General features: G+C 73.1%; 45 protein-coding genes and 3 tRNA genes. 18 read left to right on the top strand and 30 right to left on the bottom strand.

What is annotated here, in order from left to right:
• From BN344_RS03370 to BN344_RS03395, 6 genes are all read right to left on the bottom strand, one after another.
• Positions 1 to 2,810 (bottom strand): Rne/Rng family ribonuclease (locus BN344_RS03370; protein WP_231486469.1); only part of this gene is annotated, 2,810 nt, incomplete at its 3' end.
• 342 nt (positions 2,811 to 3,152) lie between these two features.
• Complete coding sequence (locus BN344_RS03375) at positions 3,153 to 3,920, bottom strand: TIGR03936 family radical SAM-associated protein (protein WP_040336984.1); 768 nt, start codon at positions 3,918 to 3,920, stop codon at positions 3,153 to 3,155.
• The gene (locus tag BN344_RS03380; protein ID WP_040336985.1) at positions 3,920 to 5,863 is read right to left on the bottom strand and encodes a TIGR03960 family B12-binding radical SAM protein; all 1,944 of its coding nucleotides are present in this window, start codon (positions 5,861 to 5,863) and stop codon (positions 3,920 to 3,922) included. Before BN344_RS03380 ends, BN344_RS03375 begins: the two co-directional genes overlap by 1 nt.
• A 118-nt stretch (positions 5,864 to 5,981) precedes the next feature.
• Positions 5,982 to 6,392, bottom strand: coding sequence for a nucleoside-diphosphate kinase (gene ndk, locus BN344_RS03385; protein ID WP_040336986.1), 411 nt, complete (start codon positions 6,390 to 6,392; stop codon positions 5,982 to 5,984).
• 11 nt (positions 6,393 to 6,403) lie between these two features.
• The gene (locus tag BN344_RS03390; RefSeq protein ID WP_040336987.1) at positions 6,404 to 6,808 is read right to left on the bottom strand and encodes a DUF4233 domain-containing protein; all 405 of its coding nucleotides are present in this window, start codon (positions 6,806 to 6,808) and stop codon (positions 6,404 to 6,406) included.
• On the bottom strand, positions 6,805 to 8,160 hold the full coding sequence (locus BN344_RS03395; protein WP_040336988.1) for a bifunctional folylpolyglutamate synthase/dihydrofolate synthase: 1,356 nt from the start codon (positions 8,158 to 8,160) through the stop codon (positions 6,805 to 6,807). The genes BN344_RS03390 and BN344_RS03395 overlap by 4 nt, the downstream gene beginning before the upstream one ends.
• 42 nt (positions 8,161 to 8,202) lie before the next feature.
• Here BN344_RS03395 and valS point away from each other — a divergent pair, with 42 nt between their 5' ends.
• From valS to BN344_RS03410, 3 genes are all read left to right on the top strand, one after another.
• Positions 8,203 to 10,785: a valine--tRNA ligase gene (gene valS / locus BN344_RS03400; protein ID WP_040337886.1), complete on the top strand. Its 2,583-nt coding sequence runs from the start codon at positions 8,203 to 8,205 to the stop codon at positions 10,783 to 10,785.
• Positions 10,786 to 10,897: 112 nt separating this feature from the next.
• Entirely contained in the window at positions 10,898 to 11,512 is a 615-nt protein-coding gene (locus tag BN344_RS03405) for a nucleoside/nucleotide kinase family protein (RefSeq protein ID WP_197022221.1), read from the top strand.
• Positions 11,513 to 11,618: 106 nt separating this feature from the next.
• Positions 11,619 to 12,542: a DUF559 domain-containing protein gene (locus BN344_RS03410; protein ID WP_051515513.1), complete on the top strand. Its 924-nt coding sequence runs from the start codon at positions 11,619 to 11,621 to the stop codon at positions 12,540 to 12,542.
• A 111-nt stretch (positions 12,543 to 12,653) separates the two neighbouring features.
• Here BN344_RS03410 and clpX read toward each other — a convergent pair whose 3' ends face one another.
• From clpX to BN344_RS03445, 7 genes are all read right to left on the bottom strand, one after another.
• Positions 12,654 to 13,928 carry an ATP-dependent Clp protease ATP-binding subunit ClpX gene (clpX, locus tag BN344_RS03415; RefSeq protein ID WP_040336989.1) on the bottom strand — a complete coding sequence of 425 codons (1,275 nt, stop codon included), beginning with the start codon at positions 13,926 to 13,928 and terminating at the stop codon, positions 12,654 to 12,656.
• A 323-nt stretch (positions 13,929 to 14,251) separates the two neighbouring features.
• Entirely contained in the window at positions 14,252 to 14,878 is a 627-nt protein-coding gene (locus BN344_RS03420; RefSeq protein WP_040336990.1) for an ATP-dependent Clp protease proteolytic subunit, read from the bottom strand.
• A 20-nt stretch (positions 14,879 to 14,898) separates the two neighbouring features.
• Positions 14,899 to 15,537: an ATP-dependent Clp protease proteolytic subunit gene (locus BN344_RS03425; RefSeq protein WP_040336991.1), complete on the bottom strand. Its 639-nt coding sequence runs from the start codon at positions 15,535 to 15,537 to the stop codon at positions 14,899 to 14,901.
• A 277-nt stretch (positions 15,538 to 15,814) separates the two neighbouring features.
• Complete coding sequence (gene tig / locus BN344_RS03430; RefSeq protein WP_040336992.1) at positions 15,815 to 17,230, bottom strand: trigger factor; 1,416 nt, start codon at positions 17,228 to 17,230, stop codon at positions 15,815 to 15,817.
• 142 nt (positions 17,231 to 17,372) lie between these two features.
• Positions 17,373 to 17,446: transfer RNA gene (locus tag BN344_RS03435), tRNA-Pro, on the bottom strand.
• 52 nt (positions 17,447 to 17,498) lie between these two features.
• Positions 17,499 to 18,953 (bottom strand): amidase, encoded by a 1,455-nt coding sequence (locus BN344_RS03440; protein WP_197022222.1) that lies wholly within the window; start codon positions 18,951 to 18,953, stop codon positions 17,499 to 17,501.
• 30 nt (positions 18,954 to 18,983) lie between these two features.
• Entirely contained in the window at positions 18,984 to 20,042 is a 1,059-nt protein-coding gene (locus BN344_RS03445; protein WP_051515514.1) for an LLM class F420-dependent oxidoreductase, read from the bottom strand.
• A gap of 115 nt (positions 20,043 to 20,157) precedes the next feature.
• Here BN344_RS03445 and BN344_RS03450 point away from each other — a divergent pair.
• From BN344_RS03450 to BN344_RS03465, 4 genes are all read left to right on the top strand, one after another.
• Positions 20,158 to 20,231: transfer RNA gene (locus BN344_RS03450), tRNA-Gly, on the top strand.
• A 358-nt stretch (positions 20,232 to 20,589) separates the two neighbouring features.
• Positions 20,590 to 21,087, top strand: a complete 498-nt coding sequence (locus BN344_RS03455) for a hypothetical protein (protein WP_155858735.1) — start codon at positions 20,590 to 20,592, stop codon at positions 21,085 to 21,087.
• A 159-nt stretch (positions 21,088 to 21,246) separates the two neighbouring features.
• The gene (locus tag BN344_RS03460; protein WP_040336995.1) at positions 21,247 to 21,660 is read left to right on the top strand and encodes an MmcQ/YjbR family DNA-binding protein; all 414 of its coding nucleotides are present in this window, start codon (positions 21,247 to 21,249) and stop codon (positions 21,658 to 21,660) included.
• A 118-nt stretch (positions 21,661 to 21,778) separates the two neighbouring features.
• On the top strand, positions 21,779 to 22,606 hold the full coding sequence (locus BN344_RS03465; protein ID WP_155858736.1) for a hypothetical protein: 828 nt from the start codon (positions 21,779 to 21,781) through the stop codon (positions 22,604 to 22,606).
• Positions 22,607 to 22,693: 87 nt separating this feature from the next.
• Here BN344_RS03465 and BN344_RS03470 read toward each other — a convergent pair whose 3' ends face one another.
• The 3 genes from BN344_RS03470 to BN344_RS03480 form a co-directional block, all read right to left on the bottom strand.
• Positions 22,694 to 23,680 carry a sigma-70 family RNA polymerase sigma factor gene (locus tag BN344_RS03470; RefSeq protein WP_040336997.1) on the bottom strand — a complete coding sequence of 329 codons (987 nt, stop codon included), beginning with the start codon at positions 23,678 to 23,680 and terminating at the stop codon, positions 22,694 to 22,696.
• Between the two features lie 76 nt (positions 23,681 to 23,756).
• The gene (locus tag BN344_RS03475) at positions 23,757 to 25,403 is read right to left on the bottom strand and encodes a hypothetical protein (protein WP_040336998.1); all 1,647 of its coding nucleotides are present in this window, start codon (positions 25,401 to 25,403) and stop codon (positions 23,757 to 23,759) included.
• A gap of 91 nt (positions 25,404 to 25,494) precedes the next feature.
• Entirely contained in the window at positions 25,495 to 25,911 is a 417-nt protein-coding gene (locus tag BN344_RS03480; RefSeq protein WP_040336999.1) for a hypothetical protein, read from the bottom strand.
• 75 nt (positions 25,912 to 25,986) lie between these two features.
• On the opposite strand from BN344_RS03480, the gene BN344_RS03485 reads away from it, so the two are divergent.
• A complete protein-coding gene (locus BN344_RS03485; protein ID WP_040337000.1) occupies positions 25,987 to 27,231 on the top strand; it encodes a GNAT family N-acetyltransferase in 1,245 nt (414 codons plus the stop codon).
• Here the strand turns inward: BN344_RS03485 and BN344_RS03490 are convergent.
• The 4 genes from BN344_RS03490 to BN344_RS03505 all read right to left on the bottom strand — a co-directional run bounded on the left by BN344_RS03490 (position 27,228) and on the right by BN344_RS03505 (position 29,976).
• A complete protein-coding gene (locus BN344_RS03490) occupies positions 27,228 to 27,806 on the bottom strand; it encodes a hypothetical protein (RefSeq protein ID WP_081788334.1) in 579 nt (192 codons plus the stop codon). The two genes, BN344_RS03485 and BN344_RS03490, sit on opposite strands and share 4 nt — an antisense overlap.
• The gene (locus BN344_RS03495; protein WP_040337001.1) at positions 27,803 to 28,297 is read right to left on the bottom strand and encodes a ribose-5-phosphate isomerase; all 495 of its coding nucleotides are present in this window, start codon (positions 28,295 to 28,297) and stop codon (positions 27,803 to 27,805) included. Before BN344_RS03495 ends, BN344_RS03490 begins: the two co-directional genes overlap by 4 nt.
• Positions 28,298 to 28,468: 171 nt before the next feature.
• The gene (locus BN344_RS03500; RefSeq protein ID WP_040337002.1) at positions 28,469 to 29,230 is read right to left on the bottom strand and encodes an SDR family oxidoreductase; all 762 of its coding nucleotides are present in this window, start codon (positions 29,228 to 29,230) and stop codon (positions 28,469 to 28,471) included.
• A gap of 83 nt (positions 29,231 to 29,313) precedes the next feature.
• On the bottom strand, positions 29,314 to 29,976 hold the full coding sequence (locus BN344_RS03505; protein WP_040337003.1) for a mycothiol-dependent nitroreductase Rv2466c family protein: 663 nt from the start codon (positions 29,974 to 29,976) through the stop codon (positions 29,314 to 29,316).
• Between the two features lie 164 nt (positions 29,977 to 30,140).
• Here BN344_RS03505 and pepN point away from each other — a divergent pair, with 164 nt between their 5' ends.
• Complete coding sequence (gene pepN, locus BN344_RS03510; protein ID WP_040337004.1) at positions 30,141 to 32,693, top strand: aminopeptidase N; 2,553 nt, start codon at positions 30,141 to 30,143, stop codon at positions 32,691 to 32,693.
• Positions 32,694 to 32,823: 130 nt separating this feature from the next.
• On the opposite strand, the gene BN344_RS03515 is transcribed toward pepN, so the two are convergent.
• From BN344_RS03515 to BN344_RS03525, 3 genes are read right to left on the bottom strand one after another with little or no spacing between them, the layout of a single operon-like run.
• Complete coding sequence (locus BN344_RS03515) at positions 32,824 to 33,273, bottom strand: DUF5130 family protein (RefSeq protein WP_040337005.1); 450 nt, start codon at positions 33,271 to 33,273, stop codon at positions 32,824 to 32,826.
• 52 nt (positions 33,274 to 33,325) lie between these two features.
• Positions 33,326 to 33,679, bottom strand: coding sequence for an aa3-type cytochrome oxidase subunit CtaJ (ctaJ, locus tag BN344_RS03520; RefSeq protein ID WP_040337006.1), 354 nt, complete (start codon positions 33,677 to 33,679; stop codon positions 33,326 to 33,328).
• Between the two features lie 29 nt (positions 33,680 to 33,708).
• Positions 33,709 to 35,145, bottom strand: a complete 1,437-nt coding sequence (locus tag BN344_RS03525; RefSeq protein WP_040337007.1) for an amidase — start codon at positions 35,143 to 35,145, stop codon at positions 33,709 to 33,711.
• Between the two features lie 66 nt (positions 35,146 to 35,211).
• Between BN344_RS03525 and kynU the strand changes: the two genes are divergently transcribed.
• Positions 35,212 to 36,468, top strand: a complete 1,257-nt coding sequence (kynU, locus tag BN344_RS03530) for a kynureninase (RefSeq protein WP_040337008.1) — start codon at positions 35,212 to 35,214, stop codon at positions 36,466 to 36,468.
• A gap of 10 nt (positions 36,469 to 36,478) precedes the next feature.
• Here the strand turns inward: kynU and BN344_RS03535 are convergent, their stop codons facing one another.
• Together BN344_RS03535 and BN344_RS03540 are read right to left on the bottom strand one after the other, a co-directional pair.
• Positions 36,479 to 37,354, bottom strand: coding sequence for an SCO6745 family protein (locus BN344_RS03535; protein WP_040337009.1), 876 nt, complete (start codon positions 37,352 to 37,354; stop codon positions 36,479 to 36,481).
• The gene (locus tag BN344_RS03540; RefSeq protein ID WP_040337010.1) at positions 37,351 to 37,878 is read right to left on the bottom strand and encodes an HNH endonuclease; all 528 of its coding nucleotides are present in this window, start codon (positions 37,876 to 37,878) and stop codon (positions 37,351 to 37,353) included. The genes BN344_RS03535 and BN344_RS03540 overlap by 4 nt, the downstream gene beginning before the upstream one ends.
• A gap of 224 nt (positions 37,879 to 38,102) precedes the next feature.
• Between BN344_RS03540 and BN344_RS03545 the strand changes: the two genes are divergently transcribed.
• From BN344_RS03545 to BN344_RS03565, 5 genes are all read left to right on the top strand, one after another.
• Positions 38,103 to 40,217, top strand: a complete 2,115-nt coding sequence (locus BN344_RS03545; protein ID WP_051515515.1) for a prolyl oligopeptidase family serine peptidase — start codon at positions 38,103 to 38,105, stop codon at positions 40,215 to 40,217.
• Positions 40,218 to 40,370: 153 nt separating this feature from the next.
• Positions 40,371 to 41,639, top strand: a complete 1,269-nt coding sequence (locus BN344_RS03550; protein ID WP_231486472.1) for an MFS transporter — start codon at positions 40,371 to 40,373, stop codon at positions 41,637 to 41,639.
• Entirely contained in the window at positions 41,636 to 42,067 is a 432-nt protein-coding gene (locus BN344_RS03555; protein ID WP_040337011.1) for a globin, read from the top strand. Before BN344_RS03550 ends, BN344_RS03555 begins: the two co-directional genes overlap by 4 nt.
• Before the next feature lie 105 nt (positions 42,068 to 42,172).
• Positions 42,173 to 43,729 carry a glycoside hydrolase family 13 protein gene (locus BN344_RS03560; protein WP_040337012.1) on the top strand — a complete coding sequence of 519 codons (1,557 nt, stop codon included), beginning with the start codon at positions 42,173 to 42,175 and terminating at the stop codon, positions 43,727 to 43,729.
• 103 nt (positions 43,730 to 43,832) lie between these two features.
• A complete protein-coding gene (locus BN344_RS03565) occupies positions 43,833 to 44,429 on the top strand; it encodes a biotin transporter BioY (protein ID WP_040337013.1) in 597 nt (198 codons plus the stop codon).
• A gap of 81 nt (positions 44,430 to 44,510) precedes the next feature.
• Here BN344_RS03565 and BN344_RS03570 read toward each other — a convergent pair whose 3' ends face one another.
• The 4 genes from BN344_RS03570 to BN344_RS03585 all read right to left on the bottom strand — a co-directional run bounded on the left by BN344_RS03570 (position 44,511) and on the right by BN344_RS03585 (position 48,039).
• Positions 44,511 to 44,924 carry an acyl-CoA thioesterase gene (locus BN344_RS03570; RefSeq protein WP_040337893.1) on the bottom strand — a complete coding sequence of 138 codons (414 nt, stop codon included), beginning with the start codon at positions 44,922 to 44,924 and terminating at the stop codon, positions 44,511 to 44,513.
• Between the two features lie 47 nt (positions 44,925 to 44,971).
• Positions 44,972 to 45,595 (bottom strand): maleylpyruvate isomerase family mycothiol-dependent enzyme, encoded by a 624-nt coding sequence (locus BN344_RS03575; RefSeq protein WP_040337014.1) that lies wholly within the window; start codon positions 45,593 to 45,595, stop codon positions 44,972 to 44,974.
• Positions 45,596 to 45,746: 151 nt separating this feature from the next.
• Positions 45,747 to 47,417: an energy-dependent translational throttle protein EttA gene (gene ettA, locus BN344_RS03580; protein ID WP_040337015.1), complete on the bottom strand. Its 1,671-nt coding sequence runs from the start codon at positions 47,415 to 47,417 to the stop codon at positions 45,747 to 45,749.
• A gap of 103 nt (positions 47,418 to 47,520) precedes the next feature.
• Positions 47,521 to 48,039 (bottom strand): single-stranded DNA-binding protein, encoded by a 519-nt coding sequence (locus tag BN344_RS03585; RefSeq protein ID WP_051515516.1) that lies wholly within the window; start codon positions 48,037 to 48,039, stop codon positions 47,521 to 47,523.
• 187 nt (positions 48,040 to 48,226) lie between these two features.
• Between BN344_RS03585 and BN344_RS03590 the strand changes: the two genes are divergently transcribed.
• Positions 48,227 to 48,299: transfer RNA gene (locus BN344_RS03590), tRNA-Arg, on the top strand.
• 36 nt (positions 48,300 to 48,335) lie between these two features.
• On the opposite strand, the gene BN344_RS20565 is transcribed toward BN344_RS03590, so the two are convergent.
• Positions 48,336 to 50,354 (bottom strand): hypothetical protein, encoded by a 2,019-nt coding sequence (locus tag BN344_RS20565; protein ID WP_081788335.1) that lies wholly within the window; start codon positions 50,352 to 50,354, stop codon positions 48,336 to 48,338.
• A 147-nt stretch (positions 50,355 to 50,501) separates the two neighbouring features.
• Here BN344_RS20565 and BN344_RS03600 point away from each other — a divergent pair, with 147 nt between their 5' ends.
• A complete protein-coding gene (locus BN344_RS03600) occupies positions 50,502 to 50,864 on the top strand; it encodes a cupin domain-containing protein (protein WP_051515517.1) in 363 nt (120 codons plus the stop codon).
• Positions 50,865 to 51,023: 159 nt separating this feature from the next.
• The coding region (locus BN344_RS18870) for a lytic transglycosylase domain-containing protein (RefSeq protein WP_155858804.1) at positions 51,024 to 52,071 on the top strand (1,048 nt) is incomplete at its 3' end.

The raw sequence follows: 52,071 nt of genomic DNA on the forward strand, positions 1-52,071 counted from the left end.
GGCTCGACGGACGACCGGGTCTCCGCGTCGGGCGTGGCCGGAGCCACCGGCAGCGGCGGAACCACGACCTGCTCGGGCTCGGCCGGCGCGGCCTCGGCGGGGGTGGCCTCGGCAGGCGCCGCCTCGGGGGCGGCGTCCGCGGTCGCGGGCTCCTCCTCCGTGGTCGACGGCTCGTCCGCGTCCTCGGCCCCGGTCACGACGGCGGCGTCCTCCGCGGCACGCTCCTCGCCCGACTGCCCACGGTTGCGACGGCCTCGGTTGCGCCGTCCACTGCGCCCGCCCTCGGGCGCCTCGCCGTCGCCGGCCTCCGCGGTCGGCTCGTTCTCCTTGGGTGCCTGGTCGGCGGCGGCCTCGTCCTTGGCGCCGCCGGTGTCGCCCTTGCCCGAGCGGTCCCGCCGGTTCCCACCGCCGTTGTCACCCTTGCCGGAGCGGTCGCCGCCGGAGCCGTTGCCGCCGGAGTTGCCACCGCCGCCACCGCCACCGCGACGCTTCTCGTCGACCGGGTCGGTGTGGACCATGATCCCGCGGCCGCGACAGTGGTCGCACGGCTCGGAGAAGACCTCGAGGAGGCCCTGACCGACGCGCTTGCGGGTCATCTGGACCAGGCCCAGTGAGGTGACCTCCGCGACCTGGTGCTTGGTGCGGTCGCGGCCCAGGCACTCGGTGAGCCGCCGCAGCACGAGGTCGCGGTTGCTCTCGAGCACCATGTCGATGAAGTCGATGACGATGATGCCGCCGATGTCGCGCAGCCGGAGCTGGCGGACGATCTCCTCCGCGGCCTCCATGTTGTTGCGCGTGACGGTCTGCTCGAGGTTGCCCCCGGAGCCGACGAACTTGCCGGTGTTGACGTCGACGACCGTCATCGCCTCGGTGCGGTCGATGACCAGCGAGCCGCCCGAGGGCAGCCACACCTTGCGGTCGAGCGCCTTCATCAGCTGCTCGTCGATCCGCAGGTCGCGGAAGACGTCGCCCTCCCCCGTGTAGCGGGTCAGCCGCGGGCTGAGCTCCGGCGAGACGTGCGCGACGTAGGCCTCGACGGTGTCCCAGGCGTCGTCGCCCTGGACCACGAGCTCCTTGAAGTCCTCGTTGAAGACGTCGCGGATGACCCGGATCGCCAGGTCCGGCTCGCCGTAGAGCAGCGTCGGCGCGCTGGAGGTCGACTCCGACTTCTGCTTGATGACGTCCCACTGCGCCTTGAGCCGGTTGACGTCGCGGGTGAGCTCCTCCTCGGAGACACCCTCGGCGGCGGTCCGGATGATGACGCCGGCGTCCTCGGGGACGATCCGCTTGAGGATGTCCTTGAGGCGGGTGCGCTCGGTGTCGGGCAGCTTGCGGCTGATGCCGGTCATCGAGCCGCCGGGCACGTAGACCAGGAAGCGGCCGGGCAGGTTGATCTGCTGGGTGAGCCGGGCGCCCTTGTGCCCGATCGGATCCTTGGTGACCTGCACCAGCACCTTGTCGCCGGACTTCATCGCGGTCTCGATCGAGCGCTGCTTGCCCGAGAGGCCGGCGGCGTCCCAGTTGACCTCGCCGGCGTAGAGGACGGCGTTGCGCCCCTTGCCGATGTCGACGAACGCCGCCTCCATCGAGGGCAGCACGTTCTGGACGCGGCCGAGGTAGACGTTGCCGGCGAACGAGGTCGCCTGCGCCTGGGTCACGTAGTGCTCGACCAGCACGTCGTCCTCGAGGACGGCGATCTGGGTGCGCTCGCCCCGCTGGCGGATGACCATCGTGCGGTCGACGGCCTCGCGGCGGGCCAGGAACTCGCTCTCGGTCAGGATCGGAGCGCGCTTGCGGCCGGTGTCGCGGCCGTCGCGACGGCGCTGGCGCTTGGCCTCCAGGCGCGTGGAGCCGGCGACGCCGCGGACGTCGTCGTCGCTCGTCGTGCGGCCGTTGCGGCCGGCCCGCTCGGGCCGGTCGTCGTCGTCAGCGTCATCGGTAGAGCCGTCGGATCCGTTCAGTCCCCCACCGCTGCGACGGCGGCGGCGACGCCGGCGGCGCGTGCCCGAGCCGGTGCCGCCCTCCTCGGAGTCGCCGTCCTGCTCGTCGTCGCCGTCGTCGCCCGACTCGTCGCCGTCGTTCCCGGCGGTCGGCTCGTCGGCGCTGTCGTCGTCGCCGTCGCCGGAGTCCTCACCGGTGCGGCCACGGCCGCGGCCCCGGCGACCGCGCCGGCGCCGGCGGCTGCCCGAGCCGTCGGCGGAGTCGCCGTCGTCCTCGGAGCCGCCGCTCTCGTCGTCGCTGTCGGTGTCCTCGGCCTTGTCGGTCTCCTCGGCTGCCTGCTCCCCCGCGGGTCGGCGGCGCGAGCGCTGGCGGGGGCGGGCCGGCTCGGCGTCGTCCTCGAGCACGTCGGGGGTCTCGGTCGCGTCCTGCTCGCCGTCGGGCGACTCCGCCGGGCGGCGGCTGCGACGACGCGGGGCCGGCGGCACGTCGACGGGCGGGGCGACGAAGCTGACGAAGGCCGGCACGGCAGCGGCGGGGGCCGCAGGCGCCACCGGTTCGACGGCGTCGGGATCGGGCGCCGCAGCGGGGCGGGTGGCCCGGCGACGGGGACGGGCGACCACGGCGGTCGGCTCCGGCGAGCTGAACTGCGCGCCGAACCGGGGGCCGGCCGGCTCCTCGGGCTCCGGATCGGGTTCCGCGGCGGCCGGCTCGGCGACGGCGTCGTCAGCCGTCTCCTCCTCGTCCTCCTCGGGGACCGAGGAGTCCTCGGAGACCGCGGGCACCTCCGTCACCTCCGCCGGTTCCTGGCCGGCTCCGGGGTCGACCTGGCTGTTCGCGGTGGTCTCGTCCGAGTTGTCGATGTCGTTCACGAGGGCTCTCGCCTCCTCATGCGCTCCCGGGCGCCATGAGCTGGCGGCCGCGCAGGAGCACGGGGTTGGGGCGGGGCGAGCCATCGCACGGGGTACGGCGACCGGCTCGTCCTGCGAAGTCTGTGGGCGGCTCTCGCGCGACGGTTGCCGCGGCGGGGAGCCGGACTGCTGTGGTGCGCGCGCCCGGTGCTGCTGGGTGCGGTGGTGCGGGTGGTACTGGTCTGCGGGGTCTGCGTGGTGCGGGGTCTGCGGTGCCCGGATCGGGGTGGCCCGGAGCGGGTGCGGCACGTCTGGCAGCCGTGTCGCGGCGACGTCGCGTGGCCTCCGTGGGCCTCCGGCCGGTCAGACCCCCGCGTGCGCTCCCGTGTGGGGAACACCTGCCGTGCGGTCAGGACCGAGCGGATCGGCCACGGTCCCGGTGTCGTCGAGCCGGCCCTGCGCCTCACGCACGGCCCGGGGGGGCAACGGCGGGCGCAGGTCGGCGACGGCAGCCAGGGCGGCCAACACGTCATCGGGTCGTACGGCGGGCGTCACCTGCCGGACGACCATGTGCAGTATGGCACAACCGGCCCCTGCCGACGCAGACGCGCTGGTCACGGCCACGCGCGCGTCGACGTCCTTGAGGCCGTTCTTCGTGCGCTTGGCGACGGTCACCACGTCGGCGGCCAGGAACTTCTCCAGCGCCGGTGCGAGCTCGGCCAGGTCGACGCCGGGCAGCTCGACCCGCCAGACCGCGGCGTCGATCCGGTCGGCCAGCGAGCCGGTCCCCTCCCCCGCCTCGACGCACTCGACGACGGCGACGTCCTCGGGCAGGGCGGCGTCCAGGGCGGTGCGCACCTCCTCGGGGTCGCACCGGACCGACAGCCCGATCTCCACGTACTCCGCCTCGCTGGCCGCACCGGTGGGCGCGGCGCCGAGGTAGGAGATCTTGGGGTGGGGGCTGAAGCCCGCGGAGAACGCCATCGGCACCCGCGCGCGGCGCAGTGCCCGCTCCAGGGTGCGGGCGAGGTCGCGGTGGCTGGCGAAGCGGAGCCGGCCGCGCTTGGCGTAGCGGATGCGGAGCCTCTGGACCGTCGGCGGCGGCGGCGGGCCCGTGGGCTGACGGGCCATCAGACGACCGTGAGCGGCAGCAGGGTGCGGCCGGTGGGGCCGATCTGGATCTCGGTCCCCATGGTCGGGCAGACACCGCAGTCGTAGCAGGGGGTCCACCGGCAGTCGGCGACCTCGTCCTCGGAGATGGCGGCCTGCCAGTCCTCCCAGAGCCACTCCTTGTCCAGCCCGGAGTCCAGGTGGTCCCAGGGAAGGATCTCGTGCTCGGTGCGCTCGCGGGTGGTGTACCAGTCCAGGTCGACGCCCCAGGCCGCCAGCTCCTCCGCCGCCGCCGTCGTCCAGCGGTCGAAGGAGAAGTGCTCGCTCCAGCCGTCGAACCGGCCACCCTCGCGCCACACCCGCTCGATGACCCGGCCGACGCGGCGGTCGCCCCGGGAGAGCAGGCCCTCGATCACGCCCGGCTTGCCGTCGTGGTAGCGCAGGCCGATGGAGCGGCCGATGCGCCGGTCCTCGTTGATCTTCTGCCGCAGCACCCGAAGCCGATGGTCGATGGTGTCCGCGCTGGCCTGCGCCGCCCACTGGAAGGGCGTGTGCGGCTTGGGCACGAACCCGCCGATCGAGACGGTGCAGCGGATGTCCTTGCGGCCGCTGGCCTCCCGGCCCGCCTTGATCACCTCGACCGCGAGGTCGGCGATCTCCAGGACGTCCTCGTCGGTCTCCGTGGGCAGACCGCACATGAAGTAGAGCTTCACCTGGGTCCACCCGTTGGCGTAGGCGGTGGTGACCGTGCGGACGAGGTCCTCCTTGGACACCGTCTTGTTGATCACCCGCCGGATGCGCTCGCTGCCACCCTCGGGGGCGAAGGTGAGCCCGCTGCGCCGGCCGTTGCGGGACAGCTCGTTGGCCAGCGTGACGTTGAAGGCGTCGACCCGGGTGCTCGGCAGGCTGAGGCTGGTGTTGGTGCCCTCGTACCGGTCGGCGAGCTGCTTGGCGAGCTGGCCGATCTCGGAGTGGTCGGCGCTGCTCAGCGAGAGCAGCCCCACCTCCTCGTAGCCGGTTGCCTTGAGCCCCTGGTCGACCATCGAGCCGATGCCGGTGATCGTGCGTTCGCGCACCGGGCGGGTGATCATCCCGGCCTGGCAGAACCGGCAGCCCCGGGTGCAGCCGCGGAAGATCTCCACGCTCATGCGCTCGTGGACGCTCTCGGCCAGCGGCACCAGCGGCTGCTTCGGGTAGGGCCACTCGTCGAGGTCCATGACCGTGCGCTTGCCGACCTTCTCCGGCACGTCGTCCCGGGTGCGCGTGACGGCGGCGATGGCGCCGTCCGGCCCGTAGGAGACCGCGTAGAAGCGTGGCACGTAGACGCCGTCGATCCGGGCCAGGCGGGCGAGCAGCTCCTCGCGCCCACCGGGGCGCCCCTGCTCCTTCCACGCCTTGACGACGTCGGTGATGTCGCCGACGGCCTGCTCGCCGTCGCCGAGGACGGCGCAGTCGACGAAGTCGGCCACCGGCTCGGGGTTGAACGCGGCGTGCCCGCCGGCGACGACCACCGGGTGGCTCTCGTCGCGGTCGATCGCGTGGAGGGGGACGCCGGCGAGGTCGAGCGCCTCGAGCAGGTTGGTGTAGCCGAGTTCGGTGGCGAAGCTGACGCCGAGCAGGTCGAAGTCGGCGACGGCGCGGTGCCCGTCGACGGTGAACTGCGGGACGCCGTTCTCGCGCATCAGGGCGGCGAGGTCCGGCCAGACCGCGTACGTGCGCTCGGCCAGGGCGTCGGACCGCTCGTTGAGCACCTCGTAGAGGATCATCAGGCCCTGGTTCGGCAGCCCCACCTCGTAGGCGTCGGGATACATCAGCGCCCAGTGGACGGCGGCGGCGTCCCAGGGCTTCACCTGGGCGTTGAGCTCACCACCGACGTACTGGATGGGCTTCTGGACCTGGGCCAGCAGGGGCTCGAGCCGCGGGTAGAGCGACTCGCCTGTGGTCGTGCGGAGCTCAGCAGTCATGACCCGTCCAGGGTAGCCGCCGCTCCCGGCGGCGCCCCCGCCCACGACGTGCGCGAGATCTGCACACTCGCCTGCGTCAGGCGCCCGATGGGGACGAGTGTGCAGATCTCGTCGGTATTCAGCCCAGGTCGGGGAAGAACAGGCCGATCTCGCGGGCGGCGGACTCGGGCGAGTCCGAGCCGTGCACGATGTTGTTCTGCACCTCGAGGGCGAAGTCGCCGCGGATGGTGCCCGGACCGGCCTTGACCGGGTCGGTGGCGCCGGCCAGCGCGCGGAACGCCTCGATGGCCCGCGGCCCCTCGACGACCAGTGCCATCAGCGGGCCGCTGGTGATGAACTCGACCAGCGAGCCGAAGAACGGCCGCTCGCGGTGCTCGGCGTAGTGGGTCTCGGCCACGTCGGCGGTCAGCGTGCGCAGCTCGGCAGCGACCAGCCGCAGGCCCTTGCGCTCCAGGCGGGTGATCACCTCGCCGACGAGGCCACGGGCGACGCCGTCGGGCTTGACGAGGACGAGGGTGCGTTCGGTCACGGGGCGGCAGCCTACGTGGTGGCCGCCGCCGCCCCGTCGCCGTCGTCCTCACCGGGAACCGGGACCGGCCCGAACATGGAGCCGAGGAGTTCCTTGCGCACCTGCAGCAGGTAGAGCCAGATGAGCACGAAGACGCCGCCCACGAACCACATCGCGCCGGTCATCAGGCCGGTGAGCAGCAGGGGCACCTGCAGCGCGGTCCCGATGTGCAGACCTCGTTCGCGCCGCTGGATGCCGCTGGCCAGGATCAGCAGCAGCGCCAGGGAGATCAGCACCGTCAACCGGAACGCGCCCAGCCCCTCGGTCGGTGCGATGCCCCGGGGCACGAACAGCACGGCGATGCCCTCGAGCACCAGGATCGCCGCGGCGGCCCCACCCAGTGCCCGGCCGGCCCGCACCGGGTCGGCCGCCCTCACGGACGGCGTCCCGACAGGAGGGCGCGGGCCTCCCCCGCGGTGATCACGCTGCCGGTGACGAGGACACCGGAGCCGCCCAGGGCGTCGTCCCGGCCCGCCTCGGCCAGCTCGATCGCCTCGGAGACCGCCTCGCCCAGCACCGGCTGGACGCTGACCCGGTCGGCACCGAACACGTCGACGGCCAGCGCGCCCAGCTCGTCGGCGGGCAGCGCGCGCTCCGAGCTGTTCTGGGTGACCACCAGTTCGGCGCAGAGCTCCTCGAGCGCGGCCAGCATCCCGGCGACGTCCTTGCCGCGGACGGCCCCGACCACCCCGACCAGGCGGGTGAAGTCGAAGGACTCGCGGATCGCCTCGACCGTCGCCGTCATCCCCGCGGGGTTGTGGGCGGCGTCGACCAGCACGGTGGGGCTGGTGCGCACGCGCTCCAGCCGGCCGGGCGAGCGGACGGCGGCGAACGCCGCCCGGACCGTCTCCTGCTCGATCGGCCCGGTCGCGGCCCCGGCACCCAGGAACGCCTCGACGGCGGCCAGCGCGGTGGCGGCGTTCTGCGCCTGGTGCGCGCCGAACAGCGGGAGGTAGACCTCCTCGTACTCACCGCCCAGGCCCTGCAGCCGCACCTGCTGCCCGCCGACGGCGACCCGGCGCTCGAGGACCCCGAACTCGGTGCCCTCGCGTGCGACGACGACGTCCATCTCGACGGCGCGCCGGATCAGGGCGTCGAGCGCGCCGGGCTGCTGGTGGGCGAGCACGGCGATCGCGTCGGCCTTGATGATCCCGGCCTTCTCCCCGGCGATGGTGGCGACGTCGGGCCCGAGGTACTCGGCGTGGTCCATCGCGACCGGGGTGACGACGGCGACCCGCGCATCGGCCACGTTGGTCGCGTCCCAGGTGCCGCCCATGCCCACCTCGACGACGGCGACGTCCACCGGGGCGTCGGCGAACAGCGCGTAGGCCATGCCGACCATGACCTCGAAGAAGCTCATGGGGTGCTCGCCGCCGGCATCGACCATCTGCACGTAGGGCGCGATGTCGGCGTAGGTCTCGACGAACCGCTCGGCGCTCACCGGTTCGCCGTCGAGGACGATCCGCTCCCGCATCGACTCCAGGTGCGGGCTGGTGAAACGGCCGACGCGCAGGCCGAACCCGCGCAGCAGCTCGTCGATCATGCGCGCCGTCGTCGTCTTGCCGTTCGTGCCCGCGACCTGGATGACCGGCATGGCCCGGTGCGGCGACCCGAGGAGGTCGACCAGGGCCGAGATCCGGGTCAGGGAGGGCTCCAGGCGGCTCTCCGGCCACCGCGCCAGCAGCTCCTTCTCGACCCGGGCCATGTCACCGGTGCTGCTGCTGCTCATCCTGCTCAGGATGCCAGGGGTCCACTACCTACGATGAAGCGCATGACCACCGACATTCGCACCCCGGACGCTGCGGCCCCGGGAGCCGGCGGTGGCGTACCCGAGAAGCCGACGATCGACGGGCTCGAGGAGAAGTGGGTCCAGCGCTGGGCGGCCGAGGACACCTACGCCTTCGACCGTGCCGCCGCGCTGCAGGCTCCCCGGGAGCAGATCTACTCGATCGACACTCCCCCGCCGACGGCGTCCGGCTCGCTGCACGTCGGGCACGTGTTCAGCTACACGCACACCGACTTCGTCGCCCGCTACCAGCGCATGCGCGGCAAGCACGTCTACTACCCGATGGGCTGGGACGACAACGGCCTGCCGACCGAGCGCCGGGTGCAGAACTACTACGGCGTGCGCTGCGACCCCGCGCTCCCCTACGACCCGACCTTCGAACCGCCCGCCAAGCCGGGCAAGGACCAGGTGCCGGTCTCGCGGCGCAACTTCGTCGAGCTGTGCATGCAGCTCACCGAGGCCGACGAGGCCGAGTTCGAGAAGCTCTGGCGCCGCGTCGGGCTCTCGGTGGACTGGTCGAACGTCTACCGCACGATCTCCGAGCGCTCCCGGGCCACGGCGCAGAAGATGTTCCTCGGCAACCTGGCCCGCGGCGAGGCCTACGCCCAGGAGGCGCCGACCCTGTGGGACGTGAGCTTCCGGACCGCCGTCGCGCAGGCCGAGCTCGAGGACCGCGAGCGCCCCGGCGCCTATCACCGGGTCTCCTTCGCCGGCCCGGCCGGCCCGGTCGTCATCGAGACCACCCGCCCCGAGCTGCTGCCCGCCTGCGTGGCCCTCGTGGCGCACCCGGACGACGAGCGCTACCAGCCGCTGTTCGGGCAGACCGTGCGGACGCCGCTGTTCGACGTCGAGGTGCCCGTCGTGGCGCACCGCCTGGCCGAGAAGGACAAGGGCTCGGGCATCGCGATGATCTGCACGTTCGGCGACCTGACCGACGTCATCTGGTGGCGCGAGCTGCAGCTGCCGACGCGCGCCGTCATCGGCTGGGACGGCCGCTTCCTCGCCGAGCCGCCGCCGGGTGTGCCCGCGCAGCCCTACGACGAGCTGGCCGGCAAGACGTCGTTCAGCGCGCAGCAGCGGATCGTCGAGCTGCTCCGGGAGTCCGGTGACCTGGAGGGCGACCCGAAGCCGATCACGCACCCGGTCAAGTTCTACGAGAAGGGCGACCGCCCGCTCGAGATCGTCACCACGCGGCAGTGGTACATCCGCAACGGCGGCCGGGACGGCGACCTGCGCGATGCCCTGGTCGCCCGCGGCCGCGAGATCCAGTGGGTGCCCGAGCACATGCGGCACCGCTACGAGAACTGGGTCGAGGGCCTCAACGGCGACTGGCTGATCAGCCGGCAGCGGTTCTTCGGCGTTCCGTTCCCGGTCTGGTACCGGCTGGACGCCGAGGGCGAGCCGATCCACGACGAGCCGATCCTGGCCTCCGCCGAGTCGCTCCCGGTGGACCCGTCCTCCGACGTGCCGCCGGGCTTCGACGAGTCCCAGCGCGGCAAGCCGGGTGGGTTCATGGCCGATCCCGACGTCATGGACACCTGGGCGACGTCGTCGTTGTCGCCGCAGGTCGCCTCGGGCTGGGACACCGACCCGGAGCTGTTCGCCGCCGTCTTCCCGATGGACCTCCGGCCGCAGGCGCACGACATCATCCGCACCTGGCTGTTCTCCACCGTCGTGCGCTCGCACTACGAGTTCGGCGCGGTGCCGTGGTCGCACGCGGCCATCTCCGGGTTCGTCGTCGACCCCGACCGCAAGAAGATGTCGAAGTCGAAGGGCAACGCGACCACGCCGATCGACGTCCTGGAGCGCTACGGCACCGACGCCGTGCGCTGGCGTGCCGCGGGTGCGCGCCCGGGTGCCGACTCGCCGTTCGACGAGACGCAGATGAAGGTCGGCCGCCGGCTGGCGATGAAGATCCTCAACGTCGGCAAGTTCGTGCTGGGGCTCGGCGCCTCGGCGTCGTCGACCGTGGAGCAGGTGACCGAGCCGATCGATCTCGGCCTGCTCACCGCGCTGGGTCGCGTGGTCGACGAGGCGACGGCGGCTATGGAGGCCTACAACTACACCCGCGCGCTCGAGGTCAGCGAGACGTTCTTCTGGTCGTTCTGCGACGACTACGTGGAGCTGGTGAAGTCCCGCGCCTACGGCTCCGGGCCGGAGGCCGCGTCCGCGCAGGCGGCGCTGGCGGTGGCGCTGGAGGTGCAGCTGCGGCTGTTCGCCCCGGTGCTGCCGTTCGTGACCGAGGAGGTCTGGTCCTGGTGGCAGTCCGGCTCGGTGCACCGCGCCGCGTGGCCGGTCGCTTCCGCGCTGCCCGCGGACGGCGACCCGGCCGTGGTGAGCGCCGCCGCGGATGCGCTCGCGGGTGTCCGGAAGGCGAAGTCGGACGCGAAGGTGTCGATGCGCGCCGACGTGGAGACCGCGACGGTCATCGCGCCGGAGTCGCAGGTGGCGCTGATCGAGGCGGCACGCGCCGACCTCGTCGACGCCGGCCGGATCGCCACGCTGTCGGTCGTCGCCGGCGAGGGCCCGCTCACCGTCGACGTCGTCCTCGCCCCTGTCGACGCCTGACCGCCCGGCCGGACCGTTGAACCCGGACGACCCACGGTCTGCCCCATCGCGGGTCGCCGGGGTTCAAGGGTCGGAGGGCAGCGCCGCGCGGTTCGCGGAGCTGGCGGCGCGGGTGCCCGACCGCGGGGGCGAACACGTCGTGGTCGCGATCGACGGGGTGGACGGCGCCGGCAAGACGGTCTTCGCCGATCAGCTCGCCGCAGCGCTCCCTGCGTGCGGCCGACCAGCGGTCCGGGCGAGCGTGGACGACTTCCACCGGTCTCGGGGGGTCCGCTACCGACGCGGTCGCCGCTCTTCCGAGGGCTTCTGGCTCGACTCCTACGACTACCCGGCCTTGGAGCGCGAGCTGCTCTATCCGCTGCGTGCCGGTGCCCCTGTCCGGCTGCGCTGGCACGACCTGGCCACCGACCGTCGGGTCGACGAGCCGCGGGTCGCCGTTCCGCCGGGTGCGGTCGTCGTGATCGACGGGCTGTTCCTGCACCGTGACGAGCTCGTCGACCATTGGGACTTCTCCGTCTGGCTGGACGTGCCCTTCGCGGTCACCGCGGCCCGGATGGCGGTTCGCGACGGAACGCCGGCCGATCCCGACGATCCGGCAATGGCGCGGTACGTGGGCGGGCAGCGGCTGTACTTCGACGCCTGCGGGCCGTGGGACCGGGCCGACGTCGTCGTCGACAACACCGACTGGACCTCCCCGCGGTTCGTTCGGCGGCCCTCCGACCGTTGAACCCCGGCGACCCGCCGCCGGGCCCGTCGTGGGTCGCGGGGGTTCAACGGTTCCCCCGTCCACAGGCCGCCAGCGGCGAGTCCCGCCGGTCGGCCAGCCTGTCAGGGTGCCCCGGCCGGTCGACCTCCTCCCCCAGGGCGTCGCGCGCCGCTCGGACGTCGCCGCGTCCGCCAGCACCAGCACCGTCGGACGCTGGTTGGCCGCGGGTGAGCTGCTGCTGGTGGCGCCGGGTGTAGTCGCGCTGCCCGACCGCACGCAGCGGTGGGAGGACCGTGCGCGGGCGGCGACCCTGTACGCGGATGCACCGTTGAGCCACCTGTCCGCGCTCACCGCGGCGGGGCTCGTTCGCCGGACCGCCGGACCGCTGCACGTGACGGTCGGGCTCGAGCGCTGCCTCCGCGACGCCCCGGACGTCTGGGTCCACCGCTCAGGACGGCGTCTCGCCACGATCCGCTGCGACGGCCTCGAGGTCGTCGAGCCGGCGCGGAGTCTCGTCGACGCGTGGTCGTGGGCGTGGTCGCCCGTCCGGAACGAGCGCGCGGAAGCCGAACGCTCCCTGGTGCGGCAGGCGGTCATCGAGGCGGTGCGGACCCGGGAAGTCCGGGCCCCGGCGGTACGGCGTGAGTCGGACCGGATGCCGCGCCATGCCGGTCGAGCGGAGCTGGTCGCGCTGCTCGAGCTGATCGGACGCGGGTGCCAGAGCGAGCTGGAGATCTTCGGGGTGCAGCACGTGCTCCCGGGCCCACCGGCGGTGCCGGCCTACCTCCAGCAGCACCGGGTCGTCCTCCCCGACGGACGGGCCGCCGACCTGGACGCCGCGTGGCCGGAGGCCCGGGTCGCCGTGGAGCTGGACGGCGCCGCCTTCCACGGCAGCCGCGAGGCTCGCGAGCGGGATCTGCGCCGCGACAACGCACTCGCCACGCTGGGCTGGGTGGTCCTGCGCTTCAGCTACGAGCGGCTGATCAACGATCCGCTGGGATGCCGGCGCGAGATCGAGACCGTCGTGCGCCGGCGACTGCTGGACCGTTGAACCCCGGCGACCCAGGACGCGGGCCTCTCTGGGTCGCCCAGGTTCAACGGTGCCGTCGCACACGCGAAACGGCCCGCCCCCGGTGGGGACGGGCCGTCGACGCTGGTCGCGTTACGCGGACTTCTCGCGGCGCTCGCGGGTGGGCTTGCGCGGCACGATCGTCGGGTTGACGTGCTCCAGCACGACCTCCTTGGTGATCACCACGGAGGCGACGTCCTCGCGACTGGGGATGTCGTACATGACCGACTGGAGCACCTCCTCCATGATCGCGCGGAGCCCGCGGGCGCCGGTGCCACGGAGGATGGCCTGGTCGGCGATCGCCTCGAGCGCGTCGTCGGTGAACTCCAGCTCCACCCCGTCGAGCTCGAAGAGCTTCCGGTACTGGCGCACCAGGGCGTTCTTCGGCTCGGTGAGGATGTTGATCAGCGCCTCGCGGTCGAGCTTCTGCACGCTGGTGATCACCGGCAGGCGCCCGATGAACTCCGGGATCATCCCGAACTTCAGCAGGTCCTCGGGCATGACCTCGGCGAAGGCGTTGGCCTCGGCGATCTCGGCCTTGCCGCGCACCTCGGCGCCGAAGCCGATCCCCTGCTTCGACGTGCGGGCCTCGATGACCTTGTCCAGGCCGGCGAAGGCTCCGCCCACGATGAACAGCACGTTCGTCGTGTCGATCTGGATGAACTCCTGGTGCGGGTGCTTGCGGCCACCCTGCGGGGGCACCGACGCCGTCGTCCCCTCGAGGATCTTCAGCAGCGCCTGCTGCACGCCCTCACCGGAGACGTCGCGGGTGATCGACGGGTTCTCGCTCTTGCGGGCGATCTTGTCGACCTCGTCGATGTAGATGATGCCGGTCTCGGCGCGCTTGACGTCGTAGTCGGCGGCCTGGATCAGCTTCAGCAGGATGTTCTCGACGTCCTCGCCGACGTAGCCGGCCTCGGTCAGCGCCGTGGCGTCGGCGATCGCGAAGGGAACGTTGAGCATCCGGGCGAGGGTCTGCGCCAGGTGGGTCTTGCCGCACCCGGTGGGCCCCATCAGCAGGATGTTGGACTTGGCCAGCTCGACGCTGTCCTCGCGGGACGCCCGGTCGCCGCCGGCCTGGATCCGCTTGTAGTGGTTGTAGACCGCCACCGAGAGCGTCCGCTTGGCCTGGTCCTGGCCGATGACGTACTGCTCGAGGAAATCGTGGATCTCCTTGGGCTTGGGCAGCTCGTCGAACTTCAGGTCCGAGGACTCCGAGAGCTCTTCCTCGATGATCTCGTTGCAGAGGTCGATGCACTCGTCGCAGATGTAGACCCCGGGGCCCGCGATGAGCTTCTTGACCTGCTTCTGGCTCTTCCCGCAGAAGGAGCACTTGAGCAGGTCACCGCTCTCACCGATTCGTGCCACCTGCTGACCTCCACCTCGGAATCGCAAGCCTGGTGCCAGGAACCTGCGTCGTCATCGTTGCTGTTCGCCCCTGCACGTCCTCGCTCCGCGAGGCTCTCCTCCCGGCGCTTCCGGCCGGGGTTTCGGGCGCCCGCCGAACGTACCTGCCGCCACCGACGCGGCCGGGCAATGACTCACCCGGGTTCCTCGCCGGCTGTCCCACTTCCGTACCGCTCGCCTCTCGATCCCACCCCCTCGCGGGAGTGCCCTCCAGACCCGCTGGAACCTTCGACGGTACGGGCCGAGGACGCGACACGCGCGCCCTCCGCCCGTACCGACGCGGGTCAGGAGGAGAGCGCGTTGAGCTTCCGGCTCTGGATCACCTGGTCGACCATTCCGTAGTCCTTCGCCTCCTGGGCGGTGAGGATCTTGTCGCGGTCGATGTCCTGGCGGACCTGCTCGGCGGACCGGCCGGTGTGCCGCGCGAGGATCTCCTCCATCTGCGTGCGCACCCGCTGGATCTCCGCGGCATGGATCTCCAGGTCCGACACCTGGCCGCCGGCCTCACCCGAGGGCTGGTGGATCAGCACGCGGGAGTACGGCAGGGCCAGCCGCTTGCCCGGCGTCCCGGCCGCGAGCAGGACCGCAGCCGCCGAGGCGGCCTGGCCCATGACCACGGTCTGGATGTCCGGGCGGACGAACATCATCGTGTCGTAGATCGCCATGAGCGACGTGAACGAGCCGCCGGGCGAGTTGATGTAGATCGTGATGTCGCGGTCCGGGTCGGTGGACTCCAGCGTGATCAGCTGGGCCATGACGTCGTTGGCCGAGGCGTCGTCGATCTGCACCCCGAGGAAGATGATGCGTTCCTCGAAGAGCTTGTTGTAGGGGTTGGACTCCTTCATGCCGTAGCTCGTGCGCTCCACGAAGGAGGGCAGGATGTACCGGCTGGAGGGCATCTGGAAGCTCATCTGTGTCTGTCCTCGGGAGCTCAGTTGTCGGAGACCGGGTTGGCGCTGTCGGTCATGGTCGCCCTGCTCACCACGTGATCGACGAAGCCGTACTCGAGGGCCTCCTGCGCGGTGAACCAGCGGTCGCGGTCGGAGTCCTTCTCGATCTGCTCGACGCTCTGCCCCGTGTGCTGGGACTGCAGCTCGTTGAGCTCCTGCTTGGTGCGGCGGAACAGGTCGGCCTGGATGGCGATGTCCGCCGCCGTACCGCCGACGCCGGCGGAGGGCTGGTGCATCATGATCCGCGCGTGCGGCAGGGCGTAGCGCTTGCCCTTCGTACCGGCGGTCAGCAGGAACTGGCCCATCGAGGCGGCCAGACCCATGCCGTAGGTGGCGACGTCGCAGTCGATGAACTGCATCGTGTCGTAGATGGCCATGCCGGCGCTGACGGAGCCACCGGGCGAGTTGATGTAGAGGTGGATGTCCCGCTTGGGGTCCTCGGCCGAGAGCAGCAGCATCTGGGCGGCGAGCTGGTTGGCGATGACGTCGTCCACCTGCGTGCCCAGGAAGATGATCCGCTCGCGCAGCAGGCGCTCGTAGACCGAGTCGCCGAGGTTCATCATCGAGCTGGCGCCGCGCATCATCGGTGCGCTCGCGAGGTTCGGGTGGGGGGTGCTCACGGGTGCGGTGACCTCCGTTGAACTGTCTGAGCAGTCGGTCTCGTGGACGGGATTGCCGGGCCGGTCAGGGCTTGGACGGCCCCCGGGGTGGCGGTACCCCCGGTGAATCGCCTGAGTCCTGTCGACCCTAACGCGCACCTCCGACGACCCATGCCCTGTACGGGCGGTGTTCGCCGTCGGCGCAGCGACGGACCCCGGAATGCCGCGACGCCGCCCTGCCCACGAGGGGCAGGACGGCGTCGTCGGAGCGGCCCGTCCATCAGGAGCGGGCCTTCGCTCAGGCCTGGGCGGCGTCCTCGGTGTCCTCGGTCGCCGCGTCGGCGTCCTCGGCCGACTCCTCGGCGGACTCCTCGGCCGAGGAAGCCTGCACCGTCTTCGGCCGCAGCGCCTCGAGGTCGACCTTCTTGCCCGACGCGTCGGTGATCGTCGTCTGCTCGAGCAGCTGGGCGAGGGTCTTGGTGCGGCGGACGTCGGCGACGAACTCGGCGATGTTGCCGCCCTGTTGCAGCTGCTGCGCGTACTGCTCCGGGCTCATCCGGTTCCGCTGCGCCTGCGCCATGATCTGCGCCGACAGGTCGTCGTTGTCGACGGTGACCTCACGGGCGTCGGCGATGGCGTCCAGGATGAACTGCGTGCGGACGGCCTCCTCGACGTTCTTGCGCTGGTCGGCGTCGTAGGCCTCCCGGCTCTCGACACCGGACATCTGCAGGAAGCTGTCCCAGTCCATGCCGGCCTGCTGCAGCTCACCCTCGAAGGCGCGGTTGCGCCACTCGATCTCGCGCTCGACCAGGTTCTCCGGGATCGGCACCTCGACGGTCTCGATCAGGTGCTCGACCAGCTTGTCCCGCGCCTGCGCGCCCTGCTGGAGGACCTTGGTGCGGGCCAGCCGGGTGCGGACGTCCTCGCGCAGCTCGGCCAGGGTGTCGAACTCGCTGGCCGTGGAGGCGAACTCGTCGTCGAGCTCGGGGAGCTCCTTCTCCTTCACCGAGCGGACGGTGACGGTGACGTCGGCCGTCTCGCCGGCGTTCGGGCCGGAGAGCAGCGCCGTCTGGAAGGTCTTCGACTCGTCGGCCGACAGCCCGCGGACGGCGTCGTCGAGGCCCTCCATGAGGCTGCCGGAGCCGACCTCGTAGGACATGCCGGTCGTGGAGCCGTCCTCCAGCACCTCGTCGCCGAGCTTGGCCTCGAGGTCGATGGACACGAAGTCGCCGTCCTGGGCGGCTCGCTCGACGGCCTGCAGCATCCCGAAGCGCTCGCGCATGACCGAGATCTGCTGGTCGATCTCCTCGTCGGTGACCTCGACGTCGTCGACGGTGACGGCGAGCGAGTCCAGCGCCGGGAGCTCGAGCTGCGGGGCGACGTCGACCTCGGCGGTGAACTCGAGGGTCTCGTTGTCCTCGAGCTTGGTCACCTCGATGTCGGGCTGGCCGAGCACGCGCACCTGGTTCTCGCGGACGACCTCGGAGTAGACCTCGGGGATGGCGTGCTGGACGACCTGCTCGAGGACGACGGGACGGCCGATGCGCTGGTCGAGCACCCGGTTGGGGACCTTGCCGGGGCGGAAGCCGGGGACCCGGACCTGCTTGCCCAGCTCCTTGTAGACCTCACCGAAGGCGTGGTCCAGGTCCCCCCATGCCACCTCGATCGCCATCCGGACCCGCGTGGGGCCCAGTTCCTCGATGGTGCTCTTCACAGCGGCAGTGCTCCTCGGTAAGTCAACTGGTGGGGACGCTCGGTGCTCGACGGCGCCGCGTCGACCCACGAGTCTACGGGCGGCGCGAGGGCGCGCGGCGGGACGGGATAGCGGTCGGATGCGTTCCCGCAGCACGACCTCGTCGGGGTGACAGGATTTGAACCTGCGGCCCCCCGCTCCCAAAGCGGGTGCGCTACCAAGCTGCGCTACACCCCGTGGCCCGGGTGGAGTCTAGGCGCGGTCCGACCCGCCGGGGAGGACGCAGGCCTCAGGCCGAGACCGGCGGACGACGGTCGGCCCATGGAGCGGCCTGCTCCAGCGCCGCCGCCACGCGGACCAGCACGTCCTCCCGCCCGAACGCGGCGACGATCTGCACGCCGACCGGCAGCCCGTCCTCCGTCCAGTGCAGCGGAAGGCTGATCGCGGGCTGGCCGGTGACGTTGAACTGGGCGGTGTACGGCATGAAGCTGCCGATCCGCCGACCCTCCTCCTCCGGCCCGGCCGCGCCGAACCACCCCAGCTCCGGCGGAGGGGTCGCGACCGTCGGGGTGACGAACAGGTCGAAGCCCTGCCCGCCGAGCACCTGCGGCGCCCAGAAGGCCGACATCCGGCGGACCCACGCGCCCAGGTAGGCGCGGGCGCCGAGGTAGTCGGCCGCCGTCATCTGCCGGCCGACGGCGCGGTACATCGCGTTGCGCGGCTCCAGCTCGTCGTCGGCCACCGCCCTGCCCAGCACGAGGCGTTCGAAGGTGTCGAGCGTGAGGGCGGTGTCGGCGGCGATCGTCGCGGTGAAGAACCGCGAGAACATCTCGTCGAACATGCCCTCCGGGGTGCCGGGCTCGACGACGCACCCGATCTCCTCGAGCAGCCCACCCGCTCGCTCCACCGCCGCGCGGCACTGCGGATGTTCCAGGGACCGCTCTCCCGGGTCGGCGTCGAGCAGGCCGACCCGGAGCCGACCGACCGGCGCGCCCACCTCGTCGGCGAGCGGGCGGGCGAACGGCGGCGCGACGTACGGGTCGCCGGGCATGGGGTTGCTGATCGCGTCCAGGACGGCGGCCGCGTCACGGACCGTCCGGGTGATGGCGCCGTCGGTGGTGGCGCCGGCCCAGCTCTCCCCCACGTCGGGACCGTGGCTGACCCGGGCGCGGGTGGGCTTGAGGCCGACCAGGCCGCACTCGCTGGCCGGGATGCGGATCGACCCGCCTCCGTCGCTCGCGTGCCCGACGGGGACCAGCCCGGCCGCGACCGCCGCTGCGGCGCCGCCGCTGGAGCCACCGGTCGAGTGCCCGGGGTTCCAGGGGTTGCGGGCCGGCGGGTTCGCGACCGGCTCGGTCGTGATGGTCGTCCCGAATTCCGGCACGTTGGTACGCCCGAGGAAGACGAACCCGGCGGCGCGGAACTGCCGGGCGAGGTAGCTGTCCGTGGGCCACCGGAAGCCCGCATCGCGCAGGAACGACGTCCCGTAGTGCGTCTCGTCGCCGGCGACGTGGCAGCCGAGGTCCTTGAGCAGCAGCGGCACCCCGCGGAAGGGGCCGGCCGGCAGGTCGCCGCGGGCTTCCTCGCGCGCGGCGTCGAACCTGTCGCGCAGCACGGCATGCAGCTGCGGGTTGACCCGCTCGATGCGCTCGATCGCGTCGTCGACGAGCTCGGCCGGCGAGGCCTGGCCCGTGCGCACCAGCTCGGCCTGCGCGGTGGCGTCCATCCACGTGGTCTGCGTCACGCGCCGGACCGTAGCAACCCCGTCGGGCACTCAGCCCGCAGCTTCGACGAGGGCACGCATCGTCGCCGGATCCGACACCCCGCTCAGCAACAGGGTGCGCACGGGGCCGGAGCGCCACAGCTCGAGCCGCTCGACGATTCGCGGGAGTGGGCCGCACAGGGCGACGCCGTCGCAGAGCTCGTCGGGCACCGCTCGGACCGCGCCCTCCCTGTCGCCGTCCAGGTACAGCTGCTGCACCCGGAGGGCCTCCTCCTCGAAGCCCATGCGCGAGACGACATCGAGGTGGAAGTTCTTCCCCTTGGCGCCCATGCCGCCGATGTAGAGGGCCATCGTGGGCTTGACCCGGTCGAGGGCGGCCTGGACGTCGTCGTCGACGACGACCGAGACGGGGCACGCCACGTCGAAGTCGGCTGCCGCCCCGGCGAGGGAGCCGGCGTACAGGGCGGGGCTGCGCTCGACGTGGAAGAACATCGGCAGCCAGCCGTCGCCGATCTCCGCGGCGAGGGCGACGTTCTTCGGTCCCTCGGCTCCCAGGTACACCGGGATGTCCGGCCGGAGCGGGTGGATGTTGGTCTTGAGCGGCTTCCCCAATCCGGTGCCGCCCGGATAGGGCAGCGGGTAGTGCTCCCCGTCGTTGGTGACGGGCTCCTCGCGCCGCCACACGTCGCGGAGGACGTCGACGTACTCCCGGGTGCGGGCGAGCGGCTTGGGGAACGGCATTCCGTACCAACCCTCGACCACCTGCGGGCCGCTCACCCCGAGACCGAGGATCATCCGGCCGCCGGAGAGCCGATCAAGGGTCATCGCGGTCATGGCGGTGGCCGCCGGGGTGCGGGCCGACATCTGGCACAGCGCGGTCCCGAGCTTGATCCGGCGGGTGTGGGCACCGATCCAGGCCAGCGGGGTGAAGACGTCGGATCCGTAGGACTCCGCCGTCCACACCGAGTCGAAGCCGGCGTCCTCGGCGGCGAGCACGAGCGGGAGCTGATCCCCCGGACCCGGTCCGACCCAGTAGCCGAGCATCAGGCCGAGCTTCAGCCGGCCGGGCCCGTCCGGGGTCGCCGTCACGTCGCGAGGTCCGTCGTCCATGCTGCTCTCTCTACCGGGAGAGCTCGGGCGTGGCCAGAGCGGCCGGCGGGAGCCGCGGCACCCGACGGCGTCGCACGCGTGGTGAGGCCGGGCCGTTAGGCTGTCCGGGCACCTCGCGGGTGTAGCTCAATGGTAGAGCCCCAGCCTTCCAAGCTGGCCATGCCGGTTCGATCCCGGTCACCCGCTCCACGTACTGACCAGCTCGTTCGCCCTCTCCGCAGCTCAGCGCGGCTTCGGCGCCACTCTCGTGCCCTCAGGACGCTGACCCCTGGTACCCCCTGAGCACCGGACTTGGCCGCTGCTCAAGGCACGCGTGAGGCAGGGCCTCCGGCGCTCGCCGCATGGGCCGCCGAGCGACAGACCGACGACGGCGCCCTGCCCAGCGACGAGCCGTACGCGCACCGGTGAGGTGCCGGTGGCCGTCCCGGTCTCACGGCGGCGAACGGGGCACATGACGTTTCGGTGTCGGCGGGCCCGCCCATGCGCATGATCAGCCGTAGCGGGGCACACCGGAGCCGACCCCATCCTCGATCCGGGAGCTACCGCCGTGCGAACTCGAACGCTCATCCCCGCCATGACCCTGCTGCTCTCCGTGGCGGCCTGCGGCTCCGACGAGCCGGAGGACGAGGGGCCCGGCACCGGTGCGACGGCCGAGACCACCGCTCCCGACCAGCGGTCGACCGAGCTCGTCGACCCCGAGGGGAGCTCCCTCGGCACGGCGTGGCTGCGCGACGCGGACGACCGCACCGAGATCGAGCTGGACGTCTCCGGCCTCCCCGAAGGCCTCCAGGACGTGAGCCTGTTCGAGACTGCCGACTGCGAGTCGGTGAACCCGGAGGCGCCGGTCATCGCACTTCCCGCCCTGTCTGTGCTCGAGGACGGCACCGGGGCGCTCACCACCGACGTCGAGGACACGGCGCTCGCCGACCTCCTCGAGGGCGAGGGCCTGGCCGTCGTGATCACCGACGCCACCGTCGACACGGAGGCCGGCGCGGGGTCGGACCTCCCGGACTCCTACCTCGCCTGCGGGGTCTTCTCCGAGTGACGGCCTCCGCGCCCGGCTCCTGAGCGAGGGAGTGGAGCGCAGCCGCATCCAGACCGGCGGCCGAGACCGGCTCACGGCGTCCTACACCGGCACGGTGGATCTGGGCCATCCGCCGCACATCGGGTCCCATGCGCGGCTTCCGCGCCTACGCTGCCCGCCGTGACCACCGACCGCCCGGCGCGGGTCGAGGACGTGCACGAGCTCGCGCAGGCGATGCCGCACGTCACCGTCGTCCGCGGGCCGCGCGGCAACGAGGTCTACCAAGTCGGCGGGAAGTCCTTCGTCTTCTTCCGCACCCCGCGACCGGACGCCGTCGATCCCGTGACCGGGGAACGGCTGCAGGACGTGATCATCTTCTGGGTGGAGTCGGAGGCCGACAAGCTGGCCCTGATCCAGGACGAGACGACGCCGTTCTTCACCACCCCGCACTTCGACGGTCACCGCTCGGTGCTCGTCCAGGCCGGCCGGCTCGGTGAGATCACCCGGCAGGAGCTGGCCGAGATCGTGCAGGACGCCTGGCTCGCCCAGGCCTCCAACCGGCGGCGCACCGCCTGGCTGGCCGCACAGGCCTGAGCCCTCGTCCTGTGCTCGACACGGCTCCGGAAGGTGCGTATCTCCGCCCCGGGACGAGCGCCGGCGCGTGGGAGGCTGCCGCGGCCCATCGACCTCGCCACCTGGAGCAGTTATGCGCATGACCCGACTTCTCGTCGGCACCTTCGCCGTCACAGCCGCCGTCCTGACGGGCACCGTGTCCCCTGCGGCAGCCGCCACGGAGACCGACACGGTCCGCCCCGACCGGGTGGGCGCCGACTGGCACCTCGGTGACACGCGGCCGAGCGGGACGGCGACGTTCTCGGACGCCTACGGCGGAGGCGGGTCCACCTCCAGCGCCGTCGTCCTCTCCACGCCGGAGTCCGGCGCCAAGGTGCAGATGCTCAGCGACGACTGGGCCGGGACGCCGATCGCGGACATCACCGCCCTGAGCTACGAGACCTACCTGGCGGAGTCGCCCCCGAACGGCGTGGCACTGCCCGCGCTCAACCTGCGCGTCGACCTCTCCGGTGACGGCCTCCCCGACTACTACCTGGTGTTCGAGCCGTACCAGGCCTACGGGAACGAGGCCATCCAGTCCGGCACGTGGCAGGAGTGGGACGCCTTGAAGGGCGGCGACGCGGTGTGGTGGCTGAGCGGCCACCCCACCTGCGGCCAGGCACATGACTGCACCTGGGACGAGATCGTGGCGCTCCACCCGGCCGCGACCGTCCAGGAAGGCGCCAACTTCCGGGGAAGCCTCGGCTTCAACCAGGGGTCGGGCAACGGCGGCGTCGTGGCCGCGGCCGATCTGCTCCGCGTGGCCACCGCCGACCGGGACGTCACCTACGACTTCGAGACCGACGTCGTGCTCAGCAGCAAGGACCAGTGCAAGGACGGGGGCTGGGCGACCAGCACCGCGCCGGTCTACCGCAACCAAGGCGACTGCGTGAGTTCCTTCGCGAGCCAGGGCAAGTCCCGCCGCTGAGCAGCGACCCGAACCGCAGCGGCCCGTTCCCACCCCGGGAACGGGCCGCTCCGGTTCACAGCGGCGCGCGGGACGGGCCGGGAAGCCTCAGTCGAAGCTCGCCGGGAGCCCCAGCTTCGTGAACAGTCCGGTACCGAGGTCGAGGAAGCTGGAGATGTGGGCCACCCGCCCGTTCTCGATCTCCAGCACGTGCAGCCCCCACGGCTCGTGTCCACCACCAGCGCGGGGCCGGTACTGCGCCACCGCCGGCGCCCCGTTCGCCGTCACCGGGAACACCCGCGATCCCCGGCACTCGGCGCCCGGCCCCTTCATCCAGGTGCCGATGTCCTCCGCACCCCGCAGCCACATCTCGAAAGGGGGCATGTGCTGGGTGGCGTCCTCGTGCAGGAGCTGCACGAAGGCGTCGATGTCGTAGCGCTCGAACGCGTCGAGGTACCTGGCCAGCAGCTCGCGGTCCGCATCGTCCAGATCCCGGGGTGCCGGGCGGTCACCGAGGTCGGCCAGCGTGGCACGCGCCCGCTGGAGTGCGCTGTTCACCGACGCGACCGTCGCGTCCAGCAACCGCGCGACCTCCTCGGCCTTCCAGCGCAGCACCTCGCGGAGGATCAGCACCGCCCGCTGCTTGGGCGGTAGGTGCTGCAGCGCGGCGACGAAGGCCAGCCGCACGGACTCCCGGGCGATCGCCTGCTCGGCCGGATCGCCGTCCTCGGGCAGGACCTGGCGGTCGAGCACCGGCTCCACCCACGCCGTCATCGGCCGGCGGCCGGCCAGCGACGCCGGGACCGGCGGGTACGGGTCGCCGCCGGCGAGGTCCATCGGCAGGGCCCGACGCTGCCGCCCGTTCAGCTGGTCGAGGCAGACGTTGGTGGCGATCCGGTACAGCCAGGAACGCAGCGCGGAGCGGCCCTCGAAGTCGGCCAGCCCGCGCCAGGCCCGGACCATCGTCTCCTGGACGGCGTCCTCGGCGTCGAAGATCGAACCGAGCATCCGGTAGCAGTAGCCGGTGAGCTCGCGGCGGTGTTCGAGCAGCCGTGGGTCGAGCTCTTCTGCTGGGCTGAGCGCAGCGGTGGACACCGGGCATGCCTTCCTGTCGGGGACGTCGGAGAGCACACCACAGGGGACCGACAAAAAGGCAGGGTCGAACGGACGCCTACTGGTAGGTCACCAGGTCGGGCGTCGGCTGCACCTGTTCCATCGTCTGCTCCGGGGTCAGCATCGGGACGTCCTCGTCGTAGAAGTTCTTCCACCCCCAGGTGATCCCCTCCGGCGCGCCCTGCCGCAGGGCGTTCCAGGTCGCCTGCTTGCTCCCCTGGGGGCCCTGGCCGTCGGCGTGGATCATGATCGCGAGCTCGTCGCGGGAGGTGTCGAGGAACTCCCGCCCGGGCAGCATGTCAAGCCGGAACTGGTGCAGGACCAGCAGCTTCTGCGGCAGCCGGCCCTCGCGGGTCAGGTCGGCCAGCCAGGTGACGACGCGGTTGACCTCCTCGATGCCCACCGAGCCGATCTGGGTCAGGTGGACCTCGCCGGGACCGAGCCGCCACTCGGGGTCCAGCGCCAGCCCGACGTGCGGCAGCTCGAGCAGCGGGCGGTACAGCTCGGCCTGGGTCACGAAGTCGGTGCGCCCGGGCTGCAGATCGAGGACCACGTAGACCCCCGCCTCCCCGGCGGCCTCGACCCACGGCCGCAGCAGCTCGATGTCGGCCTCGTTGGAGTAGTCGCCGTCGGCACCGGCCTCGGTGGAGGCCACCGTCGCGATGATCTCGAAAGCGGGGACGACCGTCCGGTCGCCGGCCAGCGGCTCGTACGGGGCGGCGTGGTCGCGGGCCCGCTGGATCGCGGCCTCCAGCGGCTGCTCGCCGAGGACGCCGAGCGCCCCGGTACCGGGGTGGCCGTACAGGGCGATGAGCAGCCGGCCCGGGAACAGCAGCTGACCTCCGCCGGGCAGCTCGGTCCCGGTCGCGGCGGTCTCCAGCTTCCAGTCGAACCCGTCCGCGTCACCCAGGCCCCCGCCCAACGCGACGACCGCCTCGGTGCCCTCGTCCGAGAGCGCGCTGCGCGCGGCCTCCGAGCCGCGCGGATCGGTGTCGTCCAGCACGACCACCATCGCGCCGGCCGCGCGGGCGGTCGCGACGGCGGCGACCGAGGCGTCGTCGTCGCCGGAGACCAGGACGACGGTCTCGGTGCGGGCATCCCCGGGGTCGATCTCGGGCACCCGCTCGACGTCCGCGTCGCCGTCCTCGGGCTCCTCGCCCACGGGGATCAGCGCAGCCGGCGCGTCGCTGTCGAGGCCTGCCACGGCGTCGAGCCCGCCTTCGTCCGGGACCGGATCGGCCTCGGCCAGGGACAGGCGGGCGGCCTCGGCCACGGCGTGGGGCGTCGCCGGTACCCGGATCACGTCGGGCCCGTCCCCGCCGATGTCGCCGTCGGCCTCCCCCACGGCCAGCACCGTGTCGGCGCCGAGCCGGTCGAGCTCGTCGGCGAGCGCGTCGGCCTCACCCTCCAGCAGGAGCGGCACCCCCAGGCCGACGGCGGCCGACGCACCGAGCAGGAGTCCCGCCCGGTCGTCCTCGCGCACGGTGACGACCACGGGTGCCCGGTCGAAGAGCAGGCCGCTCGTCCCGAGCGCCAGCTCGGCGGCGTCGTCCTCCGGCAGCACCGTCAGTGACTCGGCGGGCGACGACGTCGTCACGGAGTCCACGTCGGTCCCCGGACTGCCGGACTCGTCCTGGCCGGACCCCGTGCACCCGGCCGCGACGAGTCCGGCGGCCAGGACGACGGGCAGGGCACGGGCGCGCACGGAATCTCCTCCTCGCAGGCGGACCGCCGACCGTCCGGCAGCGGCTCCCACCCGACCCTAGGGTTCCGGCGTTCCGGGCGCTGGACGTCGCTCAGTCCCGGCGCAGCACCCGCTCCACGTTCTCGACCATCCGGCGAAGGACCAGGATGGTGCGCTCGTACTCCTGGCGGGAGAGCCCGTCAGCGGTGTGCCGGCGCACCCGGCCCACGGCCCGCGACACCCGGTCGTGCGCCGCGACGCCGTCTCCGGTCAGCCGCACCACGCCGGCCCGCGGCCGGTCCACCCAACCGCGGTCCGCCAGATCGGCCAAGACGGCGGGCGCGTCGTCGGGGACGTCGGCCGGCGAGGCGACGACGTCGCTCTCCTGCTCGACGCCCTCGGCCAGCGCGTGCAGCACCTGCCAGTGCCGGCGGGTGAGCCCCTCGCCGGCCACGACCGAGTCGACCGCCTCCTCGAGGAGCGCGTCGAGCCGCTTGACCCACCAGCCGATCGGCCGTTCGTCGTCCATCCGCGCATCCTGACAGCGGATCGGTCCCGCACAACCCGTTGGCGTTCCCGCAGCCCCGAGCGGTAGACCTGTCCCGTGCCCGACGACCTCGCCGACCAGCTCCGCCCGATCACGGCCGAGGAGTGGCCCCGGTTCCTCCGCTCCATGTACGGCGTGTTCGGCGAGGAGCCCACCGGTCGGTACGTGGACACCCCCAGCCCGGTGGCCGAGCTGGACCGGTCGCTCGCCCTGTGGGACGGCGACCGCGTCGCGGCGACGGCGGGCCTCTACAGCCTCGAGCTCACCGTCCCGGGTGCGGTCGTCCCGTGCGCCGGCGTCACCTGGATCACCGTCGCGCCGACCCACCGGCGCCGCGGCGTCCTCACCGCGATCATGCGTCGCCAGCTCGACGAGGTCCGGGCGGCGCAGCGGGAGCCTGTCGCGGCACTGTGGGCAGCCGAGTCGGCGATCTACGGCCGGTTCGGATACGCACCGGCGACCTGGCGGGGCGGGTGGAGCGGCCCGACCGAGCGGCTGCGGCTGCGCCGGGACGCCGACACCGGCGCCGGCTCGGTCCGGCCGGTCGAGGCCGAGGAGTTCCGCGCCGGCGCCGTCGGCCTGCACGACCGGCTGCGCCGGTGGGTGCCGGGCAACATGGCCCGCGACGAGCGCTGGTGGGACCGGCTGCTGCTGGACGAGCCCGAGTCCCGGCACGGGTGGTCGGCGCAGCAACTGCTGCTGCACAGCGAGCCCGACGGCACGCCGACCGGCTACGCCACCTACCGGCGCAGGCAGAAGTGGAGCGACGAGGGCGAGCCCGAGGGCCGGATCCGCGTCGGGGAGGTGCGTGCCGCCACGCCGGCCGCCTACGCCGCGCTGTGGTCGTACCTGCTCTCCCTCGACCTGGTCCGCACGGTGGAGGCGCCGTCGGCCTCGGTGGACGACCCCCTGCGCCACCTGCTGCACGACGCACGGGCGCTGCACGCGCGTCCCTACGACGCGCTGTGGGTACGGCTCGTGGACGTCGGCCCGGCGCTGTCGGCTCGCCGCTACCCGGCGCCGCTGGACATGGTCTTCGAGGTGCGGGACAAGTTCTGCCCGGAGAACAGCGGGCGCTGGCACCTGCGGGGTCATCCGGCCGGCGCGCGCTGCGACCGCACCGACCGGGACCCCGACGTGGTGCTCGGCATCGAAGAGCTGTCGGCGGTCTACCTCGGCGGGGTCTCGCTGGCCGGCCTGCAGGCCGCCGGGCGGGTGCACGAGGTCAGCCCCGGAGCGGTCGTCCAGGCGTCGACCGGCTTCGGCTGGCCCATCGCGCCGTGGTGTCCCGACGAGTTCTAGTCGTCCGAGGGCACCATCGCGTAGGTCCACCCGGCCCGGCGCTCCCGGCCGGGCAGGTCTCCGCGCCCCGTCGCCCAGAGCAGCCCGACGATCGGGTCCTCGACGCCGGTGACCTCCGGGAACAGCCGTCCGAGGACCCCCGCGGCGACGTCGGCCGGAGGCGACCAGTCGAGTCCGAGGGCGTCGGCCACGTCGGTGCCGTGGACGAGCAGCTCCGCGCAGCCGATCGCGGCGAACCCGGCGGCGTCGGCGACGCCGTGCGAGTGCCAGCCTTGGTCCTCGGGGGCGGCGCCGTCGACCGTGCGGGCGAGCACCTCGCCCCACGCTCCGACGGTCCGGCCCACCACGGCGAGCGAGGCCTCGGGCAGTGGGACGAGGTCGGCGGGGCTGGTCTCCTGGGCGCCCGCCGCCAGGTCGTGGGCATACCAGGCCAGACACGTCGCCACGTGCTGCCCGACCGCCGTCACCGTCGAGCCCATCACCGGCACCTCGGCGTCCCCGTCCGGGACGCCGTCGAGCAACTCGCGCACCGCCGTTCCGGCAGCCCGGACGGCGTCGCCGTCCAGTGCTCTCACGGGTGCTGTTGCGGCCCGGTCGGCTGACCGCCGGCCGGACGGTGCCGGTCCCGCTCGTAGTCGCTGATCAGCCCGATCCGGCGGACGTGCCGCTCGTCGCCGCTGAACGGGGTGCGGAGGAACTCCAGCACCAGCTCGGTGGCCTCCTCGACGCTGTGCTGACGCGCACCGATGGAGACGACGTTGGCGTCGTTGTGCTCGCGCGCCAGCTGTGCGGTCGCGGTGTTCCACACGAGCGCGGCACGGACGCCGGGCACCTTGTTCGCGGCGATCTGCTCGCCGTTCCCGGAGCCACCGATGACGACGCCGAGCGAGCCGGGCTCGGTGACGGTCCGCTCCCCCACCTCGAAGCAGAACGGCGGGTAGTCGTCCTGGGCGTCGTACTCGAACGCTCCGCAGTCGACGGGCTCGTGCCCGGCCTCCGCGAGCGCCTTCTTCAGGTGCTCCTTGAACTCGAGGCCGGCGTGGTCGGTACCGACGAAGACGCGCATGGCGGCAAGTTTGACAGGCTGGTTCCGTGGCGGTGCTGGGGGTCGACCGCTGGCGGGGCGGCTGGGTGCGCGCGCTGCTGGTGGGCCGGCCGATGCGCATCTGCTGGTGAGCGCGCGGACTTTCGGCGCCGAAAGTCCCGGGGCGGCCCGGACTTCCGGCGCCGCAAGCCCTCAGGAGCCGGTGAGTCGGCGGACGATCGAGAGCGGCAGCAGGCGCAGCAGCCGGGCGACCGGGCGCCACGGCCATTCCGGCACGTAGCCGCGCACCGGCTCGCGCTCGACGACGGCGACCAGTGCGTCCACGCCCTTGTCCAGGCCGACGGTCAGCGGACCGCGCCGTCCCTCGTTGATGTCGGTGGCGATGTAGCCGGGCAGGATCGCGGACACCACGATCTGCGAGCCGTAGACGTCCGAGCGGATGCCCTCGGCCAGGGAGTTCAGCGCCGTCTTGCTGGCGCCGTAGGCGGTGCGCGTGCCCGGCATGCCGCGGACGGAGGCGACCGAGGAGATGAGCACCAGGTGCCCTGCGCCCTGGCTGTGGAAGATCTCCATCGCCGCCTCGCACTGCGCGTGCGAACCGAGGACGTTGGTGAGCAGGACGGCGCGGTTGTCGGCGGCGTGCCCCGTGCCGACCGAGCCGCCCTTGCCGATGCCCGCGTTGACGATCACCCGGTCGAAGCCGCCCAGCTCCTCGGCCAGCCGCGGCATCACGGTCGCGACCGATCCCGGGTCGTCGACGTCCATGGCCGCGACGACGACGCGGATGCCGGGGTGCGCGGCGAGCAGTTCCTCGCGCAGCGCCTCGAGCCGGTCGAGCCGGCGTGCGGTCAGGGCGAGGTCGCGGCCCATGGCGGCGAACCGGCGGGCCATGCCCTGGCCGAGGCCGGCGCTGGCGCCGGAGATGAAGATCCGCTGACGGACGGGACTCGGCATCAGGACATCCTGCCGCACCCCCTGGCCCCGGTTCAGGGGCCCGCCGCGAGCTCGCGAGTGGTGGGGGGAAGCGGGGTCCCTTCTCAGGAGCGGGTGAGCTCGAGGGTCTCGGCGGGGACGGACTCCAGGTCGGGACCGGACTGCCGGGTGCGCTTGAGCTCCCAGAAGTCGGGGAGATTGGCCAGCAGGACGGCGCCGTCGAAGGCCTTGCCCGCGTCCTCACCGGTGGGCACCTTGCTGATGACCGGACCGAAGAAGGCCACGCCGTCGATGTGCATGACCGGCGTGCCGACGTCGTCACCGACCGGGTCCATGCCCGCGTGGTGGCTCTTCTCGAGTGCTTCGTCGTACTCGGTGGAGGTCGCTGCCTCGGCGAGGGACGCCGGCAGGCCGACGCGCTCCAGGGCGGGCGCGACCAGGTCCTCGAGCTCCACGCCCTCGTGGTGCCGCAGGGTGCCCATGGCGGTGTAGAGGTCGCCGAGGACCTCGTCGCCGTGCTGCTGGGCGGCGGCGATCGCGACCCGGACCGGGCCGATCGCCTTCTTCATCATCGCCTGGTAGTCCTCGGACAGGTCACGCCCGCGGTTCAGGACGGCCAGCGACATGACGTGCCAGTGCAGGTCGATGTCGCGCACCTTGGCCGCCTCGAGCACCCAGCGGCTGGTCAGCCAGGCCCACGGGCACAGCGGGTCGAACCAGAAGTCGACGCGCGCCTTCACGGGGGCGCTCTGCACTGCCTCGGTCATGCGGTTCTCCTCGCGTCGGGGGGCCCGGGCGGCCTCACGGGCTCTGCTCCGGTGCCAATCAGCATCACCGCCGCGTTGTTCCCCCGCGCGACGGACCGCGTGCTGTGCCCGAGGTCCCACCGCGGCCGCGAATGCCGTCGTCCCGACGTGGGAAGCTGCCGCACGTGGCTGCCCCCAACCTCACCCGCACCGATGCCGCTGCCCGCGCCGAGCTGCTGACCGTCGAGAGCTACGACCTCGCACTCGACGTCACCGACGGCGAGGGCCGACCCGGCGAGCGCACCTTCGAGTCGACGACCACGGTCGTGTTCGGCTGCCGGGAGCCCGGCGCCGCCACCTTCATCGACCTGGTGGCCGAGACCCTCCGCTCCGCCACGCTGAACGGCGTCGAGCTGGACGTGAGCACCTGGGACGAGGAGAGCGGCCTCCCGCTGCCCGACCTGGCCGAGCGGAACGAGCTCGTCGTCACCGCCGACTGCCGCTACTCCAACAGCGGCGAGGGGCTGCACCGGTTCACCGACCCGGAGGACGGGCAGGTCTACCTCTACACCCAGTTCGAGCCGGCCGACGCCAAGCGCATGTTCGCCTGCTTCGACCAGCCCGACCTCAAGGCGACCTTCGCGGTGCACGTGACGGCGCCCTTCGACTGGCAGGTCGTGTCCAACTCCAGCGGCCGCACCGTCGAGGCGGGGCCCGCTGGTTCCCAGCTGGTGCACTTCGCGCCCACCAAGCGCATCTCGACGTACCTGGTCGCGCTCATCGCCGGCCCCTACGCCAAGGTGACCGACGTCCACGACGGGATTCCGCTGGGGCTCTACTGCCGGGCGAGCCTGGCCCAGTACCTCGACCCGGAGGAGCTGTTCCGGGTCACCAAGCAGGGCTTCGACTTCTACCACCAGGTGTTCGACTACCCGTACCCCTTCGACAAGTACGACCAGCTCTTCGTGCCCGAGTTCAACGCCGGGGCGATGGAGAACGCCGGCGCGGTCACCTTCCTCGAGGACTACGTCTTCCGCTCGAAGGTCAGCCGGGCCCGCTACGAGCGCCGCGCCGAGACGATCCTGCACGAGCTGGGCCACATGTGGTTCGGCGACCTGGTGACCATGCGCTGGTGGGACGACCTGTGGCTCAACGAGTCGTTCGCGACCTACATCAGCACCCTCTGCCAGGCCGAGGCGACCGAGTACACGACGGCGTGGACGACGTTCGCCAACACCGAGAAGGCGTGGGCCTACGCGCAGGACCAGCTGCCCTCGACGCACCCGATCGCCGCCGACATCCCCGACGTCGCCGCGGTCGAGGTCAACTTCGACGGCATCACCTACGCCAAGGGCGCCTCCGTGCTCAAGCAGCTGGTCGCCTACGTCGGCCGCGAGGAGTTCCTCGCCGGCGTGCGCCGCTACTTCCGCAAGCACGAGTACGGCAACACCACTCTCGACGACCTGCTGGGGCCGCTGTCGGAGAGCTCGGGCCGCGACCTCTCGGAGTGGGCCGACCAGTGGCTGCGCACCAGCCAGGTGAACACCCTGCGCCCCGTGTTCGACCTGACCGACGACGGCCGCTACGGCAGCTTCGCCATCGAGCAGACCGCCGTCGACGAGCACCCGGTGCTGCGCAACCACCGGCTGGCCGTCGGCCTCTACAGCGAGGGCCCCGACGGGCTGACCCGCAGCCACCGCGTCGAGCTGGACGTCGCCGGCGCCCGCACCGAGGTGCCGGAGCTGGTCGGGCACCCGGCGGCCGACCTCGTCCTGGTCAACGACGACGATTTGACCTACGCCAAGCTGCGGCTCGACGAGCGCTCCCTGGCCACGCTGCGCGCCCGCATCGGTGCCATGACCGACCCCCTGGCCCGGGCGCTGTGCTGGTCGGCGGCGTGGGACATGACCCGCGACGCCGAGCTGCCCGCCCGCGACTGGGTCGAGCTGGTGCTGGCCGGTGTGGGCACCGAGAGCGAGAGCAGCGTCGTCCAGTCACTGCTGGCCCGGGTGCAGGCGGCGCTGAGCAGCTTCGCGGACCCGTCGTGGGCGCCCACCGGCTGGGCCCAGCTGGGTGACCATGCCCTCGCCGCGCTGGAGTCCTCCCCCGCCGGGAGCGACCAGCAGCTGCTCTGGTCGCGCACGCTGGCGACCGCCGCCCGGACCGACGAGCACGTCGCGGCGCTGCGGGGTCTGCTCGACGGCTCGCGCACCGTCGAAGGGCTCGTCGTCGATGCCGACGCGCGCTGGGCGTTCCTGCACGGGCTCGTCGCCCTCGGGGTGGCCGGCGACGACGAGATCGCTGCGGAGGAGGCGCGGGACGCGACCGCGACCGGCGTCCGCCGTGCGGCCACGGCCCGCGCGCTGCGACCGCGCGCGGAGGCCAAGGCCGAGGCCTGGCAGCAGGCCTTCCACGACGACGCGGTGCCCAACGCCGTCCACGAGGCGCTGGTGGCCGGCTTCTGGCACCCGGCACAGCGCGAGCTGACCGCGGACTACGTGGACCGCTACTTCGCCGACATCCGGCAGATCTGGGACCGGCGTCCGGGCGAGATCGCGAAGAACGCCGTCCAGTACCTGTTCCCGCCGGTGGTCGAGCCACGCACCATCATCGCGGCCGACGCCTGGCTCGCCGACGCCACCCAGCCCTCGGCCCTGCGGCGGCTCGTGTTCGAGGGCCGGGACGGCATCGCCCGCGCCCTTCGCGCCCGCGAACGGGACGCCGAAGCCGGGCTCTGAGGCGCTCGGGCGCGCCCGAGGTGGACCGATCGCGGGGGCCGGAGGCTCCCCGATCGGGACACGGGCAGCCGCTCAGCCCGGATGGGGGACGGCTCCTGGCCGCGGTGCGGTCCGGGAGGACCGCGATGTTCTAGTGGCGGCGGGAGGGCCGGCCGGCCTGGTCGGACAGCTGGCGCAGTCCGTTGACGATGCCGCCGACGAGGTCGCCGCCGGCGAAGGCGGTGGTCATCGAGAGCACCGCGAGCGCGCAGGCCCGGTCGGGCAGCCGCCGGGCCGCCGCGGCGCCGGTGACGACCTCCACCACGCGCTGGCCAGGGGAGACGGCGATCAGCACCGCCTCGGAGGTGTCGCCGCCGGAGTAGGCGTGCAGCTCCTCGGCGCGCCGCCGGGTGGGGGTGCCGAGTTCGCCGACGTAGAGCGTGAAGCGCAGGCCGGTCTCCCGCGAGGACATCGTGAGCGCCTCGTCGATGCGGGCCAGCTCGCGGAAGCTGAAGATCTGGTCGAGGGACTCGTCCGTGCGCGCCGCATCGGTCTGGGTCGTCGCGGTGTCGTGGGACTGGACTTCGAGCGCGCTGGTCATCGCGGGCCTCCGGGCAGGTCGATCGCGGATCCGGCAGGGGTCATCGGGACGCTCACCAGGTGCCCCGCGCGCCGCCGAGCGGGCCGCCCGGCACGGGCCGGGGCGCCGTCGCGCCGTCGCCACCGGACGTGCCGCCGCTGACCGCGTGGGTCGCGGCGGCGTCGCTGCCGTGCCGCTCCCCGTAGACCGAGGAGCCGATCGCGGCGGTCTCGCCGTCGTGTCCGCCCCCGTGCCCGGTGCTCTCCGGGTGGGGCTCGTACCAGACGGGCTCGTGCGTCCACGCCTGGCCCGGCTTGTACCGGGGGCGCCGGTTGCGCACTCCGGGTCCCAGGGTCAGGAACGCCAGCACCAGGAACACGGCCAGTGGGGCCCCGACGAAGACGAGGATGGTCTCGGCAACGGTCACGCCGGTCAACTTACCGGCACCCTCCGCGCTCAGCCCGCCGCGCTCCCCCAGACGGCCGGGTGTCGGTGCGCCCAGGGCCGGGCAGCCTCCAACTGGGCCGCCAGGGAGATCAGCATGGACTCGTCGGCGGGCCGTCCCACCAGCATCGAACCGATGGGCAGGCCGCCGACCGTCCAGTGCAGCGGCACGCTGACGGCGGGCTGCCCCGTCACGTTGTAGAGGGCGGTGAAGGCGGCGTAGCGCTTGTTGCGCTCGAAGTCCTCGGCGCCGTCGGCCCCGTCGGTGAACCAGCCGATCGGCCGCGGCGTCATGGTGGTCACCGGTGCGAGCAGGACGTCGAACCCCGCGGTCGCCTGCAGGAACCGGCGGGAGAACAGCCGCAGCGCCGTCAGCGCCTCCATCGCGTCCTTCGCCGACATGGCCAGGCCGCGGGCGCGCAGTTCCTGGGTGATCGGTCGCAGCTCCCCCACGCGTTCCGGCGGAACCGGCAGGGTCGCGCCGGAGAGCGACCACACCCGCTCGAACGCGGCCAGCACCTCGGGCCCCAGCAGGCCGGGCGGCGCCGGCTCGACGACGTGACCGACGTCGGTGAGCAGCCGCTCCGCGTCGTCCAGGGCGGTGACGATCTCCGGCTGCAGCTCCGCGCCGGGCATCACCGATTCGGTGAACCGGCCGATCCGCAGCCGCCCCGGCTCGCGGCCGGCCGCGGCCAGGAAGGTCTCCCCCGGGGGCAGCGGCGGCGCCCACGCGAAGTCCCCGGGCTCGGGCCCGGCCATCGCGTCGAGCATCGCCGCGGCGTCCCGGACGGTCCGCGCCAGCGGTCCGCTGGTGCCCAGGCCGGTGGCGTCGCCGCCCATCGGCGCGCTGCTGATCCGTCCCCGTGCGGGCTTGAGGCCGACCAGCCCGTTGATGCTGGCCGGGATCCGGATCGAGCCGCCGCCGTCGCTGCCCTGGGCGAACGGCACGAACCCGGCGGCGACCGCGACCGCCGACCCGCCGCTGGAGCCGCCGGCCAGCAGGGCGGGGTCCCACGGGCAGCGGGCCGGGCCGACGAGGTCGTTGTCGGTGTAGCAGGGGTAGCCGAACTCCGGCGTGTTCGTCTTGCCCAGGCTGATCGTCCCGGCCGCGGCCAGCCGGGTGACGACGGCGTCGTCCACCGTGGGCACGAAGTCGGCGGTGACCCGCGAGCCGTACGTCGTCCGCACCCCCGCGGTGCTGTTCAGGTCCTTGATCGCGGTGGGGACGCCGAGCAGCGGCGGTAGCTCGCCGCCTGCAGACAGCCGGCGCTCGGCGGCGGCCGCGGCAGCCAGCGCGCGCTCGGGGGTGACGGTGATGAAGGCACCGAGCCCGGCGTCGTGGGCCTCGATCCGGCGCAGCGCGTGCTCGACCAGCTCGGTGGGCGTCACCTCGCCCCCGCGGACGGCGGCGGCCTGCTCGAGCGCGGTCAGGTCGTGCAGCTGGGTCACGGACGGCGACGCTAGTCCGGTGCCCCTGCGGGCAGCCGCCCACCGGGGTGACGTACACAGGACGGCATGGACCTCTCCCGTGCCGCCGCGGAGGCCCTCGACGCGGCCGATCCCCTCGCCGGCTTCCGCGGGCGCTTCGCCGGTGCCGGCGAGGACGGGCTGCTCTACCTCGACGGCAACTCGCTGGGCCGGATGCCCCTGGCCACGCCGGCCACGCTGAGCCGCGTGGTCGAGGAGGAGTGGGCCCGCGGGCTGGTCGGATCGTGGTCGCAGTGGATCGGCGCGGCGACACGGATCGGCGACGCGCTCGGCACCGGCGTGCTCGGAGCCGCGCCCGGTCAGGTCCTGGTCGGCGACTCCACCACGGTGAACCTCTACAAGCTGCTGGTCGCCGGTGCGGCGTCCCGGCCCGGCCGGGACGTGCTGGTCTGCACCGCCGACGACTTCCCCACGGACCGATACGTGGTCGCGGGCGTCGCCGAGGCGCGCGGCATGACCGTGCGCGAGATCGAGGCCGACATCGACCAGGGACTCGACCTCGAGGTGCTCGCTGCCGGGCTGGACGAGCGCGTCGCCGTCGTCGTGCTCTCGCTGGTGGCCTACCGCTCCGGTGCGCTGGCCGACGTCGCCGAGGTCACCCGGCTCGTGCACGAGTCCGGCGCCCTGCTGCTCTGGGACCTCTCCCACGCCGTGGGCGCGGTGCCGGTCGACCTCGACGCGAGCGGCGCCGACCTGGCCGTCGGCTGCACGTACAAGTACCTCAACGGCGGGCCGGGGGCGCCGGCGTTCCTGTACGTGCGGCGCGAACTGCAGGAGGAGCTGCGCTCGCCGATCCAGGGCTGGTTCGGTCAGCGCGACCAGTTCGAGATGGGCCCGGAGTACGTCCCGGCCGAGGGCATCGAGCGGTTCGGCGTCGGGACGCCGCCGGTGCTCGGCATGGCGTCGGTGGAGGTGGGCGCGGCGCTGGTCGCCGAGGCCGGCATCGAGACGCTGGCCGCCAAGGGCCGGGCGATGACCGACCTGATCGTGGCGCTCGGCGACGCGTGGCTCGTGCCCGAGGGCGTGGCGCTGGCCTCACCGCGGGAGGCGTCGCGCCGCGGCTCGCACGTCACGTTCGCCCATCCGCAGGCGTGGCAGCTGACGCAGGCGCTGGTCGACCGCCAGGTGGTGCCGGACTTCCGGACGCCCGACCGCGTGCGGCTGGGGCCGGCGCCCCTCTACACCCGGTTCGTCGACGTGTGGGACGCGATGGCGCGGTTCCGCGAGATCCTGACCGACCGCTCCTACGAGGCCTTCCCCGCCGAGCGCGCCCGCGTCACCTGAACGTCGGGAGTCAGTCCGGGTCGGGGACGCCGATCGGGTTGTTCGCGGGCCACACCCCCGCGGTGACGACGGCGCGGCGCACCGGCCGGAGCAGCTCGGCGAGCCGGTCGCAGCCGGCCGCGCCCAGCGCCTGCCACGGCCCGAGCGCCAGCCGATCGGTGTCGGCCTCGATCGCGGTGACCATCGCCAGCCCCTCGGCGGTGAGCTCCGCATCCGGCTCGGCCCCGGTGAGCCAGCCGCGGTCGGCGAGCCGGGCGGCGGCGCCGTCCCAGGCGGCGTCGTCCCACCCCCGGGCCTTCTGCAGCCACGCGCGGTCCGACCGGCCGGCCGCGACGGCGAGCACGTGCGCCTGCACGCCGTCGACCTCGCGCTGCACCAGCGCGACGGTGTGCCCGTCGCCGCGGTGCTCGCGCAACGTCGTCAGCGCCTGCCACAGCACCAGGTGCGGCTCGCCGGGTCCGTCCAGCGCGCTGTTGGCGGCCGCCAGCGGGCGGCCGGGCAGGTCGACGGCGGCCGCCGCGGACGACGCCAGCTCCCTCGCCTCGACCGCGTCGGCGGAGGTGATCCACTCCTCCCCCAGCACCCGGCGAACCGCTGCGTCCACCCCGGCCAGCCGGGCGTCCAGCGCCGCAGCGGGGCTCGCCTGCTCCCAGACGCCGGGAACCCGCCGGGCCACGAACCCCGGCGCGAAGTTCACGAACGTCGCGGTGACCACCGCAGGCCCGACCGCGCCCAACGGCGCCGCCCGGCCGGCGAAGTAGCCGGCCCAGAACCCGCGCAGGCCGGCGGCTGCGAAGGCCGCGCCCGCCTCCTCGGCGAAGTACGTGAGCGCGTGGAACGGCTCGCCCAGACTCCACAGGAGCCGGGCGGTGGCGGGAGAGGTCATGCGCTGACGCTCTCAGGGATGCCCAGCCACTCCCGCCAGCGCGGGTCGACGGTGCGGTGCCCGAGCAGCCGCCAGGCCGCGCCGCTCGGGGTGCGCGGCGGGTGCGGGAGCTGCCAGCCCAGCTCGGCCAGGGAGCGGTCGGCCTTGGTGTGGTTGCACCGCCGGCAGGCGGCTACGACGTTGTCCCACGTATGGGTGCCGCCCCGGCTCCGCGGGACGACGTGGTCGATGCTGGTGGCCGAGCCGCCGCAGTAGACGCACGTCTGCCCGTCACGGGTGAACACGGCCCGCCGCGACAGCGGCACGGACGACGGGTACGGCACCCGCACGTACCGGTTCAGCCGCACCACGACCGGAACCGGGAGGCTCACGCGCTCGGCGTGGACCACGTCGGACGACGAGTCGACCGGCTCGGCCTTCTGGGCGAGCACGAGCACGATCGCCCGCCGGCTCGAGACGACGCAGAGCGGCTCGAACGTGGCGTTGAGCAGCAGGGTCGCGCTGGTCGTCCCGGGCGAGGGCACGGGCAGGACCGATGGATGGTGTGGGTCGCGGCGGGGGCCTGGGTGACCCACCGGCGTCGACCCGGACGCGGCGCGCAGCACGGATCACCTCCGGTCGCCCCGGACCGCCGGTGGCTCCGAGACCCGCGGGCTGCCCCATTCTGACCCGGAAGCAGCCGATCGGCGCTGCCGGATTTCGCGGGCGCCCCGTCCTGGCGGGTCAGCGACGCCTCTACCGTGGCCGGATGCGTTATCCCGAGGCCCCCCGGCTCGACCTCGTCGAGGACCTGCACGGACGTCCCGTCGCCGACCCCTACCGCTGGCTGGAGGACGACGCCGACCCTCGCACGGCCGCGTGGAGCCAGGAGCAGGACGCCCTCGCCGCGGAGGTGCTCGGCGCCCTTCCCCTGCGTCCGGCGTTCGCCGCCCGGATGGAGGAACTGGTCCACTCCGGCGCCGTCGGCCTGCCCGCGTGGCGCGGGACGCGCGCCTTCTCCACCCGCCGCGACCCCGGCCAGGAGCACGCGGTGCTGCGCGTCCGCGAGGCCGACGGCACGGTCCGCGTGCTGATCGATCCCATGGCACTCGACCCCGACGGCACGACGACGCTCGACGCGTGGTCGCCGTCCGTCGAGGGCGACCGCCTCGCCTACCAGCTCTCCACCGGCGGCGACGAGGAGTCGCGGCTCTTCGTGCTGGACGTGGCGACCGGCGAGGTCATCGACGGCCCGGTCGACCGGTGCCGCTACTCCCCCGTGGCCTGGCTGCCCGGCGGCGAGGAGCTGTTCTACGTCCGCCGCCTGGCTCCCGATCAGGTGCCGGCCGGCGAGGAGCAGTTCCACCGCCGGGTCTGGCGGCACCGCGTCGGCACACCGGCCGACGACGACGTCCTCGTGCACGGCGAGGGCAGCGACCCGGCCAGCTACTTCGGCGTGCACACCAGCCGGGACGGCCGGTGGCTGGTCGTCTCCCGCTCGGTGGGCACCGCGCCGCGGGACGACGTCTGGCTGGCCGACCTCGCCGGGAACGGCCCCCTGCGCGACCTGCAGGTGGGCGTCGACGCGCAGACCGCGGCCTGGGTGGCCCGCGACGGCCGGCTGTGGCTGATGTCGGATCGCGGCACGCCGCGGTGGCGGCTGGCGGTCGCCGACCCCGCCGACCCCGCCACCTGGGCGCCGGAGTCCTGGCGCGACGTCGTCCCCGAGCAGGAGGGCGCCGTCCTGTCCGACGTCACCCTCGTGGACGGTCCCGACGGCGACCTGCGGGTCCTCGCCGTGCACGCGGTGGACGCGACCGACCGGCTCTCCGTGTGGGCCGCGGACGGCTCGGGCCGCATCGGCGACGTGCCTGCCCCGGGCGCCGGCAGCATCGCCGGCGTCGTCTCCCGGCCGGAGGGCGGCTCCGAGGCATGGGTGGGCTACACCGACTACGCCACTCCCCCGTCGGTGCTGCGCTGGGACGCCGGCTCCCCGTCGGCGCTCGAGGACTGGGAGCGGGCCGCCGTCGCCGGCGCCGTCCCGGAACTGACCGTCGTCGAGACGCACGCGACCTCCGCCGACGGGACGCCGGTGCACCTGTTCGTGCTGTCCGGGACCGGCACGCCGGAGACCCCGCTGCCGGCGGTGCTCTACGGGTACGGCGGCTTCAACGTCTCGCTCACCCCGGCGTACAGCGCGCAGGCGCTGGCCTGGGTCGCGGCGGGTGGCGTCTGGGCGGTGGCGAACCTGCGCGGTGGCTCCGAGCACGGCGAGGAGTGGCACCGGGCGGGCATGCGCGAGCGCAAGCAGAACGTCTTCGACGACTTCGCCGCCGCCGCCGAGCACCTGGTCGCCGAAGGGTGGACGACGCACGGGCAGCTGGGCGTCTTCGGCGGCTCCAACGGCGGGCTGCTCGTGGGCGCCACCCTCACCCAGCGACCGGAGCTCGCCGCCGCCGTCGTCTGCAGCGCGCCGTTGCTCGACATGGTCCGGTACGAGCTGTTCGGCCTGGGCCGCACCTGGAACGACGAGTACGGCACGGCCGAGGACCCGACCGAGCTCGGTTGGCTGCTGGGCTACTCGCCGTACCACGCGGCGCGGGAGGGCACGGCGTACCCGGCGGTGCTGTTCACGACCTTCGAGTCCGACACCCGCGTGCACCCGCTGCACGGCCGCAAGCTCGCCGCGGCGCTGCAGCACGCGACCACCTCGTCGGCACCCGTCGTGCTGCGCCGGGAGGTCTCCGTCGGCCATGGTGCGCGGGCGGTCAGCCGCACCGTCGGGCTCGCCGCCGACCAGTTGGCCTTCCTCGCCGCGCACACCGGCCTGACACCTGGGGAGGACGCCACCGCGCCGGTCGCTGACAGGACGGCGGGCGCCTGAAACAATTACGGTGATGAACAGGTCACTATCCGTGGTCGCGACGGTCACCCGACCGGCGTCCGCGCGGCGCGGGGGCCGCGCGGGGGCGAGCGACGCCGTACTCGTGCCGGCACGCACCGGGTCGGGGCTCCGCTGACCGCCGACGACGCGCCGGTGGAGGTGCCCGGCCGCCCGGCGTCGTACCGCGAGGTCTTCGCCGTCCCGGAGTTCCGGCCGCTGTTCGGCACGTTCCTGCTGTCCACCGCCGGGGACGAACTGGCCCGCGTCGCCCTGACGGTGCTGGTCTACCAGCGCACCAACTCGCCGCTGCTGTCGGCGCTGACCTTCGCCATCAGCCACTTCCCGTGGATCATCGGCGGCCCGCTGCTGTCCACCCTGGCCGACCGGCTGCCCCGGCACCGCGTGCTCGTCGTCACCGACGTCGCCCGGGCCGCCCTCCTGGCGCTGATGGCCATCCCCGGGATGCCCCTGCTGGTCCTGCTCGGCCTGCTGCTGCTCGTGGCGCTGTGCGCGCCGCCGTTCGAGTCGGCCCGGTCGGCGCTCATGGCCGATGTGCTCGACGGCGAGCGCTACGCGGTCGCGATCTCCCTCACCACGGTGACCCTGCAGGTGGCCCAGGTCGCCGGCTTCCTGGTGGGGGGCGCGCTGGTCGCCCTGCATCCCTCTCTCGCGCTGGGCATCACCTCGGTCGCCTTCGCGGTGTCGGCGGTCTGGCTGGGCGCACGGCTGCAGCGCAGGCCTGCCCCGGCGCCGGGCGCGGGCCAGTCCCTGTGGCGCGACACCGCCGAGGGCCTGCGCTTCCTCGGCGGGACCCGCCGCATGCTGTCCATCGTCGCCCTCCTGTGGCTCGGTGCGCTGTTCGGCAACGCCTGGGAGGGCGTGGCAGCACCGCTGGCGGCGGAGCTGGAGCGGGGTGCTGCCTCCGTCGGCGTGCTGCTGGCCGCCACTCCCGCCGGTGTCGTCGTCGGCGGACTGCTGCTGGGGCGGTTCGTGCCGGCGGCGCGCCGGGAACGGCTGATGGCCCCGCTGATGCTCCTGTCGCTGGCCCCACTCCTGGCCGGTGGTCTCGTGGTCGCCCTCACCGACGCCGACGCATCGTCGTTCGGCGCGCTGCTCGCCCTGCTGTTCCTCAGCGGCCTCGGGGCGACCTGGTTCATCCCGCTCAACATCGCCTTCGTGCAGGCGACGCCGGCTGCCTTCCGCGGGCGCGCGTTCGGCGTCGCCGTCAGCGGCCTCTACGGCGTGCAGGGCATCGGCGCCCTCGCCGCGGGACTGGCGGCGGAGGGGATGATGCCCAGCGGTGTGCTGATGCTGTGCGGTGGCGTCGGAATGATCGCCGTCGTCCCGGCGCTGATCGCGTATCGACGGACGCAGCAGCAGGCGTCCGACGCAGTCGAGGTCGAGGGAGCAGCGCGGGCATGAGTCAGTCGAGGCGGTCGCCGTCCGAGCGGACGACGTTCTACGAGGAGGTCGGCGGGCACGCGACCTTCGACCGCCTGGTCACCCGCTTCTACGCCGCCGTCCGCACCGATCCGGTGCTCGCGCCGATGTATCCGCAGGACGACTGGGAGGGCGCCGAGACGCGGCTGCGCGGGTTCCTCGAGCAGTACTGGGGCGGCCCGACCACCTACTCCGACGAGCGCGGCCACCCGCGACTGCGGATGCGGCACGCGCCGTTCGCGATCGGCCCGGCCGAGCGGAACGCCTGGCTCGCGCACATGCGCGACGCCGTCGACTCGCTGGAGCTCACCCCCGAGCAGGACGCCACGCTGTGGGGCTACCTGGAGATGGCGGCACGCAGCATGCAGAACCGCTTCCCCGCCGACGCCGGCAGCGACCTCACCCCCTGAGCCTTCCGGGGGGGCGAGATCTGCGCACTCGTCCCCATCAGGGGCCTGAAGGCGCCGAGTGTGCAGATCTCGTCGCCATCCGATCCCACGAGCACGAGGAGTCCGGTGACCCCGGAATGGTGGCGGAACGCCGTCTTCTACCAGGTGTACATCCGCAGCTTCGCCGACGGGAACGGCGACGGCGTCGGTGACCTGGCGGGCATCCGGGCCCGCCTGCCGCACCTGGTCGACCTGGGCGTCGACGCCCTCTGGATCACGCCCTTCTACCCCTCGCCGATGGCCGACCACGGCTACGACGTGGCCGATCCGCGCGACGTCGAGCCGATCTTCGGCGACCTCGCCGAGTTCGACGCCCTGCTGGCCGACGCCCACGCGGCCGGCCTGAGAGTCACGGTGGACGTGGTGCCCAACCACAGCTCGCACGCCCACGAGTGGTTCGAGGCGGCGCTCGCCGCCGGCCCGGGCTCACCCGAGCGGGCCCGGTACCTGTTCCGCGACGGCCGGGGGCCCGACGGCGCCGAGCCGCCGAACAACTGGCCGTCGGTCTTCGGTGGCCCGTCGTGGACGCAGGTCCCCGACGGGCAGTGGTACCTGCACCTGTTCGCCCCGGAGCAGCCCGACCTGGACTTCACCCACCCCGAGGTGCTCGCCGACCTCGAGGAGACGCTGCGCTTCTGGCTGGACCGCGGGGTCGACGGCTTCCGCATCGACGTCGCGCACGGCATGGCCAAGCCGGAGGGGCTGCCGGACATGGTCCCGATGGAGGACACCGGCCTCCTGGCCGACCACGGTCCCGGCGACCACCGCTTCGACGACGACGGCGTGCACGAGGTGCACCGACGCATCCGGCGGGTGTTGGACGAGTACCCCGGCCGGATGGCCGTCGGCGAGGTCTGGGTCTCCGACGACGACCGGCTGGCCCGGTACCTGCGAGCCGACGAGCTCCAACTGGCGTTCAACTTCAAGCTGCTCACGGCCGACTGGGACGCCGAGGAGCTGCGGACGGCGATCGAGCACTCCCTCGCGACCGTGGAGGGGACACCGGCACCGGCCTGCTGGGTGCTGTCCAACCACGACCGCCCGCGCCACGTCACGCGTTACGGCGACGGAAACCTCGGCATCCGCCGGGCGCGGGCGGCAGCCCTGCTCCAGCTCGCGCTGCCCGGCGTCGTCTACGTCTACAACGGCGACGAGCTGGGCCTGCCCGACGTCGACCTGCCCGACGAGGCGCTCCAGGACCCGATCTGGGAGCGGTCCGGGCGCACGGAGCGCGGCCGCGACGCCTGCCGCATCCCGCTGCCGTGGTCGGGCGCCGAGCCTCCGTACGGATTCTCCGCACGCCCCGACACCTGGCTGCCGATGCCGGAGGGCTGGGCGACGCTCACCGCGGCGGCGCAGGCAGCGGACGACAGCTCGATGCTGTCGCTGTATCGACGGGCTCTGGCGCTCCGGGCCACCTCGCCCGCCATGCGCGGTGACGGGATGGAGTGGCTGCCCGCGCCGGAAGGCTGCCTGGCGTTCCGCCGTCCCGGAGGGCTGGTCTGCCTGGTGAACCTGTCCCCCGCCGCCGTGCCCCTGCCGGAGGGAGAGGTGCTGCTGGCCAGCGCCGTGGTGTCGGCCGGGACGCTGCCGGTGGACGCCGCCGTGTGGCTCCGGGCCTGACCCACCGCCGCGGCAGCGCGGGCAGGCCGTAGTGCAGACTCTCCGATGCCCCTCGGCCCCCCGTCCGCCCGACGGAGGCCGACCCGCCCTACCAGGAGGTTTCGTGGCCACCGCTTCGATGCCGGCGCTGCCGTCACGTCCGCTCGTTCTCGCCGACCTCGTCCCTGACGTCCGCGCCCGCAACGTGGCACTGGTGGCATCCGGTGTGCTGCTCACCGCGCTGCTCGCCCAGGTGTCCGTCCCGGTGCCCGGCTCGCCGGTCCCGATCACCGGACAGACGCTGGCCGTCGTCCTCACCGCCGCCGCTCTGGGCCCGGTGCGCGGCATCGCGGTGCAGGTCGCCTACATGGCGTGCGCGCTGGTCGGGCTGCCGTTCTACTCGGAGGCCAGCGGCGGCGTCGACGCCGTCTTCGGCGCGACCGGTGGCTACGTCATCGGCTTCATCCCGGCCGCGTTCCTGATCGGTCTGGCCGCCCGCTACGGCGCCGACCGCAACCCGCTCAAGTCGGTGCCGCTGTTCGTGGCCGGCCAGGCTGTCATCTTCGCCGTGGGTGTCCCGTGGCTGGCCGTCGCGGCCGACATGTCCGCCGCGCAGGCGCTGGACGCCGGTTTCTACCCGTTCATCCTCGGTGGCCTGGTGAAGGCCGCGATCGCGGCCGGCGTCCTCGGGGCGGCCTGGAAGTTCCTCCGCCGCGGCTGAGCCGTTCCGCATTCGACCCCCTGGCGCCTCGGCGCCGGGGGGTCGTTGCATGTCCGGGGCACGAGGCTGGGAGGGCCCGGATCAGGCCTCGGGCTCGTCGGCCCAGCGGGCCAGGAACTCCTTCTCCTCGGGCGTGAGCCGGCGCGGGCGCGCCAGGCCGAAGTCGAACGGCACGATCTTGGTGGAGCCGGTGACGGCGAGATTGCCGTGGTCGAAGAGCTCGTAGCGGCACAGGAAGGTCGCCGCACGGACGTCGGTGACCCAGACGTCGACCTGCAGCGGGGTCGAGGAGTAGACGACCTGGCGCTTGTAGGCGATCTCGTGCGCGGCGACGATCAGACCCTGCCGCCGCCCGGTCCGGTGATCGTGATCGGGCTGCTCACGGAACAGGCTGATGCGGGCCATCTCGAAGTAGCCGAGGAAGGCCACGTTGTTGATGTGCTGGTAGGCGTCCATGTCCGACCAGCGCATCGGGACAGCCGCGGTGTGCCTCACGCCGCCACCCTGCCGCACGACCGACCGCCGAGCCGGACCGGGGCGGTTCAGCCGGCCAGCCGGCGGGCCACCCGCTCCTGGCCCGGCCCGGACAACTCGGCGACGGCGACCCCTCGCCCGGCCGCGACCATGAGGATCGCCTCCGCCTTCCCCCGCACCTCGGGACCGCGGCCGAAGGTCCAGTCGATGTCGGTGGCCACCAGGCGGACGTCCCGCAGGCGCAGCACGCCGTGGAGAACGGGTGAGAGGAGGGCGGTGCGCAGCGCGGGTACCAGCCGCTCGGCGGGGATCTCCCGCGGCAGGCCGAGCGGTCGGCGGATGTCCTGCTGGTGGACCATCCCGTCGGTCAGCGCGATCGCCCCGCCCAGGCCGGCGGTGAGGCCCGCGGGCGTCAGGTGGTCGTCCAGGAGTTCGACCAGCTGGGCGGGCGTGCGTGTCCCGTACTCCCGCAGCCCGGCCGCGTTGGTGCGATGGAGGCTGAAGCGACCTCGGGCCAGCCGTTCGACGAGCCGCCGCGCACCGAGTTCCTCGTAGCTCAGCACGTGCGCGACGACGTCCTGGACCGTCCACCCGGCGCACAGCGACGGGGTTCGCCACTGCTCCGGGGTCAGCCCGCCCAGCAGCTCGCGCAGGTCCTCGCGCTCGGCCCGTGCCAGCCCCATCACCGTCATGTCGTGCCCTCCGGGTGGGCCGCTTTCGCGGCGGGCGACCGATGTGGCCGGACCCTAGAGGCGCGGACCGCCGAGGTCCACGGAGACGACGACGGCCGGCGCGGAGCCAGGTGCTCCACGCCGGCCGCCGTGACGTGCCGGAGCGGCCCCGTCAGTCGCGGCTGAGCTTGCGGTAGGTCGCGCGGTGCGGGCGGGTGGCCTCGATACCGAGCCGCTCGACCTTGTTCTTCTCGTAGTCGTCGAAGTTGCCCTCGAACCAGAACCACGTCGAGTCGCCCTCGTAGGCCAGGATGTGCGTCGCCACGCGGTCGAGGAACCACCGGTCGTGGCTGACCACGACGGCGCAGCCGGGGAACTCCAGCAGCGCGCTCTCGAGGCTGGTCAGCGTCTCGACGTCCAGGTCGTTGGTCGGCTCGTCGAGCAGCAGCAGGTTGCCGCCCTGCTTGAGGGTCAGGGCGAGGTTGAGACGGTTGCGCTCACCGCCGGACAGCACCCCGGCCGGCTTCTGCTGGTCCGGGCCCTTGAACCCGAAGGCCGCGATGTAGGCCCGCGAGGGCATCTCGACGTTGCCGACCTTGATGTGGTCGAGGCCGTCGGAGACGACCTCCCACAGCGTCTTCTTGGGGTCGATGCCGCTGCGGTTCTGCTCGACGTAGGAGAGCTTGACGGTCTCGCCGACCTTGATCTCACCGTCGTCGGGCTTCTCCTCGCCGACCAGCATCTTGAACAGCGTGGTCTTGCCGGCGCCGTTGGGACCCACGACGCCGACGATGCCGTTGCGGGGCAGGGTGAAGGACAGGTCGTCGATGAGGACCCGGTCACCGAAGCCCTTGGTCAGGTTCTTGGTCTCGACGACGACGCTGCCCAGACGCGGGCCGGGCGGGATCTGGATCTCCTCGAAGTCCAGCTTGCGGAACTTGTCGGCCTCCGCCGCCATCTCCTCGTAGCGGGCCAGACGGGCCTTGCTCTTGGCCTGCCGGGCCTTGGCGCCGGAGCGCACCCACTCCAGCTCCTCCTTGAGCCGCTTGGCGCGCTTGGCGTCCTTCGCCCCCTCGACCTGCAGGCGCGCGGCCTTGGTCTCGAGGTAGGTGGAGTAGTTCCCCTCGTAGGGGAAGGCCCGGCCACGGTCGAGCTCGAGGATCCACTCGGCGACGTTGTCCAGGAAGTACCGGTCGTGGGTGACCGCGACGACGGTGCCGGCGTACTTCTCCAGGTGCTGCTCCAGCCAGGCGACGCTCTCGGCGTCGAGGTGGTTGGTGGGCTCGTCGAGCAGCAGCAGGTCCGGGGCCTCGAGCAGCAGCCTGCACAGGGCCACGCGGCGGCGCTCACCGCCGGAGAGGACGGTGACGTCGGCGTCGCCGGGCGGGCAGCGCAGCGCGTCCATGGCCTGCTCGATGCGGGCGTCGAGCTCCCAGCCGTCCTGCTGCTCGATGACCTCCATGAGCTCGCCCTGCTCGGCCATGAGCGCGTCGAAGTCGGCGTCGGGCTCACCCATCGCCGCGCTGACCTCCTCGAACCGGGTCAGCGCGTCGCGCAGCGGCTTCACCGCCTCCTCGACGTTGCCGCGGACGTCGAGAGCCTCGTTGAGCGGCGGCTCCTGCAGCAGGATGCCGACCGTCGCTTCCGGCGCGAGGGTCGCCTCGCCGTTGGAGGGCTGCTGCAGGCCGGCCATGATCTGCAGCACGGTCGACTTGCCGGCGCCGTTGGGGCCGACGACGCCGATCTTCGCGCCGGGCAGGAACGACAGGGTGACGTTGTCGAGGATCACCTTGTCGCCGTGCGCCTTGCGCGCACGGACCATCGTGTAGATGTACTGAGCCACTGGGCTTCGGAGCCTTCCGTCGTCTCGCGAGCGGGGGCGGGCCGGCGTTCCCGGCCCTGCCCCCTTGCGTTCTCACCTCCGATCCTCCCAGCCGGGGCAACCGCTATGCGTGCGCGGGCTCCCGCTGGAGGTCGTCGGCGTCCGGAGAGGTGAACGCCTCGTCGGCCACCTCGTAGTCCCGGCCGTCGGTCGGGTCCTCGGGCGAGCCGGTGAACTGCTCCTCGGTCGGCGCCGGGGGCTCCTCCGCCGCCGACGCCCCCGCGGCACGGGGCATCCGGCGGAACTCGGCGATCCCGCGGGCCAGGTTCAGGGCCACCGCCTCGGCCCTCATCTGCGGCCGGCTGCGCCGGCCCTGGTCGGAGTCCCACTCGTGCGTCCGCATGCTGCCCACGACGACGACCGGGTCGCCCTTGCTGATGCTGTGCGCGACGTTGCCGCCCAGGTCGTTCCAGCACTCGACGTCGAGGAAGAAGGTGGAGCCGTCGACCCACTCCTGCCTGCCGCTGTCGAAGTACCGCTCGGTGGACGCGACACGGAAGTTGGTGACGCTGCCGTTCTGCGTGCGCTTGCGGGTCGGCGACGTGACGACGTTGCCGACGAGGGTCATCTTGGTGGCGCTCACGGTGCTCCTCGGATCTGCTGCGCCCGGTGGCGCGGCCGACGCGGTGCCGGCGTGCTCCGACCTTCGGGCGCCGGGCGGCCGGCGGGGTGGCCGCGGGCGGATCTGTGGATGCGTCTCCCCGCTGTGGACGCCGCAGCACTCGGCGCCGACCACCACGAGGGCCCGCGATGCGATGATCAGCGACCGAGCGCCCGTAGCTCAGTGGATAGAGCAGGTGCCTTCTAAGCACTTGGTCGCAGGTTCGATCCCTGCCGGGCGCGCTCAGGGCGCCACCCGTGACCGCCCGCTCGTCGCTGTCAGAGCTCCCAGTGGAGATCGAGCCGAGGATCCGGCGCGTAGCAGCAGAAGGTTCCTGTCCGCACGGTCCGGGTCAGATGGTCGCCCAGTCCGGCGTGGTGCTGGGTGATCCGGTCGATCGAATAGCGCAGTGCCCGCGTGACACTCGCCCGCGCCCGCTCCGCGGACGAGCCCAGCAGCCGGTGCCGCCCACCGAGACCGAAGGCCCCGGCCAGTTCCCGGACCAGGAACTCGCGGTCGGCGCGGCCCAGCGCAATCCGGAGGTCGTCACCGAGGGCAGCGGCCTCGTCCATGTCCTCGTCGATCTCGGCGAGGCGCCGCTTGTAGGCGGCTCGCGCCTGGTCGTCCAGCGCCGGTCCGGTGTCGTTCCCGCCGGCGCGCACGGCGTCGCCGCCTTCGGCTGCCGTCAGGTCCAGGACGTGGAACTCCCGGTCGGGGGCGGCGAGGAGCCGAGCCAGGTGGTGCATGCCCTTGAGATCCCGCAGCAGCACGGACCGCCCACCGAAGACGACGGTGCGCGTGTCGCCGTCCAGGCGGAAGGCGCACCGGCCACCGTCGGCCACCCGCTCCCGTGAGGGGCGCGGCGACCTCGCGCCGATCCGCTCGAGCGTCGTCCGCGCAACGCCTTCCTCCAGGTCCGACCGGTCGGCACGGCCCATGAGCCGGCACGCCTCGGCCAGCACCAATCGCGCCGAGGCGCACTCGTAGGGCGCACCCACCTCGCTCCAGGCGGCGAGCGCCTCCTCGCACCACCGAACGGCCGGAGCGGGATCCCCCTCGGCGAGCGCGACCCGCCCGTGCGCCAGAGCGGCGGCGGCCGCCAGTGCGGGGCTGCGGTAGGTGGAGGCGATCTCCGAGAGCCGGGCGGCAGCCGCCCGCCCCGTCGCGATGTCGCCCGCCGTCAGCACGATCTCGACCTGGGCGGCGAGAAGTGGTGCGGAACGGAGTGCGCCGTAGGGCGGCCATTCCTTCGACGGCACGGCGCAGGGGTGCTCGAGCGCGTCCTCGATGAGGGTCGACGCGGCCGCGACGTCGGCTTGAGCGAGCCGGAGGAGCGCCAGTCCGGGTTGCGGATCCCAGCCGTGCTGGTGCGCCTCGAGGAACGCTTCCTCCGCACCGGGCAGGTCGCCCTTGCGCAGGCGGATGACGCCGAGCTCGGTGAGGGGCCAGCCGAACTCCCGGCGCATCCAGGGCCGCAGCTCGCGACAGGCCTCCAGGGCCTCACGCTCCGCCTCGGCGCAGGAGCCGCGCAGCCGGAGGATCTCCGCGCGGTGCACCCGACAGCGGCCGTTGATCCCGCCGTACGCCGTCCCCGCGCGCCACCGGTCCATGGCCTCGGTCCACTGCTCGGCCCGGTCGTACTGAGCGAGCCCCTGCATGGCGCAGATCAGCTCGCAGTAGACCATTCCGGCACCGAGGGGATCGAGCTCGCCCGAGACGACGCTGACCGCCGCCTCGTCGAGCAGTTCCAGGCCGCGGTCCACGTCGCCGTCGAGGATCACGATGCGGGCTCTGGCTACGCGCCCGAGCGCCACGGCCAGCGGTACGGCCTGCCTCAGGCCGTAGTCGATGGCCGCCTCCGCCCAGGCTCGGGCGGCCTCCATGTCGCCGCACATGAATCGCTCGTAGGTCCGCGCCATCGCCACCAGGGCCGACGTCGGCGATTCCGGGCTGCCCGCGGACAGGCTGTCGGCCCGTGCGAGCCAGCCTCGCACCGGCGCCATCAGGCCCGTGTCCATCATCAGGTACATCGCGATGGTCGCGGCCGTGGCGGCGGCGGCAGGGAGGTCACCCGCGGCCTGGCGGTCGGCGAAGCGCTGCTCCCAGGACGTGATGGCGAGTTCGAACTCACCGGCCCCGTAGGCGGAGCGGGCCAGCATGTCCAGCTCGACGGCCGACAGGCGCCGCTGCTCGCCGATCAGCCGGAGAGCATCCAGGGCCACCGTCCACTCACCACGGGCCAGCGCCGTCCCGGCCGCGGCGTCCGGAACCGTCCGGTCGAGCTCCGTGGCCGCCATCGATCCTCCGCCGCCTGGGAGCCCGAGGGTAGAGGCGCGACCGGCCCCGCGGGAGAACCCGGTCCTTCCCGCCGGAACACGATTTCTTCCGCCTTCTCCTGCAACCGGCAGGAATGCCGGCCACGACGCCGACGAGAGGACGCCACCATGAACGCCGAACTCGACGCACTGCCCCTCGAGGTCCAGCAGGGCGAGATCGTCACCCGCTACACCGAATGGGGAGAGATGGGGGTGCGCTACGCCCGCGTTCCCGCGGGAACGGACATGGGTCCGGTCCTGGAGGGCCTGCCCGGTGACCGTTGTCCGAGCCCGCACTGGGGTGTGGTGCTGGAGGGCGCCGTTCGGATCACGGGTGCCGACGGCACCGAGGAAGTCACGCGCGCGGGCGAGGCCTACTACTGGCCGGCGGGGCACACGGCCCGCATGGACCACGCCACTGCCTTCCTGGAGATCGGTCCCGCAGCGGCCATGCGTCAGTTCAGCGAGCACGCCAAGGCCAAGTTCGCCTGACCGGAGGCCACCGGGACGCCGGCGCCGGCGCCGGGCGTCCGGCGTCCCGGGAAGGGCACGTCGTGTGATTGAGACCACACGACACGGGTAACGAGGCCCCGCCGGACGGGGGGACGGCATCGGTTCTGCACGCAATGCGGCGACGGGTGCGAGGGGTCCATGGGCATCGTCCGGAACGGCCGACCAGGAGCAGGTCACGAGCGACGGCGCTTCCGCTGGCTGCTCCTCGCGGCCTTCGTCCTCGCCTGGGCCGGCCTCATCGGCGGCGTCAGCGCACAGAACGCAGACGACGGCGGCCTGCAGGAAGCCGACGCCACGACCAGCACCGAGGAACGGGACGACGACGTGTCCGACCTCTCCCGCGGCGCCCCGGAGGGGTCGGTCACCCTCCCCGCAGCTCCGGTCCCGGTCGCCAGGCCCCAGCCGGCCACCCCGGTGGTGATCACCGGCCTCGCCGAGAACGGCATCCCGAACGTCGCGCTCAACGCCTACCGGGTCGCCGCCACACGCATGAACGCCTCGGACCCGGGCTGCGGCATCGACTGGTCGCTGCTCGCCGCGATCGGCCGGGTGGAGTCCAACCACGGCCGTTTCGGCGGCGCCGTCCTCAACCCGGACGGGACCTCCACCCCGGAGATCCGCGGTCCCGCGCTCGACGGCGGGAAGTTCGCCTACATCGGCGACAGCGACGGCGGCCGGTTCGACCGCGACACCCGGTACGACCGCGCCGTCGGCCCCATGCAGTTCATCCCGACGACCTGGCGCTCGTACGCGGTCGACGGCGACGGCGACGGCGCCTCGAACCCCTTCGACATCGACGACGCCGCGCTGGCCTCGGCCAACTACCTCTGCGTCGCCGGCGGCAACCTGCGGACCGACGCCGGCCAACGCCGGGCCGTGTTCGCGTACAACCACTCCGACGAGTACGTCGCCCAGGTGCTCGCGCTCGCCCGGGCGTACGCCTCCGGCATCCCGGTCGACTCCCTGCCGCTGAGCGGTGACACGACCAGCCCGGTTCCGCCGCCGTCCGGCGCCTACCGCTCCCCGGCCGCCCCGGGACCGGCGATCGGCGCCCGCGACAGGACGTCGTCCCCGGGTGAGGAGACCGTCGCCTTCCGGCCCGAAGGGAGTCCGCCGCCGGCGGGTCCGCCGCCGGAGCAGCCCCCACCCCCGCCCGGCGGTCCCGCACCGGCCGCGCCGCCGGCCG

The sequence above is a fragment of the Candidatus Blastococcus massiliensis AP3 genome, from assembly GCF_000582785.1.
GTDB lineage: Bacteria > Actinomycetota > Actinomycetes > Mycobacteriales > Geodermatophilaceae > Blastococcus > Blastococcus massiliensis.

Bases quoted from the DNA above. Each gene is read 5' to 3' on its own strand.
- BN344_RS03375 (WP_040336984.1), bottom strand. From the start codon at position 3,920: ATGGCCCGTCAGCCCACGGGCCCGCCGCCGCCGCCGACGGTCCAGAGG.
- BN344_RS03380 (WP_040336985.1), bottom strand. From the start codon at position 5,863: ATGACTGCTGAGCTCCGCACGACCACAGGCGAGTCGCTCTACCCGCGG.
- BN344_RS03395 (WP_040336988.1), bottom strand. From the start codon at position 8,160: ATGAGCAGCAGCAGCACCGGTGACATGGCCCGGGTCGAGAAGGAGCTG.
- valS (WP_040337886.1), top strand. From the start codon at position 8,203: ATGACCACCGACATTCGCACCCCGGACGCTGCGGCCCCGGGAGCCGGC.
- BN344_RS03420 (WP_040336990.1), bottom strand. From the start codon at position 14,878: ATGAGCTTCCAGATGCCCTCCAGCCGGTACATCCTGCCCTCCTTCGTG.
- BN344_RS03445 (WP_051515514.1), bottom strand. From the start codon at position 20,042: ATGGACGACGGACCTCGCGACGTGACGGCGACCCCGGACGGGCCCGGC.
- BN344_RS03465 (WP_155858736.1), top strand. From the start codon at position 21,779: ATGACCCGACTTCTCGTCGGCACCTTCGCCGTCACAGCCGCCGTCCTG.
- BN344_RS03480 (WP_040336999.1), bottom strand. From the start codon at position 25,911: ATGGACGACGAACGGCCGATCGGCTGGTGGGTCAAGCGGCTCGACGCG.
- BN344_RS03495 (WP_040337001.1), bottom strand. From the start codon at position 28,297: ATGCGCGTCTTCGTCGGTACCGACCACGCCGGCCTCGAGTTCAAGGAG.
- BN344_RS03500 (WP_040337002.1), bottom strand. From the start codon at position 29,230: ATGCCGAGTCCCGTCCGTCAGCGGATCTTCATCTCCGGCGCCAGCGCC.
- BN344_RS03505 (WP_040337003.1), bottom strand. From the start codon at position 29,976: ATGACCGAGGCAGTGCAGAGCGCCCCCGTGAAGGCGCGCGTCGACTTC.
- BN344_RS03515 (WP_040337005.1), bottom strand. From the start codon at position 33,273: ATGACCAGCGCGCTCGAAGTCCAGTCCCACGACACCGCGACGACCCAG.
- kynU (WP_040337008.1), top strand. From the start codon at position 35,212: ATGGACCTCTCCCGTGCCGCCGCGGAGGCCCTCGACGCGGCCGATCCC.
- BN344_RS03535 (WP_040337009.1), bottom strand. From the start codon at position 37,354: ATGACCTCTCCCGCCACCGCCCGGCTCCTGTGGAGTCTGGGCGAGCCG.
- BN344_RS03545 (WP_051515515.1), top strand. From the start codon at position 38,103: ATGCGTTATCCCGAGGCCCCCCGGCTCGACCTCGTCGAGGACCTGCAC.
- BN344_RS03555 (WP_040337011.1), top strand. From the start codon at position 41,636: ATGAGTCAGTCGAGGCGGTCGCCGTCCGAGCGGACGACGTTCTACGAG.
- BN344_RS03575 (WP_040337014.1), bottom strand. From the start codon at position 45,595: ATGACGGTGATGGGGCTGGCACGGGCCGAGCGCGAGGACCTGCGCGAG.
- BN344_RS20565 (WP_081788335.1), bottom strand. From the start codon at position 50,354: ATGGCGGCCACGGAGCTCGACCGGACGGTTCCGGACGCCGCGGCCGGG.
- BN344_RS03600 (WP_051515517.1), top strand. From the start codon at position 50,502: ATGAACGCCGAACTCGACGCACTGCCCCTCGAGGTCCAGCAGGGCGAG.